The sequence below is a fragment of the Pseudomonas sp. IPO3747 genome (genome assembly GCF_013385245.1).
GTDB classification, from domain to species: domain Bacteria; phylum Pseudomonadota; class Gammaproteobacteria; order Pseudomonadales; family Pseudomonadaceae; genus Aquipseudomonas; species Aquipseudomonas edaphica.
The window spans coordinates 57672-110037 of sequence record NZ_JACAQL010000024.1; the positions used below are offsets into that span (position 1 = coordinate 57672).

Genomic DNA, 52366 nt, shown 5'->3' on the forward strand with positions numbered 1-52366 from the left:
TTTCGCGGCAATTTCTTTCGCAGATCCTATCGAGTCTGAACGCGTAGCAGCGATGCCCGAGTCGGGTGTGCAGGAGTTTTTTGGACAATGCATGTGGTTTTTTCGGACGGCCGGCCCCGAGCATGCGATCAGAAAATTGTTGGAATGTAACGCGTTGGACACGAAGGGGAAAAGGCAAGAAACGCGCCCGGGTGGCGTGGCGCAGAGAGAGCTGCTCCCAGGGAAAAAAGTAAGGCTGACGTTGAGCGTTACAGACGAGGAGGCCCCCGCTTTTCAGGACACCTGGCTAGCTGTACCGGGGGGGTGGAGACGGTGCCGGGGTAAAAGCTTTGAAGATCTGTCCGGATACTGTGGCAGTAACACCACGGACTTTAAACCTATAACGATGCCGGATGGCCGTGTTTGCGATGTTTACCCAACGTGCAATTAACAAGGAGATGATTCATGAACCAGGCAGCATGGAAGCAACCTTTTTTCAGCAGCAAGATGCCCGCTTGCCCGTTGAAAGGGCATTGGGCAAGCGTTTCTCTGGTTGATGAAACAGGCAGCGGGAAGGCTTATGGCGGGCTGGTCTACACAATCCAGGACACTACAGGGCGCCGGTACAACGGAAGGTTGAATGGAGAGGGATACGCCAAGGTGGAAGGGTTTTATTGCGGCCCTGTCATTCTTTCTTTGGACACGCAGTATTCAGGCGACGAAGAGCCATATTCCAAATTGATAAAGCGCAAGACTTACCCGTTACCTATCACCGAACTTCAAGCCCGCGCCGAACACACCCGATTTTCAGCGGCTGATGGCCAACGTATCGAGGGTAACCCTGCACAACGCCAGGCAGACCGGTTTTATCAGGTTGAGGTGCGCGACCTGGTTCGACATATTGCCCACCTGCCGCCGTTTGCCTCCGGAACCTATCACCCTCCAAGGCATGCATTGAAAATGATGGCTGAGCTGGGGTTTGGTCCGCCGCAGCCCGCATTGTCAGGCGTCGTGCTGTTCCCCAACCTGCACACGGTGTTGGAGGTACGGCCTTTGCGGGCCCTGCGCCCGATGTTGTCGACCGATGATCAGTTTTGTGCGTTGAACCTGTATCAATTGGCGTTGATGTCCACATTGAGTTACTGCGATTTTGGCCAGCAACCTCCAAAAACTCCGGTGGAACACGTCAGTTTTCCCCTGGATCCCAGCGCAGGCAATCTGTTCGCGGAAAAACTCTCGGGGTTTCAAGAAGCCTGGAAGGTCGATCGTGATCAGGCTCAGCGCTTCTACCCGCTGTATGAAGAGGTTCCATACTCCCAGCGGTTTGAGATTTTGCCCTTCGATCCTGAGTTGTATCCACAGAATCGTCCGCAGCTTGGTGAGAAACAGGAGCATCCCGCCAGCCTGCACTTTTTTGATGATGAAGCGTTCGGTACGGATACCCAGGCCTTTATCAGTCATCACAACGAAGTAATTCTGATCGCTGTTCGAGGCACCGCCAGTGGTGCCGACGCACTACGCGACGCGAATGCCCACCAAGTGCCATTTACCGAAGGTGTTGGCAAAGCCCATGAGGGCTTTTATCAGGCATATCGAGCGATGCGCGATTTTGTTCTGTACTACCTTGATCAATTCCACAGCGGCCAGCGCATTGTGATTTGTGGCCACAGCCTTGGCGGCGCCATCGCGTTGCTCCTGGCAGAGGGGTTACGCCGAGTTACACGCGTGAAGTACAACATCCTCCTCTACACCTACGGCGCTCCCCGCGCCGCAGACTCCGAGTTTACCGACGGCGCCTCAGCCCTTATCCATCACCGCATCGTCAACCACAACGACCCGGTTCCCAGTGTCCCTGCCACGTGGATGAACACCACCGCCAAACTCTGGGTGCCGGGCGCCGTCACGCTTTTTGCCGCGCCCGGTGCGGGTGGCCTGCTGTTCGCCGCTGGCCTTGTGCGCGTCGGCGGCAATCCTTACCAGCATCACGGCGAACAACAGCACTTCATGCCCATCAAGCTGCCGGACGGCACGCACTCCTCAGTGTTATGGACGCCCGGTTGTGAGTCCATCCTTGAGGCGGGATGCAACCGTATACTGCAACTGCATGGCGATATGCCCGAGCGTGCCAACCTGTTGAAACAACTGTTCCAGGCCAGCCAGCATTTCATGACCGCCAGTTACATTCCAGCCGCGTGGGCCACTCTGCGCCGCTGGCAGCAAACCGTGGAGTGCCAGGGGCCTTTGATCACCGCCAGAGAGTTCGAGTTGATAGACCTGGCGCTCGACACCATGACCCAACAACTGCGCGACAAGAACCGCGAGCTCGAACGTCGTCGCCCACCGAACCAACGCGATTATGGGCATGCGCATAACCAGGCACTGAACGCTGAAGTCGACCGCTTGCGCAGCAGTCGGCGCCGATTGGAGTCGTTACGCTGGCGCCGTCTGGACGTGCGTGACGTGTATGGCAGCCACGCCGATTCCACCGGCTTGCAGCCCAGCGTGAAACGCTGGTTGCGCCACCGTGAAAACCGCAAGTTGGCGCAAATCGCCAGTATTCCTGCGCCACTTCAGGACGGCGCCGGCCGGGTGCAGCCACTGGATATTGATTCAATCGTCTGACCCCGGGGCTTACAAAAACTCCACCTGTGCCGGTCTGCGTTGCATCAGCACCTTGCCATTGCGGATCGAATATAACGGCAGGCCTTGGCTGCGGATCACCTCGTAGTCACTGTCTGCCGAAAGCACCAGCAGGTTGGCCGGGCGACCGGCTTCCAGGCCGTAACGGTCACCCAGGGCCATGGCCTTGGCGCTGTTGTCGGTGACCAGGTCCAGGGCGCTTTGCAGGTTGCGGTAGCCCAGCATATGGCAGATGTGCAGACCGGCTTCCAGCACGCGCAGGATGTTGCCGTTGCCCAGCGGGTACCATGGGTCGACGATGGAGTCCTGGCCGAAGCAGACGTTCATGCCGGCCTCGAGCAGTTCATTGACGCGGGTGACGCCTCGGCGTTTCGGGAAACTGTCGAAGCGGCCCTGCAGGTGAATGCTTTCGGTAGGGCATGAAACGAAGCTGATGCCCGAGTGGCCCAGCAGGCGAAACAGTTTGGCGCAGTAGGCGTTGTCGTAGGAACCCATCGCCGTGGTGTGGCTGGCGGTGACGCGCTCGCCCATGCCGCGGCTGCGGGCTTCTTCGGCGAGTACTTCGAGAAAGCGCGAGTGTGGGTCATCGGTTTCGTCGCAGTGCACGTCCACCAGGCAGCCGGTGCGTTCGGCCAGGTCCATCAGGAACTTCACCGAGCTAACCCCTTGGTCGCGGGTGTATTCAAAGTGCGGGATGCCTCCGACCACATCAGCGCCCAGCCGAATGGCTTCCTGCATCAGTTCGCGGCCGTTGCGGTAAGACTCGATGCCTTCCTGCGGGAAAGCGACGATTTGCAGGTCGATCAGGTGCGTGCTTTCTTCACGCACCTCCAACATGGCTTTGAGCGCGGTGAGGTCAGGGTCGGTGACATCAACGTGGGTGCGCACATGCTGGATGCCATGGGCGGCCAGGGCCTGGATGGTTTTCTTGGCGCGGGCCTTGGTGTCTTCCTGGGTGATGGTGGCTTTGCGTTCGCCCCAGCACTCAATGCCCTCGAACAGGGTACCGCTCATGTTCCAGCGTGGCTCGCCAGCGGTCAGCGTCGCATCCAGGTGGATATGGGGTTCCACGAACGGAGGTATGACCAGGTTGCCAGCGGCGTCAAGATCGTCAGCTGTTAATGTCGGCGCCACGGTTTGTGCAGTAATGCGGGCGATCCGGCCGTGTTCCAGGTGCAGATCATGCAGGCCTTCACGGTTGCGCAGGCGGGCATTGATGATATGCATGGGCAAGTTCCTCTTGGCTTTGGATAATCAGGCAGTCAGCCGCCAGGTCATCAGGGTTATCAGCCACAAGGTTACCATCCTCATGGCAACAGTCGGGTTCATGCCTGTACGTCAGCCAAAGGTGCGCGCACGCGCAGGGCCGCGGTGAGTGCGATGTAGGCCAGGGACGCGGCCACAATCCCCACCAACGGCGCCACCCACGGTGAGTGAAACGCCAGCACGGTGCCCACTGCATACGCCGCCAGCCCTGGCCAATTGAACGCCGGTAGGCGTACATCGGCCAGACGCGGGTACTGGCCGCGATAGCGGTAGAAGAAGTCCGCCATGATGACCCCGCCAATCGGCGGGATCACGGTGCCCAACAGAATCAGATAAGGCACCAGCAAGTCGTACATGCCAAGCAGTGCCAGCAGGGTGCCGATCACCGCGCCGGCCAGGGTTACGGTTTTGCGCCGCCGGGTACGCAGCAGATTGCATCCGGCCACGGCGAAATTGTAGATGGTGTTGTCCTGCGTGCTCCAGATGTTGAGCAGCAACATGACCATCGCCGCCATGGCGAAACCTTGCAGCAACAGTACTTCGACCACATCGGGTTGCTGATAGACGATGGCGCCATAGGCACCGATCAACACCATCAAGCCATTGCCGATAAAAAAGCCGATCAGGCTGGCCAGCACCGCGACCTTGGCCGAACGAGAAAAACGCGTCCAGTTGGTCGCCTGGGTGGCGCCGCTGACAAAAGTGCCGAATACCAGCGTGATGGCGGTGGACAAGTCCAGCTCCGCCGTCGGCACCACTGCCAGCAAGCCCTTCAGGCCGCCGACTTTGACGGTGGCGACCCACATCGACAGCAACAGCAGGATGCCCATGGCCGGCACCGCGATATAGGACAGAATCTCCAGCCCGCGATAGCCGATATACGCGGTGGCGCAGAACAGCAGGCCAAACAGCACCATCAGTGCCAGCACCGTGCCTTGGTTCAATTCGAAATATTTGCCCAGCACCACGGCCGCGGTGGCGGTGCCCCAGGCGTACCAGCCGATCTGGGTGAAGCCGAGGATCAAGTCGCTGAGTTTGCTGCCCACCTCGCCAAAGCAGAAGCGCCCCATCAGGACCGAATTCAAGCCGCTCTTGAAGGCGATGTAGCCCAGGCCTGCGGCGTAAATACCCAGCAACAGGTTACCCAGGGCCACGACGCCGAGCATGTCGGTAAAACTGAACGCCACGCCCAGCTTGCCGCCGGCGAACATGGTCGCGGTGAAGAAGGTGAAGCCCAGCAACACCATGGCGGTGGACGCAAGGCCCTTGCGCGCATGCATCGGCACTTCGCTGAGGGGGTAATCGTTACCCGGTTCTTGCTGCGTCATGGCCTTGCTCCCTGGATGACTGACGCAGCGCTGTTGCACTGCGCGTGCCAAACCGGCAGCGCGGCGTATTTGTCGCCAGGCAGCTGTGTCGAGCGCGCCCAAGCAGGCACGAAAGCAGTGCAGCGGTGAGACAAAATGGATCAGTCGAACAGCGTCTGGGTGGTCTCGCCACGATGAAACGCAAACGCCGCTTCAAGGTCGCTTTCGATGGTGCGCCCACGGGACAGGGGCGGCAGGTCGTCGAGGGTAAAAAAGCCCACTTCAGTGGTTTCAAAGCCCGCCATCGGCGCCCGTTGGTCGACCCGCTCGCACAGGAAATACAGCTTGTAGAAGTCCCGCACATCCGGGCGATACAAGCCCTTGGCCTTGTGCGTGACGCTGTACAGCGCGCGTGCCGTGACGCTCAGCCCGGCTTCCTCACGGATCTCCTTGACGATGTTTTCCGCCGCCGACAGGCCGATATCGGCGTACCCACCGGGCAGGGCCCAGCAGCCGTCGGTCAATTCGCGCACCAGCAGTATCCGGTCGCCCTCGATCACCGCGCCGCGTACGTCAATCATCGGGGTTGAATAACGCTTGGCAAAATCCGGCACCAGCCCGGTGATGCGCGCAAGCGGCACATCCGCCAGTTGCGCGAGCATGCTGTGGGCAATCTCGGCAATTTCCTCAAGGCGCTCACGCTCAAAGTCGTCAGTGCAAAAATGCAGCCCCGTGGACGCCAGTGCCTGCAAGCGTTTGGCCTGGGCCAGCCAGAGGTTTTCCATGGGGTGCTCCTATAGATGTTTGATCATAAATACGCGGCGCAGGCCGTGTTCCTCGGCGCGATGGGTTTGCACATAGCCACGGCGACTGTACAGCGCGAGGTTCTCGGTCATCACCTCATTGGTGTACAGGCGGATGGCACTGTAGCCGGCATCAAGTGCCTGCTGTTCGGCAAAATCCATCAGTTGTCGGCCGAAACCAAGGCCCTGGGCTTGTGGGGTGACGGCGAGGTTATCCAACAGCAACGCCGTGTCGGTGTGCCTCAGGATAACAACGCCTTGAACCTGCCCGGCGTGGTCCAGCACATGCACGCCCCCGTCTTCGACCAACTGCGGGTAGTCCTCCAGCATTGGCCCGGGCTTGCGGCCGATGCGCTCAATGTAGGGCGCATAGGCAGCCTGGACGATGGCCTCGATAGCGGCACTATCGTCGGCAGTGGCGGGGCGTATCAATTCAGCGTGCTCCTGTCATAACGGCTCAGTCCACTGGCGCTTCGAAGATCGCTTCGATGGGCCGTTCGAACACCTTGGCGATATTGAACGCCAGCGGCAAGCTCGGGTCGTAGCGGCCGGTCTAGATGGCGTTGATGGTCTGGCGCGACACGCCCAGGCGCTGCGCCAGATCGGCCTGGGACCAACCCAGTTCTGCGCGTAACTGGCGCAACTGATTATTCATTGATAGCGCCTTGTGCCAATGATTGTGGCCACACACCAGACGCCGCCCATGATCGGCCAGACCATGAAGGCCGACAGGCGCGGCAGGCCCGCGGTTTCCAGGAAACCGTCGCTGAAGTTTAAGCAAAGGATGCTTTACGTTGGGTGTGCAGGTTTTTCATGTCAAGCACGCTTTACAACTGCAGTGGCCAGGCATAAAAAAACCACCCGCAGGTGGTTTTAAACACTCAAGCGCTTACTCGCCGCGATAGATGCAACCGCTGGTGCAGGTCTCGTGGATGCGAATCGCGCTGAGTTCCGGCAACAGGGGCTTGAGTTCGGTCCAGATCCACTTGGCCAGCACTTCGCTGGTCGGATTCTCCAGGCCAGGGATGTCATTGAGGTAGTTATGGTCGAGGCGCTCGTAGAGCGGCTTGAAAATCGCCTTGATTTCCGAGAAATCGCGGATCCAGCCGGTATGGGGATCCAGGTCGCCGCTCAGGTGGATAGCCACCTTGAACGAATGCCCGTGCAGGCGTCCGCATTTGTGGCCTTCCGGTACATGGGGCAGGCGGTGGGCGGACTCGAAGGTAAACTCTTTGAAGATTTCCACGGTGTGACCTGTAGGGCTTGTGTTGCGTGGCTTGTGGAATATTGCCAGTAACTGGTGTACTGATCAATGTACTGATTGGTCGTTGCTGGGCGTTGTTGATGTCATCCACTCAGCAATTGCCGACTGGCGCCAAGCGACCGAATTGGGGCCTATTCTAACCTGTTTTGGGAATGTGCCTTCCCTGATCCGCCGATAAACTGTATTGCGGCCCAGGCCGGTGGTGTAAAGCACCTCGTCGAGGCGCAGGAAACGATCAATTTTCTCTGCTGCTGCCATGTTGATTCTCCGTGCCGCGGGCGGCGTGAGTCAATGAGCCGCGCTGGGCGGCAGAAGTTGGGTTAGGGCTTGGCTGAATGCTTCGTGAGCATTGCCTTCTTCTTGACGATGGCGTCTGCTCGCTTCTGAAGCGCACTCCACTGCTCATCCAGCCGGCGCCAACCGGCCTCAATGGCTTTCTCCTTGGAGGTGAACAGATCTGCCTGGTGGTAGATCTTCCGGCTTTGCGCTCGCATCCAGCCGTCCGAGCTGTAGATGCCAACGATCTCGACTTTCTTTGGCGCGAAGCCTGCGGTCAGCACCCACGCCTCATAGGGAAATTGGTTTTCAGTCATGCAGGAATACCTCGCCCGCCGCTCACCGACAGGCATGTAGTGGGGGTTACATTTCGATAACAGTTCAGCAAGTGACAGCGCTGAAGTGTTTCGCCGAAAATTTGATATTCGGTCGCGCTGAGGCAGCCTAAGCATCTGAGCGGGCAGTTATTTATTGCTCGGCTATCTGGTCAGGCTACTCAATGAGGAGGTGTTTGCAGTGTTCAGGGGATACATCGTTGCAATGTTGGCCGTCGCCATATCAACGTTGGTGGCAGCTGAGGAACTACCGCAAGGGCCGTTGCTTCAGCGCTTTGGTGATGCCATTAATGAGTTGCCCAAACCAGCATCGCCCCCAGAGGCAAAAGCTACTCCACGCGAATTGCACATCGAAGGCCAAGAGGCGCTCAATAACCCTGGCAGACCCGCCATGCGCGATATGGAAAAAACTGGCAATCCAAGCATCGACAACATGCATGCGCGGGATAGAGATGTCTGTAGAAGAGTTCAAGCGGCAGCATTAGGGCAGGGAAGAGGTTTGAGTTTGGTTTGTGAGTAAGAGGGGGCTACTAAGATAATAGTGTTACCCGCTTGAACTCGACCACCCAGACCCACGGGTTGGCTTCCCACGACTCGGTGCCGTTGATCGAAGTCCAGAGATCCCGGAAAGCGAAACCGGCGGGTCGATCCACGCCGGTGACTTGGAACGCCTCAACTGCGCTGGTGCATGCGCCCTCGGCCTTGGCCTGGTCCTCGGTGATGTCCTGCAGCCGCTCGACGCGCACGGCGGTGATCTCCAGCAGGATGCGGCACGCAACCCGAGGCATGTGGATGCTGGGTTTGTACTTCAGGCCGAAGTCCTTCCTCGCCTCGTCGCTGTGTGACCCAGGTCGGCAGTCGGCAGCGTAGGCGTAGCGCTGGAGCGGGCCGTCCGTGTCTGGGCGATGCTCAACGCCAGTGCCGCGCAGATCGATGAAAGTCTCGCGCACCCACAGCCGGTCTCCGGGCTTTCCGAACCGGCAAAAGTCGTTGTAGTAATCAACGCTGTTCGGGTGCAACGGGCCTTCAGTAGGCAGTTCGTGGCACTCGCCGAGCCGAACGCCGTAGCCGATGTTCTTCAGCGCATGAGCATTCAAGGCCCTGCGTGTGACCGTCTTCCGGCCTTCCATGATGGCGCGCACCATCGGCGCCGAGAATAGGATGGGCCGTTCCTTTACTTGAGACATAGCTTCGCCTTGGCCACATATCGTGGCAGTGAATAGAGGGAGGGTTACAGCTGAGGGTGGTGGCTTTACGGCATCGCCGATATTGCGTAGAGTGCGCGAACCCTGAGTCTCCTCAGTCAAGTCGAAAGATCAAGCTTTACGGGGCATATCCGTAATTTCATCTGCCGAATAGGCAGTTGCATGAATTACACAGCGGGTACCCGTTGCGTCGTTCTATTTTGACTTAACCCAGGAGGTTCTTATGCAAATTGAGATTACTATCAGGCTAGATCTGAAGTTCTTGATCGTGCTGCTGAAATGCGCATTATCTTGATCTGATGGTTGCCCCGGGTTGCAGAGCCGCACCCGGGTTTCCCTCCCCTCTCCAAAAAGTTTTGGAGAGCATCATGCAGCGACAGCCTGCCGCTCAGTAATAGTCCACGGATCGTTGGCCCGCGCTAGCGCTGCCATCGGCGGCGGACTTACGCTGTTGCCGCACATGTGCACCTGCTGAGTCTTGGTGAACGGCTTGCCGTCGGCGCCGTGGCTGATGATGTAGTCGGCGGGGAATCCCTGGGCCTTGTACAGCTCGGCCGGCTTCAGCATCCGCAGGCAGATGTCGACGATCACATAGGGCGTGCCTTTGACCATCACGGTGACCATGGCGAGACGGTCCTTGGTGGTTATCGTCGGCGCCGGCGAGTCGCATGCGCTGATGTTCTCGGTGCCGTAGTAGCTGATCAGGAAAGCCGCGACCCGCAGTGCGCCGGCTTCGTGTTCAGGCGACAGCGTGAGCGACACAAGCGAGCTCTTGCCACCGCCGCCGGCAGTGATGGTCGGCGCCGGTTCTTCCAGGCCCTGACCAATGCTGCCGCCGAATGCCCGCTCCATGAATGCACTGACCAAGCCGTGGTGCTGGCCGCCGGCGCTGACGGTGTGCAACGGGTCGTTAACGTCCCGTGCATCGCAGTTGCCACGTAGGTGCACCAGGTTCGCGACTGCCAGTTGCTGCTGGCTGCCGGTGTTGGTCACCGTGGTCATGGGTTCGTGCATGCCCTTGGCGTGCGTGGTGTTGAATCCGCCATTGGCCTGGATCATCACGGCGGCGCTGACGGACTGGCCGCCGCCGCTGGCAGTGACGGTGCCCACCGGGCCGCAGATGTCGTTCACTCCATGGGATCGGCGTTTGTTTGCGCCAGAACCTTCCCCATGTTCGGCCTGGACTATGCAGGCCGAAGCCAGCGCTCGATGGTTCTGTGTCATAAGCGTGCCCACCGGCTGGTCCATGCCCACCGGCTTGCCTGAGTACGCCGGACCACCGGCCCCAACCATCAACGGGCTGATCAGCGTCAGCTCGCCGCGGTTTGCGCAGGTCACTGTCGGCAGCGGTTCGAGTGGGTCGTTGATTCGGTCGCTGCCCTGGTGCGTTGCCGGTGCGATGATAGGGCTGACCACCGAGAAGGCGCCGCCCTTTGGGTAGGAGGTGATTGTGCGCAGCGGCTCGCCGGCCGATTGCACGGTCTCTCCCGACCAGTTGGCGATTGGCACAATAAACGGCGTCGCGCTATCGATGACAAACTTCTTCATGCCCTTGGCAACGCGGCGCAGGGTGGCCGGGGCCAGGTCCTTCTTGCGGCCGAAGATGCTTTTGCCCAGGTCAGTAAAGTCGATGCAGTCAGCGGCGGTCTTCCACTTTTGCTGTCCCTTGGTGGGGTGCTTGGCGTGGGTTGGCTCCGGCCACACGATTGGCTGACCGTCGCACCGGGCGATCATGAACAGGCGCTCCCTGCTGGTCGGCGCGCCGAAGTCGCAGGCCTTGATGACTTTCCACTCAACGACATAGCCCATGCCTTCCAGCAAGGCCACGAAGCGGCGCCATGTGCGTCCCCGCTGCTTTGGGTCGGGAATCAGGAACTGCTGGCCCACCGGCACGACCTCACCAGGTGCCGCAACGTCGCCGCCGAGTTTCACCACGCGGCCGGTGGACTTGTCGCGCTTGGCGATCAATCGGCCCCATTGCAGGATCTGTTTCACGTTCTCCAGGCTGATTACCCGTGGCCGCTTCATGCCCGCCCACTTGAGGCCGATCCACGAAAGGTTGCGGATGTCGCGCTTGCGCGGTTGCCCGCCGGCCGCCTGGCTGTGGTGCGTGCAGTCCGGTGACATGTGGAACCAGCCGACGGCCTTGCCGCCACACTCGGTGTCCGGATCACCCTCGAACACGTCGGTGGTGAAGTGCCGGGCGCCTGGGTGGTTCACTGTGTGCATGCTGATCGCTTGCGGGCTGTGGTTCTTCGCCACGTTCACCGTGCGGCCCAGGCCCATTTCCAGCCCGGTACCGGCGCCGCCGCCGCCACAAAAGAAGTCGACAACGATCTCATCGTCCTGAGGGTTGAAGCCGAGTCCGTATTGGGTTTTGAAATCGAAGGGGTGTTTCTTTTGTTGTGCGGACATAGGGTATCCTCAGCGAGACTGTGACTTAAAAAGGAGATGTAGATGGAGTTTCTATACAGAGGCGTCAGCACTGAATTCGATTCCAATGCAGGAGCGCGAATCAAGGCGAAAGGAGAAGATGAAGAACTGGAATTTATGGCTGGTGATGATCAAGTAATGGTGGGAAACTCTTTGAATACCATTAGCGCATCACAGCGCAACGCTATGCACGGCCACAACATATGCAGTGATATATACAAAACTTCATTTGTGTCCTTTACGACGGATATTAAAGTTGCAGAAAAATTCGCTACTGATCTTGGCTATGCAAATGGCTACGTCTACGTCGTCAAAACGTCAGTTCTCGACAAGCTCGGTATTCCCTACAAAACTCAACGGGCTCAAGTTAATGATGAAGAGCAGGAGGTGCTCGTCAATCTAACTGGATTCGAATGCCTGCCAGAGTCCGCTATTGTCGAAAAGAAAGAGGTTCAAGGGCGTTTTCTTTGACGCCTCTTAAACTATGGTGATGGCGGATCAGGCTGTCTGACGCTGCCCAAGCACCTGCTGGCGTGCGGCTTCAAACTCGCTGCCGAGGATCTCGGCGGCGCCCTCGATACTCTCGTTTCCATCCTCAAGCCGTAGGCCGAGGTTCAGGTACACGACCTCGTCCAACTCGAAGAACACGCCGCCGCACATCCACAGCGCGCCGGGGTTCAGGCCGATCGCCTCCCATGCCTCATCCATGTCGATGCTGGCCGGACAATGCTCCTTCCACAGTGCCGACAGGCGCTCATGTTCGACGACCTGGGCGGCGCGCGCTTCCTTTGGTGTTCCTTTCGCCGGCTTGGCGCTTGAACGCAGGGCGCGGTAGTCGTACTGGTCGGGGCGGCACCAGTGCACGTCTAGTTCGCGGCTATCACTGATCTTCACGCCGCCGACGTAGCTTCGATTACCTGACCGCATCGGCGAGGCCGCACCCCCGAACACCTGGCCAAGTTTGGCGCGCTGGGCGTCCCACTCTTTGCGCTTGGTTTCCCAGGCGATGACCGCCGCAACCACGGCAGGGTCGGTGGTCTTGTACATGTAGTTGCTCATGGACTATCTCCAGTCAGGCGCCGCCCTCCGGTGGCCGGTGGTGGCAATTTGGTTTGGGTTGGGGTATTACGGGTGACCGGCATGGAGCCGGATCAAGGAGCGACATGAAACTCTTCTTAAGCCACAATTCAAAAGATAAGCCTACAGTTAGGCACGTAGCCTCCTACTTAGAGCAGAAAGGATATGAGGTGTGGCTGGATGAGTGGGAGATGACGCCGGGCGATTCACTCATCTCTAAAATTTCAGAGGGTGTTGAGGGCGCTGATAAACTTTTAGTGTTCCTATCGCCAACTTCAGTTGAATCTGAATGGGTTAAAAAAGAAGTTAATGGCGGTCTGATAATGGAGGTGGCCGAGGAGAAGGGTCTCGGTAATAAGTTTGTGATACCTGTTTTGATTGAGGCTTGTAAGGTTCCATTCATATTGCGCGAAAAACTCTACTCTAACTTTACGGATAAATCTTTCGAAGACGCTTGCGAGGAATTGGTCTCAGGTATCGAAGACAAAGCTAGGAGAAATAAGCTTGAGCCTTATTCAAATGCAGTAATTAAACCTTATGATTTGGGGCGGCGTAAAGATGGAAAGTTTGTGTTGATTGTTGAAGTGACCAGCAACCTTTCACCTATAAATGGATTGACGGTTGAGATTCACACGAACGGGTTCTTGCATACTTCAGAGCGTATAGGCGCGTCTGGCGATATAAACCCTACTGGTGTCATAATGACAAGCTTTTCGAACACTACCACTAATTCTGATAATGTTTGTTTCTTCAGGAGATTTACAGGGCCTGAGATTAAAAAAGGAGTTAGTTATTTTGTTGAGTTTATATCCGAACAACCTGTAGTAATAAACTCCCTTGGGTATGCTGATGGATACGGCAAGAAAGTTTGATATTTAGAGTTTTTACCTGATGCGCACGTTACTGCCTAGTGTTGGGCAGTAACGCAAACTGTTGCTGGGCGCAGCAATTAGGGTGGGTTATTCGTCGCCGTCGTCTTCGGCGTTCATTAGGAGCGATTCGGCGAAGCCTGCTTGCCGTAATTTGCGCGCCACGTTTTCAGATACGCTCATATCGTGGCGCGGAATTGCGAGCAGGTAAGCGGACTTCTCGGCGCCCAACGAGTGGGCGTGTGCGATCAACCGCCAGATGGTCACCCGGTCTTTCGTCTCGCCAAGTTCTGTGGTGAGTGCCGCCAGCCGGTCACGCATTCCCTGACGAAAATAGTGGCGGATAATGTCGGACGGACCTTTGACCTTCGGCGGCGCTGGAGGAATATCCTCGGCCCGGCTATTCAGTACCAGCAGTTGCACCGCCTCGCTAACTTCCTCGATCTCATGCCAGAGCATCAGCTCGTCGAGCATCTGCCGGGTTCCGTACGGGACTGTGTGCCGCAATTCCTGCTCGCCCAGTTCCTGCCGCTTCTCGGCAAGCTTGGCCGTGCGTTCCTTCTGTTCGGCAGCCATGGCCTACCTCTTCTAATCCGCTGGCCGGCAGTGCGAGCCAGGTTTGACGTTTGCGTTGCTGGACTCGTTTCTTCATCTGAATGCAGGCTTCAGCTTTGGATAGTCGATTCCGTAGTCTTCGATCAGCCTGTAAAGCAGGTTGTAGCTGATCTTCAGCGTGTTACAGCACTGCTGCCGACTGATCCCCTCCGCAATGCATTCTTTGATGCGAACGACCAGGAAGGCATCCCTTATTGAGTCGATCCGGTTTGGTGGGCTGGGCTGCTTGGGCCGGATGGGAAACTTGATTCCGTACCGGCCAGCTATTCCCTTGAGGACGCCGAGGGTTATTCCTTCCTTCGCGCAGATATCACGACGGCTCATCGTTGCCGCCATTTCCTTGATTCTCGATACCTGCAATTCGGTTTCGGTCTTGACTGCCGGCCGGTGAAAAGTGGGTGGTTGCTTCGGGCCTGGAGTTCGAGGAGCGGGCTGACACTGAGTATCGATCTTGCCGCCGACCGCCAGGTACTGGTCAACCTGGGCGGCCAGTTCGTCCGATGCTGGGCGTAGCGCCTCGACCAGGCTTAGGTGGTTGCTGATCATGCTGCCGCCTTGGCCAGCGTCACCCCGGCCATGCTGAAGTTTGCACCCTGCGCCGCGACCATTGCGTCGAGCGCTTCCCAGTTGACCAAAAGGACAGTGGTCGGCGCCTGACCGTATGCCACTGCTTTGATCAGTGCCTCGAAGTCCGTCACGTTCGCCTGCAGCGCTACCTGCTCGACCGCGTGGCTCGTTACTGGCTTTGTAGCCTGGGCGACGGGTGCCGCTGTCTGGACTGGCGTGGCGCGGACTGGCTCGGGCGCCGCCACCTTCTCCACGACTGGCTCTGGCTTGATGGCTGCCAGTCGCTGGGCTTCCTGCTCTTCGGCGATGCGCTTCGCGTCGGCCTTTGCCTGCTCCGCCTTCTGGTGTTCGGAGATGCGAAATTTGATCAGCGTTACCAGGTCATCGTTGGCCTTGGTCACCAACTGCTGCACGTCGCTGAACAGGAAGGCATGATCAACGGCGAGCTCTGCCAGACTGGTCAGGTTCAAGCGGATGCCGTCAGCAGCCTGACTTGCATCGATCTTCGCCCGGGCCAGTTCGGTATCAACTGCGTCCTGGAGGCTGGCGATGGTGCGCTTGTTCTTCATGGCGCCGGCGAAGTCCGAAACAACATGAGGCAGCGTGACTTTGCCCAGCGTCTTGTTGATTGCGGCGATGTGATCCGCCAATGCCAGTTCGGCTTTTTGCTTGATGTTGGTCTTCACCAGCAGCTCTTGAGCCTTCACCAGCTTGTCGACTTTTAGGCGAGTCTCGCGAGCATGGGCACTGATGCGATCCAGCGACGAAAACAGCTCATCGATGCTTTGGGTCTGCGACAGAGCCTGTTTCTTGGCGGCAGCGACAGCCTCTTCGACGTCACCACACCACTTGACGGCCTTCTTGGCGTCGGCGAAGTCCTGGTCGGTTGAGAGCGTAGTTTTGACAGAGTCGATGACAGCCAGCGCCGAGTCTTCAAACACTCTCAAGTTACTGGCGGTTACCATGCCGGTCAGTTCGATGCGCAGGGCTGGCAGCTCGTCAGGTGCCTTGCCGACGACGATTGAAGGAGCCTCGGCCATCTCGAAGTTGTCCAGGTCTGCCTCGAACTGTTTCCAGCCTTCGATCAACTGGGCCGCGCGCCCGGCGACGGGCCGGTACTCCATGTGCACTAAGTTCTCCGGCGTGCCGTCCGAGCAAACAAAGATGACCCGCTCAGCGCCGCTCACCAGCAGTTGCTGCTCAAGCTGCCAGTAGTAGTGCGGAGCCAGGTCGCCGGCCTTCACCTGGGCCACGACCGACTCATTCCAGAGTTTGTGCTCAAACAGTGTCTCGCCGAGCATCGTAGCGCCGTCCATGGAGGCGAGCAGGTTGCCCTCGGTAGCAACGATCGGATAAAGCTCTTCGCCGATAAGTGCTTCGGCCAGCGGGCGAGCCATGGCTTCGGTTGCGTGGCCTTTGTCGAAGATGAACTGCTGAGACGGCGTGACGTCCGGCGTGATGCCGGTCTTTTTGGCCGCCAGCAGATCCGTGCGGGTCTGGTACTTCGAAGCGCCCATCATCGCAGGGGCTTCAGAGGCAGTGCGGAACTTGGCGCGAAGGGCAAGCCACTCGGCGGAGCCTTGAGCTACGTTGTGAATTTTCATGCTGAATCTCCATCGAGGGCTTTGAGGTTGGTGATTTTTTCAATCTGCGCCGGGCTCAGCGTGTACTTGCTGCTGATGGTCGCAATGAGGTGTTCAGGGCTGGTTCGGTTCGAGTCGATAAGTGGCTGCCACTTCACGATGTTCTCGGTAAGCAGTTCGTCGGAGTAGGCGGGCAGCACTTCCGGTTCAGGCTGGGCTTGCTGTCGTGGGCTGACATCGCGTGCCGGCTCCTCGAACGCTTTGCCTTCCATCTCGTCGGCCGTTGGCGCAGACCCAACCTCAGGGAATGCTTTGCGCAGGGCCTGGGCCTCGGCGCATTTGGCGAGCTGGGCAAATGCTCGACGCTTCCACATTGCGTTGGGCGCCGCGGTGTCCTTGCTCGATGTCGCATAGTTTTCAAGCCAGCGCTCATTGGCCGTGTACTCGGCGACCAGGCCGTTGCTCATCTGCCGCTTGACGGTCACGCGGCACCATTCGGGATACGTGACTTCGACGCCGCTCAGCTTCGTGGTTACTGGAGGGCCATATTCAGGCTCGCTGATTCCAGCGTACTGGCCGGTGCGCGCCGCCTGGATGCGGTACAGCCCGATACCTGGCATCACTGTGTCCTGCATCTTTTTCGTCTTCGAGTTCCAGATCGGGACGATGTGCACCGGCTTCAACATTGGGTCCAAGTGCGCGGCTTGGCAGTAAGCCAGCACCATCACTACAGAGTTCTTTTCGGCGCCGGGGTAGAGGCTGCTGCTCAGCACTTCAACGAGCGCGGCCTCCGACATCGCAGGCGTGTTGTCGTCCTGCTTCATTACTGCGGACATGGAGATTCCTTGCCGCGATGCTCGCAGCGATGTGAGGTGTGGGGAAATAAGAGTTGATAAACGTTCTTATTCGTATTTAAGATACGTAATAACATATCAACTCAACGCAAGGAGCCTCACCTATGAAAGTGCTGTCCTCACTCAAAGAAGCGAAAAACCGTCACCGCGACTGCCAGATCGTTATGCGCCGTGGCCGGATCTACGTGATCTGTAAATCCAATCCGAAATTCAAAGCTCGGCAGGGCAGTGCGAAAAACAAGAACAAGGGCAAAGGCTGATCAGCGCTGTTGTTGATCTTGCTGCTGAACCCGGTATCGCAGGACCTGGAGCACTCGACCGCCGTAGCCAGGTTCTGCGTATTGCTCAACCGGTGCCCCGAAGAAGCCGCGCCGTTCGGCAAGGCTGTAGGCCTCGCGCAGGTTATGAGCGCTAATATCTTCGAGCTGCTCGTCGATCAGTGATTTAACCGGTGCGGTAGTCATGCCTTCTCCTTGCGCCGCCGGCTGACATCCAGGAGGCGTGCGCTATACCAATGAAATTCTTCTGCGTTGATGGCACCCAAGGTGAAGTGGCGCACGATCAAACCCTCAGCCAAGATCTCGTCGAGGGCGGGCTTATCTGGATCCTCAAGCGCAAACAACGCTTTATCGATCTCAACGTAGGGGCTCACAGTTCGTTATCCTCGGCCTGGGCGATAAGAGCGTCATCAGCCAAAGGTTGAAGGAGGCGTTCGGCAATCTCGCCTAGTTTTCCCAGTGGATGGTCGCTCCGGCCGAGTAGCTCCAGTGCTTCCGATTTCACCCTCGAACCCGCCATCCCTGCGATCAGTAAGTAGCCCAGGGCTGGAGTGTCGACGCCGCAGTCAGCAAGTAGGTTGTTGGCGTACTCATCGACAGCCAGTGCGAACTGGTAGGCCGTGACGCCTTGCTGGGGGTGCATGTGGCGCTTGAACACCACGCTGCCACCTCTGGCCAGCTCTTCGGCTGCGTTGTACAGCCATTCGCTGCGAGCCAATTGCAGAGAGGTTTCGCTCACCGGAGGCGGCAGTTGTTCGTCGTGCTCAAACCGAGCCTTGCGTAGTGCTGACATGGTCGCCTCCAAAGTGGCGGGTTGTTCACCTGTATTCGTCAACACTCATGCCTCCCGCTGGTTGCCGATGGGCGCGGGGGAGGAGTGCTGACGTAATAGAGGTAGTGGGGGGGAAGGGTGAAGGCTTATCGCACTGCTATATTTGAACCAGTTGTTCGAGGCCGAGGAGAGCGAAATGAGCAGGGATGAAAGCAGGTACAAAGCAACTTGCAGCGCTTGTGGTCATGCGGGTGTTCAGGTCAGGAGCTCAGATGACTGGGGGCGTACCGAAGAGTGGTGGGAGGGCTTTGATACCACTCCCGCAAATGACTACGAGTACTATCGGAAAAGATCTGATGCACTCGTGCCTGTCTGTAAGTGCGGAAGCAAAAACATCGATGTTGGAGAAGTCATACCCAGCTGAAGAGGCTCATCGATATTGGTGTTCACACAGCCAGTTCTGCGCACTCAGCCCGGCGCACCATCCGCACCTGGGCCATTCGCCTTTCCGGCGCCCGGCGATCACGACGCAGGGAGTCGTCACTGATCATCGAGTGCATGGTGATCAGCGTCGCCAGCACAATGCACACCGGCGTGATGATCTGGCGCTTCATCGCCTCAGCCACCAAAGCAGTGCGCTTCGTCACGCCCAGCTTGAACATCGCATTGGTCAGCCGCTTCTTGACGGTGCCTGCCTCAATGCCTGCCTCCCGGGCGATCTCCTTCGAGGTGAAGCCCTGGGCAATCCAAAGCAGGAACTGAAGCTCTCGCGGCGCCAGGCCTCGTCCGAGGTGGCCTTTCCATGAACCGTTGATGATTGTTGCTTCCATCGTGGTGACCCTCGGCTGGTTTCCCGTTAGGCCCTGTTGCCAAGGACTATCGGTGAAACCCCCGACCTCGCTACTGGCGTCAGGCCGGAGTTGAATCGAACTACCGAGAAATCCTCGGTAGTTCCAAATTTTTCTTCCAGCCGCGGGCCTTTCGGCTTGTTCTCCCGCTGGATAACTCGTCTTGGCGCTTTACGCTGCACGCCCGGGTCAGTTGCCAACCCTCTGAACCGTTGAGGCCGGTTCATCGCTGCCTTTGAATCTGGGCCGGTGGTGATCCGGCAAGTGGTGTCGCTAAAGAGCGGCGCAGGTTTCTCTGCTGGCGATTCGCTGTGGCGTCTCGATGGGTGTAAATATAGGTAATCCCATATTTATCGTCAATGGGTATTCCCATATATTTTATGGGAGGCGATAAAAAACCCGCTCAACGGCGGGCTCATTTAGTAATCGCAGTACTCGCGCCAGCCGATCCTGACGGCGCCGTCATCCAAGTGCTCGATCCTGATGCCGACGGTGTCGCCGATGTCCTGGATGACCTGGCGCCAGGCTTCAGGGCTTTCATCGTCGCGCCTGGAAACCTCGACCAACTGAATCCTTTGGACCCGTGGAGAGGCGATCAAGCCTTGCAGGCGGCGGCCAACAAGCTCGTAGGAGTTTCGTGGTTTTGATGCGGAGTAGGGTGCCTGGTTCATGCGTCGCTCCTTGCGAATGCTGTATGCATACACAGTATTTGTACTGACATATCTTGGCAATAGGGTGGCAGGAGGTTTCATGCATAAATGCATATTTTGTTTTCTGCCTGCCGTCTGTGCAGATTCTGCGAATGAGGAGCAGCGAGGAGGCAAGCGAAGCAAATTCTGCAGTGAGCCAACAAAAGATTTGATTGATAGCCCATCAGTGTTGATCATCAGTCGCTTAATGAGGATGGAGCAGTTATGACTCACGCACGGAAGATCTCAGTATTCGTCTTATTGTGGCTCCTCAGCTCCTGCACGATGACAGGACCAAAATTCACGCCACTTGAAAACGTTGATTCTCAAAAAGGTGTTCTCTATGTCTACCGGCCCAGTAATTACGATATGGGCCTAATGACCGCCTTGATTTCTTTGGACGGAAAGCAGATAGCGTCTCTAGAGAACGGCGGTTACGTAGCTTTGCCTGTTACGCCAGGTGAGCACACGATCACCCAGAAATGGAAGGCTGGAATTTTGGGCAATTCCGATCTTGAGGGGGGCACCACGACCACTGTAGTCGGTGTTAAACGATCAGATGCCTCCTACGTTAGCCTCACATCCAACAGCACGAGAGTGCAGGCAAAACAATTCAATGCTGTCGCTGTTGACCTGCAGTGGCAACTCAATAAAGTGCCCCCGGATCAGGCATTGCCCGAGATTTCTCAATGTAGAAAGGTTGTGGCGATCTAGGTGATCGGTGGGCGATATCTAGATCTAAATCGCAGACAAAGAAAAGCCCGCGATGGGGAGTAGCGGGCTTAAAGGGATGTTCACTAGGAGCTGAGGTAACCATAGGTCCTCTACTGTGAAAAGGTTGTGAAAGGTGGCGCTCAGTAGGACGTAGCGATTGCATGAGCCAGTTGCATGTCAGACATCAGTGGCGCGCTGTAGGTCGAGCGATAGTACCTAGATGCTTGCTCAAACTGAGCGCCGCGAATCTCGCCGTCCGATCCGATGAACGCAAGGGCGTCAGCCTTTGCAGGCTTGAAGTTATTCGATGCGAGCATGGTGAACCCGGTAGTGCCTGCAACGGTGTAGGTTGGAGCCATCAGTACAGACAGCATCGAGTTGTTATAGGAGTCATCGGACCCCTCAGAGGCATGAGCGTTGATCGATACCAGTAGGGCTACCGTCATAATCTTCCATGAATCCATTCTTCGTTACTTCCATTGCGTTTAAAGTAGAGCGCGATCGGGCTCCAGCGGGGGGGAGCCAGAAGGCCGTCACTGCGGGCATCTTTAGGTCGACATCAGAGCGAGGTCGCTATCGCCTGCGCCAGCTGCATGTCGGACATATGAGGCGATGTGTAGGCCGAACGATAATACCGGGACGCCTGCTCAAACTCCGCAGCGCGAATCTCGCCGCCTGAACCGATGAATGCTAAAGCGTCGGTCTTGGCCGACTTGAAAACCTTTGGCGGCTCGGTCGTGAGGGATGTGGTCGCCCCAATTAAAATGGTTGGCGCGGAGATTGTGAGAAATATTGCTGCAGCGATAGGGTTAGCGCCATCACCTGATACGGCCTGCGTGCTGACCGATGCCAGTAAGGCGATCGCCAGGGTCTTCCATGAGTCCATGCTTCGTTGCGTCCACTGCGATCAGAGGGGCCACCATAGCAGAGGAGGGCGCTTGGCAGAAACAAGAAGCCCGGCGCTGAGTCGGGCTCGATGATGGCTGCTTATGCTGCTACCGCCAGGGTAACAGCTCTCACAAGCACCAGGATCTTCACAAGGCGGCCTTCAGAAGGACTTTGCATTCGGCGTCGTATTTTTCACGCAGCTTGGCAGTGCTAGCTGGCGTCATCCGCCCTGGTGTCTCTTTGTGCAATTCCACCATTTTTTGCGCAACTTCTTCCTGAGCCTCCGGGGTATAGCCAGCATGCACCAATAGTACATAGGAGGCTCTTGAGGACTGACTGCGGCTTATGTCTGGCTGGTCACCAGCTACTGAAAGCACTTCGTAGTAGGCCGCGCAGTGGATGTCTCTTTCTTTTTTGGTGTCGGCTTGGGCGGTTAAGGAGATGCAGGTGAAGATGGCGCATAAGGCCAGCGGCATCGAGGATAGGCGCATGAAAACGAGTCCATTCGAGAGGGAGGGCTCAGATTTTATCATCTCAAGTTGGAGATACAAGAAGCCCGGCGCTGGGCCGGGCTTATTAGTGGCAGTCACGCCATACCTTCGCGAGATGTGAAAGGTATCTCATGACCGCTGGGTTTCGGGCGGAACCGTGCGCATCGGGGCAAAAGAAAGCGAGTATTTGATACGAGTCCTCCTCTAGCTCTCCCTGTACGTAGACCAGCGCTGCATCTTCGTTTGGTCTGTTTCTGTCACATGTTCTGTAGTATTGGGCTACGTTCTGCCTGAAAGACCCAGGCGGAAGCTTGATATGGATGTGGGAAAGGTGAGCGTCAAGGGCGGCTTGGGGTTGGGTATATGGTGCATCCCTACCGAAATACAGGGGCACATTCAGACGATCCGAATCAATATACGACTTGAAATCGCGAGCAATGTTCGAAGAAAGCCCCGGATACTTTAGATCGATAGGCTTGAAAAATTCATCGAATGTTGCCGGGTTGAAGTCTACTGAGCAGGACATCCATTCCCTTATGCGATTATCGCCATGCGGGCACTGGTATGATCCGCCAGAGCCTTCAATCCTTCGAAATTAATCCCTGTGTCTACATAAGCATGAACTGCTACTGCCTGCTTGTGCAGATTTTCAAGCTGTACCAGACGCCCTCTGACACCGGCCACTACACGCCTAAAGGCTGTGTGTGCTGAAACAACGTCTGATGGGGGAGTGCTTGTGGCGAGCGCTGACTCGAGACCCCTGACGGCATGGACGAGTTCAGATATGCGCGCGAAGTCCTGGCGCGAAGCATCACCTCTTTTCAGGGTGGTGCGCACAGCTTCAGAAAAAATCACATCTAGCTCCTTCCATCCGATGGTCAGCTGGATGAGCGTCTCTTGAATTTTGACAAGCGAAGCGTAGTTGCAGGCAGTCTCAAATTGAGAGACGGGCTTAACGTGATTTGCAGCTTCCGCATAATTCCCGACTAACGCCATAGCGGAAAAAAGCATCTGCATAGAAATGTTGCGGTAATCCACGATAGGCCTCCTTACGCTCACTATCCCTAATCGGCAAAAGTAGCCATTTCTTTAGGGTGACGGTTAGACGGCAGCGTCTGCCGAAAAAGTCACAACACGATGATACGTCAATCGAAAACAATTTCCGACTGGTAAAGAGGGGGGAATAGACGACTGGCAGCGTAAGAGAATGCTTACACGAAAAATCAGAGAAATAGGGTTTCTCGAACCGCCGCCAAGCCTTGGAACTGCTCGAGCAATGATGCCCTGCGTGCTTTGATGTCAGCCGCTCGCACTATAGAAGTGGTTCAGCGCTATCAGCTCAAACACAGCCACGAAGGCGCAGAGCACAACGAAGCCCGGGCTGAACACCCGCTTGCGATTAGATGAACTGTCGTCCGGCCAAATGCCAGCTTCGGTTGTGAAAACCACCATGAGCGCCAGCAGAGTATAGGTCCACACCTTGCTCCAAAAGCTCTGCTCTCGCCATGCACTCACTGGTCTTGCCATCCACGGTAAGGGCAATTCATCGCTTTGAGGCGGCGTCTAAGCGCTGGAGATTCAGAGGAGTCGTAAACCCATAGACCAGAGTAGGCCTGTGGGGAGAACTGAAGGGCGTCTCTAACAAACGCCTCACTCGCGAGTCCCTGGAACTCCCGACATTGCTCAACTCGCTCGGCTTCCGTAGCTGGCATTGGCATGGCTTCGATTTTCTTTTCGTACTCGGTTTTTTCAAATAGCTTGCTGTAGCAGCCTGTGACAAATAGTGGCGCGACTATCAGTGCCGCGACCCGTAAGGCATTCATCCCACATTCCCTTGTGTATACGAGCGCTAATCAGCTCGCGATATTTCGATTTAGCTTGCCGCTCGGGCATATCCGCCCCGGCACACTTGCGGATCAGTAAAACTTCTGCAGCGCCTGCACAACCACGCCCACGATCCGGCAGTTCTCGTCGACTGCTTCGATGGGGTAGCTGGGGTTCAGTGGTTTCAGGAACAGCCGGCCGCCATCGCTGACCAGCTTCTTGAATGTGGCTTCGTTGCTGTCCGGCAGCTTGGCCACGACCAGCTTACCTGGTGCGACCTCAGCCTCAGTGTCCACAAGGATCAGCGTGCCCTCGGTGATGCTCTGGCCGGCGGGCGCCGTCATCGAGTCTCCTTTAACGGTTAGCCAGAATGCTGGGCCTTTGGCGTCGTACTCCGAAAACTCGTAAGTGTCCGAAATTCCAGTCGGGTAGGGCTCCACGGCTTCCGCCCAGGCGCCGGCGGCAACCCAGCTCACTACCGGGTAGCGAAATGATTTGGTGGGCTGAGCGGCGGGGGAAATGTTCGATTCACTAGGGCCGGAGGTCGACCCAGGGGCCAGCATTGGCCCGATCTCGTCAGAGAGCCATTTGGCGCTCACCCCGCATGCATCGGCAATCTTCACGACGTGCGCGGTGGCTTTCGATTTTCCACGCTCAAGGTCAGAAATCGACGTCTGCGTGATACCAGCTTTAGCGGCCAATTCGCCCTGGTTGAGCTTGGCGTGCCGGCGCGCTGCCTTTAAACGATCTTTGAATTCCATCCGGCGAGTATTACGGGTGCTCCCATATCCTTGCAAATCGGTATTCCCATAACCTACTATATGGGTATTCCCGTATGGAGGGGCGATATGAACAGTATTTACAAAGACCTCGTTGCCTTCATTGGCACTCAGGAGGTCACTGCTGAAAAGCTCAAGGTTGATCAAAGCACCGTTTCCGGTTGGGTTCGCGGGAAGCACGGCATGTCTCCAGTGGTTGCCAAGCGAGCGGAGGCGGTGACCGGAGGTGCGTTCAAAAAAGAGTCCCTTTGTCCGTCGTTTCCTTGGGCCGAGATGGCCGCCTAAGCGAGGTCTCTATCCGCAAATCCGTGTACCCAGTATCGGCTCAGACGGTCTGCAAAGTAAGAAACCTGAAGTCGCTGGAGTTTTATCCAGTGGGTTTTGAAAGAGGGAAACGGGGAGTAGGGCGGGGACGTTGGCGCTTCAGTGCCGAATTCCAGGCAATAAAAAAGCCGACGTACGAGGTCGGCTTCTTCAACAGCTTTATGCGAGAGAAATCATGCCAAACATTGTTGCGTTACACAACCCTCGGGGATTCACCCGTATGGACAATAGCCTTATGGAGGCTTTGGCTACGGTTGATCTGCCAGCGCGTGAACTGCGCGTTCTCATGGCCATTGCACGCCAGACCATCGGCTATCAACTGGAAACCAAACGCCTGACTGCCGACGACATCGGCAAACAGACCAACTTGCGCCGCGACGTTACGTCGAAGGCGATAAGCCACCTTCTTGAGCGCCGAATAATTTTCCGCGTTGGCGGGAGCCGTGGGGATATCGGCATCGCGCCAGTCCGTGAGTGGTCTTTCTTCGAAGAAAAACAACAACGTCTCACTGAGACCAAAACGTCTCACTCAGCCAATATCGTCTCACTGAGACCATCTGCGAGTGAGACCAAAACTGCTCACTCCCTTCTTTATACAAAGAAAGAACCCCTATTAACTCTTTCTTCGAAAGAGATTAATCCGCCCCAGGAGCCAGTCGAACCTCCGAAGCCTGATCGTAAGACTCTGTTCGGCATGGCGCAGTTGCTGGGCGACAACCCGCACAACGTCCCTGAGCAACTGCTGGCCGACTGGCTGACACAGCGCAAGGCCAAACGCGCTGCCGTGACAGCCACCGTCTGGTCGACCGTGAACACCGAGTTGGCCAAGTGCGCCGAGGCCGGGATCACCGCAGACGATGCAATCACCGAAGCGCTGAATTCTGGCTGGCAGGGTTTCAAGGCTTCCTGGGTGATCAAGCGCCTGGCGGAATCCGCACCGGTGTCGGCCCCCCAGTCTCGCCACACCGGTTTTGCTGACCGCAACTACACCGATGGCCTGATTCAGCGTGAGGACGGTTCCTATGCGATCTGAGCCCGCCCAGCAAACCCCAGAACTCCCGCCGGGGACACGCATCCAGCCCGCTGAATGCGAAACCCACGGCCACTACGACCAGAAGATTTTTCCGGTGCTGGGCAAGGAGCTGAAGAGCGGTTGCCCTGAGTGCGGCCGGATCATTCGCGAGAAGGCTGAAGCTGCGGAGTTGGCCAACGAGGCGATGGAGCTGCGCATGGCTATGGAGCGCAAGCTCGGCGCCGCACTGATCCCCAAGCGCTTTGCGAGCAAGACGCTGGACGGCTACGTCGCCACCACCGCCGGGCAACGCAAGGCCTTGGCTACCTGCCGTCGGTACGCCGCCGAATTCGCGCAAATTGCCGAGACCGGCCGCTGTCTGTTGCTTCTGGGAAAACCAGGTACCGGCAAGACGCACCTGTCCGTGGCGATCGCCAACGAGATCATGGCCAAGTCGAGCGCAACCGCTGTGTACCGCACCATCGGTTCCGTACTGCAGGCGATCCGGGCCACCTACGACCGCACCAGCGACCAGAGTGAAAGCCAAATCCTTTCGAGCCTGATCAGCCCCTCGCTGCTCATCCTGGATGAGATCGGCGTCAGCAAGGAGAAGCCCAGCGACTTCGAGTTGACCACGCTGTTCGCGATCATCAACGGACGCTACGAACAACTGCGCCCGACGGTCATCGTTTCAAACCTGGACGGCCAGTCGCTGCCGGCCGCCATCGGCGAGCGCTGCATTGATCGCCTTCGAGAGGGCGGGGTGATCGTCATTCCGTTTGAGTGGGAATCGCAGCGCGGAAAGGAGGGTTTCTGATGTCCGACAAAATTAGCGTCAACTGCCAGGCCAAACTCTCCGAAGTCATCACCAAAATCAGCGCCATGTACAAAGACAAGAAGTATGTCGTCGTGACCCTGCGCGCGGGCAAGGACCGAACGCTTGACCAAAACCGGCTGTGGTTCGGAATGTACAAGCGCATCGCCGAGATGACCCAGATCGGCGACCCGGCCGACGCCCGCCGGTACTGCAAGCTGCACTTTGGCGTTCAGATCTTGCTGAATGAAGATGCTGGCTTTCAGGCCGAGTGGTACAGGGTCATGCGTCATCTGCCATACGAAACGAAGCTGGCCATGATGGGGGAATGCCACCTGTTCGGGCCGGACGGTTTCCCGGTTACCAGCCTGTTCAATCGCGCTCAAGGCATCAATTACACCGACCGCATCGCCGCCTATTTCACGGGTCATGGTGTGGTTTTTACTGATCTACTCAGCAAGGAGGCTGCATGATCGCCAAGCAACCCAAACCGAAGAAGTGCAAGAACCCAGCATGCGGTATCAGTTTCCCGCCGCAGCGACTGGGGCAGGCCGTATGCAGCCCGAAGTGCGGCCTGGCCATCAAGGACGTTAACCAGGCGAAGGCGCGCAAGTCGCTGGCTCAGGTCGAGAGCCGCGAGATCAAGGTCCGCAAGGAGAAGCTGAAGAGCCGCGGCGAACACATGCGAGAGGCTCAGCAGGCGTTCAACGAATACATCCGCATCCGGGACCAGTCCGCCGGACACCTCTGCATCTCCAGCGGCAAGCCGTTGGACTGGAGCGGCAACGCAGTCGATGCCGGCCACTATCGCAGCGTTGGCTCCGCGCCGCACCTGCGCTTCGATGAACGTAACTGTCACGCCCAGAGCAAGCAGGACAATCGCTTCCTTTCGGGCAATGCCGTGGATTACCGGATCGGCCTGATCGCGCGCATCGGCCAGCAGGCCGTCGACGCTCTGGAAGCTGACCAGAGCGTGCGCAAGTACACCGTCGAGCAGATCAAGGGCATCAAGGCCTACTACCGGGCGAAGACAAGAGAACTGAAGAGGGCTGCAGCATGAAGATCAATTCAGCGCGCCAGGCGTGGCATGACTGCAACTACAACCCCGCGCCGGGTCAGTCCTCAGATGCCGCAGAGCTTGGAGTGGTGGTGCAGAGCAGCGAACGGGGGCCTACGGCAAATCATGCGGTGCACGGTGCTTTGGCCGGCCATATACAGTCGGCGATAGCGCGTCTCCACTACCAGTTGCGGGCCTTCGGAAACGCCATGTATGCGGCAGAGCCGACCGATGATGATCGAGATGAGGCGGAAGAAGCGGTTTTCAACCTGGCATGTTCTCGGGTAGAGCGCATGACTGCCAGCAAGCGTGAACGTGCCGCGTACGTCGCAAAGGGCGTGTTTCGCCGTTATCGATACATGCACCAGGGGGGGCAGTCTTCCAACCCTGATCCGCTCATCAAGCCAGAGATCTTTCGTGCATGGGTGGAAGGGGAGTACGGCATCAAGCTCCCCTCAGCAGCTTGGGGGAGGGATTGGGAGCCCTTCGTGCAACTTTGCTTCGACGCCTGCTATGACATCGACGCCAAGGCGCTGAGCCCAATTGGCGGGATAATTTACAAGATGAAAGAGGCCGCTTGACTTACCGCACGGCTGGGGGCATTATTTCCCCACAGTTAGTATTTTGCCTTCGGCAACTTGCACTGGAAATTCAAGAAACCCGGCCATCGCGTCGGGTTTTTTATTGCCCACGGAAAGGGCGATTCAGCAAAAGGAATTTGCAGATGTTGAAAGAATTCAGATGCGGTAACTGCAAAAGACTTCTCGCCCGTACGGGTGGGTTTACAGAGCTCCAGATCAAATGTTCCCGATGTGGGACGCTGAATCATGTGAAGGCCGCGAGCCTCGAGCAATCGCCTTTGAGCGACATGAATGCGGAATCCTCCGCTATCAATCATTCGATTCAATAGGTGAAAAAATGTCCCATAGTGGCTTTCGTATTATCCTTTTTAACAGTGCCAATAATGGCAGCGCTATCCTGCCTCCGCGTAACTGTCTGGTGGCAGGGCAGTATCTCGAGTCTCCAAGCAAGCAATACAAGCTGATCCTAGAGGCGGATGGAAATCTACGTCTTTACGATAACGGCGCCCCAATCTGGGTGGCTGATAGCAGTGTTCCTTACACGTATGTAGACAACCGTCCAAATACAGATTTGGTCACTTGTTTCTACATGCAAGGCTCTGCCTTTTTGGTCGACCGTGTAGGTAGTCGTACCTGGGCAACCCAGGGTGATTGGATTAACGGGGCTGCGGATCGCGCTTACCTGCAGGTGCAAGATGACGGCAACGTTGTCGTTGTAGATGGGGTTCCTCGGTGGGCTCGATTTGGCTTCACCCCGACCGCTGTTCCGACACGTGGTGTGTTCTATCCAGATCACAGTACGGGTGATCTCCCGACTTTCTACACTTATCACTGGAACAACGCTTTTTAACTCGACCAAGAGCCTCGGCATTCGCCGGGGCTTTTTCGTTTTCGGCCCCGCCACACCCATTGCTCCGAGCTGGGAGTGCTGCTGGGGCTGATTCAATTTGCAGGCCATGACCTGCCATATTCCTAACTCCCTGACGGGGAGGAACCGAGATGTCCAATATGCCAGACAAACCAGACACCTGGGCGATAGCGCTTGCGTGGTTGAGCCAGCATTCGCCAATCCTCTATGCGGCTGCGTTGTCCTGCGCCATGGCCGTCCTACGAATCACCTACGGCGGTGGTACACGTCGCCAGATGCTGGTGGAAGGCGCCATCTGCGGAGGCCTGACACTGACCATTATCAGCGGGCTGGATTTCTTCGGACTGCCCCAGAGCATGGCGACTTTTGCCGGTGGCTGGGTTGGCTTCCTGGGCGTGGAGAAGATCCGAGCCATTGCCGACCGTGTGACGGACTTTAAGCTGCCAAGCCGCAAGGTTGATTAATCCGCGCCACGTTTTCGGATGCGCCAAATCGTGGCGCGAGGTTATGCAGATGAGCAAAGTCACCCGCCTTCGACACGCGCTCCCGATGAGCCCGGATATCAACACTGCGGTAAGCGCTCTCGACAAGGCCATTGCCAATGCCGTGGACGCTGCGAAGTCTTCCGGACTTCCTCAGGGCCTGATCGTCGGATTGCTCCATGGACACGCCCATGCACAAACACATCAGATGGTGACCGGATGACTGTTGAGGTTCTTGAGTTCAAGCGGGAAGACTGGCGCGACGCCGCCAAGACCCTGCGCAAGATCGCCGATGAGCTCGACGCCAGCGAGCATCCCGAATGCACCGTGGGCGCCTTGACGCTGATCGGCGCAAAGGGAGAGGTCACCGTGTTCGGTCTCGGCCCCAAGTGTGACCACCTGCAATGCCTTGGTGCCATGCGCCTGAGTTAGCGGAAACTGATCGATATGCTGATGGGGGCGAATGAGTGTTGGTGTAACTCCGACAGATACATATCTTTGCTGGCAGGTGCAGAAATCTATCCGTGATCTAACCTCAAAACTGCCTATTTTGGGCAGTATGGGGAGACAGATATGAAAAAAGTAATCTGCATAATCGCCACTCTAGCTATCTTCACTTGTACGGGTGTTAGAGCTGCTTTGGAGTGTACTGATTCAAGCGTTGAGTCATATCCTGATATGAGCGCGTATCCAACAGCGGTGATAGGCGGGCAATCGGAAGATGTGAGGAAGGGGCACGCGGACGCTAGCTTTTGGAAGGTGAACAAATTTTGTCGTAGCGTTTATAACTGGTATGAAAACCGGGCAAAGTGCTCCGAAGGGTACAAGCTAGGGATTGGCCTTACTGGTGGTGTGTTTGGTATAGCGGGCGCGGTCATGGCTGCTGCTGGAACGGGTGGTGTGGCTCCCGGGATAGCAGCCGGAGTGGCAGGTCTTGTTAGCACAACACTGGGGTCAAGCGAAAAGGGGCCTTTGGGTACAGCGGCGTACGAGGCGAGAAGAGCGGCAGTTGGGCAGGCGATAGAGAATGGAGTGAAGTCATTCTCTGCTGCGAAGACAGCCAGTGAATCAAACATCGCCGCGGTTGGATTGCTTGCTCAATGCCCAACACCATAAAACATCACTTCTCAAATGTGCGCTACAGACCCAGCCAAAGTGCTGGGTTTTTATTTGTGTCAGTAGTAGAAAGAAGGAGGCATTGGTGGACAGGCCATACCCTCCATCGTCACTGCTTGAGCTGTCGGACCTATCCGACTTCGGCATCCGACTAACCCCAGCTCCCGAAGTATGGGACTGGCTCCAAGCCGAGATCCTCGCCGACACCGGCAGCATTCACAACGAAGACCATGCCCACCTACTGGATGCAGACATCCGGATCATGTGGGCTTCGTCGAGCTTTGAGAAGCAGGGTAGGACAATCCTGGGCCAAGCCGAACAAGTAGCGTTCCGCGCCGGAGGTTGGCAGAAAGCCCGGATGGAGCAACAGATGCGTGATTGGTTCGGCGACGTGCCGGCTTTCATCATCACCCTGGCCGCTGATTACTGCGCTCAGTGCAGTGACCTTGAGTTCTGCTCCCTGATCGAGCACGAGCTGTATCACCTGGCTCACGCGACCGACAAGTACGGTCAACCAACATTCACCCAAGATGGCGCACCGAAGATCAAGCTGCAGGGCCATGACGTCGAAGAGTTCGTCGGTGTTGTCCGCCGCTACGGTGCAAGCCCTGACGTTCAAGCGTTGGTGGATGCTGCAAACAGTCCTGCTGAGGTGGGGAAATTGAACATTGCGAGGGCCTGCGGAACCTGTCTGCTGAGATCGGCCTGATTCTTGACAGGCTCTAGACGGATGAGAATTTATGGCAGCCCTGAAAAATGAGGTGAAGAGCTTCATCGTTCAGGCGCTGGCGTGCTTTGACACCCCATCCCAGGTGGTGGAAGCCGTCAAGAACGAATACGGGGTTGTGGTGAGCCGCCAGCAGGTGGAGACGCACGACCCAACCAAGTCCGCGGGTAAGGGGCTGGCGGTGAAGTGGGTGACCCTTTTCCACGACACCAGGAGGCGGTTCCGAGAAGAGACCGCAGAGATCCCGATTGCCAACCGCGCCTTCCGGCTTCGTGGCCTGGGGCGAATGGCTGAGAAGGCCGAGAACATGCGCAACCTGGCGCTGACCGCTCAGTTGTACGAGCAGGCCGCCAAAGAGGTGGGCGATGTTTACGTGAATCGTCGCCTCGAACCTGAAAAACCACTTGGCTCCCACGCTGACCAGCAGCACGCCGTTGCTGAGTACACCCTGGAGCCTGATGAGAATGTCCCCGCTACCCCGTACCTTTGACCCGCCGGTGAAGCTGACGCCCAAGCAGGCGAACATTTACTGCTGGGGGTTCCAGCCAGAGGCCCGCTTCCGTGATGCGGTGTGTGGGCGGCGGTTCGGCAAGACGTTTCTGGGCAAGGCCGAGATGCGCCGCGCGGCTCGACTAGCGGCTGAGTGGGGTGTGAGTGTTGAAGACGAGATCTGGTACGGCGCACCGACCTTCAAGCAGGCCAAGCGCGTGTTTTGGAGGCGCCTTAAGCAAGCCATTCCCGAGGCGTGGCGTGCACACCGCCCGAACGAGACTGAATGCTCGATCACGCTCAAGTCCGGCCACGTAATGCGCGTGGTCGGGCTCGACAACTACGACAACCTCCGGGGCTCCGGCCTGTTCTTCGTCCTGGTGGATGAATGGGCAGACTGCACGTGGGCGGCTTGGGAAGAAGTGCTGCGGCCGATGCTATCGACTTGTCAGTACCAGATTCCAGGCGTTGGTATGCGGAAGGGCGGGCATGCACTGCGCATTGGCACTCCGAAGGGCTTCAACCACTGCTACGACACCTATCTGGACGGCAAGCCAGGCGGCGAGCCTGATCACAAGAGCTGGCAGTACACGTCATTGCAGGGTGGCAACGTTCCTCCTGAAGAGCTTGAAGCGGCTCGCCGGAAAATGGACCCGCGCACCTTCCGGCAAGAGTACGAAGCAGGCTTCGAGAACTACGCGGGCGTCGTCTACTACACGTTCAATCGCGACGAATGCCGAACCAGCGAGCGAATCAAACCGGGCGAGGCGTTGCACATCGGTATGGACTTCAACGTCATGAAAATGGCCGCCGTCGTCTATGTCGTGCGTAACGATCTGCCAATGGCCTTGGATGAGTTTCACGGTGTTCGGGACACGCCGGAGATGATCGAGAAAATCCAGGCCCGGTTCCCTGGGCACTCGGTGGCGGTCTATCCCGACGCCAGCGGGCAGAACACCAGCAGCAAAAACGCGAGCGAGTCCGACTTGTCGCTGCTGAAGAAAGCAAAATTCACGGTGATCGTCGACTCCACAAACCCAGGCGTGAAAGATCGCGTGAACTCGGTAAACGCCATGTTCCTAAACGCCTACGGCGAGCGACGACTGAAGGTCAACATCGATCAGTGCCCTCAGCTCACCCTGTGTCTTGAGCGACAGACCTACACCGACAAGGGTGAGCCGGACAAAGATCCGAAAAAGGGTCATGACCATATGAACGATGCCGCCGGCTACTTCATCGCCAAGCGCTATCCGATCAAAGCGATCGTCACTTCTATCAAAATGGGATACGCCCGATGAGCAACGACGTCTCCTTCAAGCGGGCGGAATACACGGCAGTGTTGGACCGCTGGGCGACCGTTCGCGACGTCTGCGCGGGCCAGCACCGGGTTGTGGATCGGCTGCCGTACATCAACGCGCACGACAAGTCGCCGGAGAACGAAGACCGCAACCGGGCATACCGCGAGCGCGCGGTGTTCAAGAACGCCACTGGGCACACCCGAAACGGTTTGCTTGGCCTGGCCTTTCACAAAGACCCGACGCTGACGGTGCCGAAGAAGCTGGAATACCTACAGGACAACGCCAACGGCTCCGGCGTGAGCATTTACCAGCACTCCCAAGGAACGCTGGAGAAGGTTCTGGAGGCAGGTCGCCACGGTCTTTACGTCGACTATCACCAAGACGATGGTATCGGTGGGCATTCGGTGATCCTGTCCTATTGCGCAGAAGACATCATCAACTGGCGCACCGGCATGGTGAACGGTCACAGCGTGCTTACCCTGGTGGTGCTGCGCGAGTCGCCGGAGATTCCTGATGGCTTCGGCTACAAGACGGCTGAGCAGTACCGGGAGCTGGCGCTGGAGGACGACGGTTTTGTTTGCCGCGTCTGGCGCCGGTCCGGGCCGAAAGGTGGTGGGCCGCTGACTGTCATCGAAGAATTCAAGCCGGAAGGCGTTACGGGGCGCCTCAAAGATATTCCGTTCACCTTCGTCGGTGCACAGAACAATGACCCGAGCATTGATGAGTCACCGCTCTACGACATTGCCATGATCAACCTGGGCCATTACCGGAACAGCGCCGACTACGAAGACAGCGTCTTCTGGTGCGGTCAGGCCCAGCCGTGGATCAGCGGGCTGGATGAGTCCTGGCGCGACTGGATGGAGAAAAACGGCATCTATGTCGGTTCCAGAGCCCCGATGATGTTGCCGGTCGGAGGCGCTTTCGGCTACGCCCAACCTGCACCGAATACGCTGGTCAAGGAGGCCATGGCTGACAAGAACCAGATGATGATCGAACTGGGTGCGCGGATGGTGGTGGCGTCACTTGCCACCAAGACCGCTACCGAGTCACGCGGTGATCAGTCGGCCTCCACATCAGTCCTGGCTGGCTGTGTTGCCAACGTCAGCGAGGCCTACACGCGAGCCATTATGTGGTGCTGCATGTACATGGGTATTGCCGACAAGAAGGTCGCCTATCAGGTCAACCAAGAGTTCGTCGAACTGACGGCTGATCCGCAGATGATCACCGCACTGGTTGGCTTGTGGCAGCAAGGCGGTTTCGCCAAGGCAGACCTTCGGGCCTACCTGCGCAAGCTGGGCCTGATCGCACCAGAGCGCACTGACCTGCAGATTGACGGCGAGCTGGAAGAGCAGGGCGACGGCCTGGACCTGGACGACGAGGACAAACCAAATGGCGGCAAACCAAGCAATCCTTGATGCCAGCATCCGGCACGCGGTCTTCCTCGAAAAACTCAAGGCGGGGGAGGTGGGCAAGTTCGCCCCCTTCCTCAAGGAGATCGATCGCTCGATCCGCGACCGGCTGACCCAGTCGGACCTGACCGAGTACAACGTCAAGCGCCTGGAAGCGCTGCTGAAGGAGGTCGACAGCCTGTTGCTGGGCATCTTCGACCGTTACAGCGCGCAACTGAACCTTGATCTGGTGGATATCGCTAACTACGAGGCGCAGTTCGAAGCGACCAGCCTTGCCCGTTCCGCGCCTGTAGGTGTCTCGCTGGATGTGGTCGCGCCGACGGCCGCTGCAATTCGCACCGCAGTGCTGACGAATCCGCTCAGTGTGCGCGGCACCGGCGGCGGGAAGCTGCTGAAGGCCTTCATCAAGGGGTGGACCGGTGCGGAGCGTGAGCGCGTCACCGGCACCATCCGGCAGGGCTTCTTCGAAGGTCAGACGAACTTCCAGATCATCCGCAACATTCGCGGCACCAAGGCGGCAGGGTACAAAGACGGCATCTTGGCCACCACCAATCGCAATGCCAGCACGGTCGTGCACACCGCGATTCAGCATGTGTCGTCCCAGGCGCGCATGGAGGTGGCCAAGGCCAACACGGATATCGTCGAAGAGATCCAGATCGTGGCGACGCTGGACAGCAAGACCAGCCAGCAATGCCGGTCACTGGATGGTCGAAGGTTTCCGGTCGAGTCTGGCCCCAGACCACCGTTTCACCCGAATTGTCGAACCACCTTCATCATGCTGACTAGGCTCAGCGAGCTTTTCGCCAAGGATGCCACGCGAGCTTCAGTAGGTGCTGACGGCGGTAGGCAGGTGAATGCCAGCCTTGACTACTACCACTGGTTACAGCAGCAGCCAGCAGCGTTCCAGGATGCTGCAATTGGTCCTGTTCGAGCAAAGCTGTTTCGTGAGGGTGGTTTAACCGTCGAGCGATTCACCGAACTGCAGCTTGATCGCAACTTTGCGCCGCTAACACTCGCCCAGATGAAGGTTTTGGAGCCTCTGGCATTCGAGCAAGCGGGCATTTGAGATGTGTGCAAACCACCTAATTTTGCCCCTTGAAACGAGCTTTATCATGTCGCTTCAATCAACAATTAGGGGTTACATGGGCATGGATTTTGAGCAGGGTGTAAGGGTAACGGGCGATATGATTGAGTCCTTTTTCAACATTATGATGGCGCGTTATCCAAGCGGTACAGGCGGCTTTGATGATTTCCCAATCGAAGGGCCAGTTGGTCGTGAGGAGGAGATTTATCAACTGGTGAGTCAGCGACTACAAGAAAGCTACCCCTGGGTGGAACTAACACTCACGGCGGAAAGAAAGATTCGTTGCTCCGGCATGACTCCATAGTTTTTCCTTAGACACACTAGCCCTGGCATTAGCCGGGGCTTTTTTATGCCTGCAAAGCGGGCTTACCGAACCCTAGGGGTGTATCAACGTGGCAGAAGAAAACGAAATCGACCTGGACAATCCGGCAATCAAGGCCGCTATCGCGACTGCCGTTGAAGCATCTGTTTCTGGCCTCAAAACCAAAAACACGGAGTTGCTGGGCAAGCTTAAAGACACCACCGGCAAGCTGACGCAGTTCGAGACCCAGTTTGAGGGCATCGATATCGACGCCGTCAAGGGCCTGCTCAGCCGTGCGGGTCAGGACGAAGAAACCAAGCTTCTGACCGAGGGCAAGGTGGACGAGGTCTTTAACCGCCGCACCGAGCGCTTGCGTGGCGACTACGACAAGCAGTTGAAGACCATCAGTGAGCGAGCCGAGAAGGCTGAGTCCTTCGCTGCCAAGTTCCAGGGCAAAGTCCTGAGCGACTCGGTACGCGGCGCAGCGCTGAAAGCCGGCGCTCTACCCGAAGCAACCGACGACATCATCTTGCGCGCCAAAGGCGTGTTCACCCTTAACGAAGATGGAGAGGCGGTCGCCGTTGATGAATCCGGCCAGGTCATCCTCGGTAAAGACGGCAAGACCCCTCTGACTCCGCTCGAATGGGCCGAGTCTCTGCGCGAAAGCGCACCTCATCTGTGGCCAAGGGCTTCAGGGACATTTGCCCCGGGCGGGGGTGGCGGCAAGGCTGCATTCAAGCGCTCCGAAATGACCTCCGAGCAGAAGCGCGACTTTCAGCGCAAGCACGGCCAAACCGCATATCTCGCATTGCCCAAGTAAGGGGATTGACCCATGGCTACAACCGTTAACAGCGACCTGATCATCTACAACGATGAGGCGCAAACCGCATACCTCGAGCGTGTCCAGGACAACCTGGATGTGTTCAACGCATCGTCCAACGGCGCGATGGTGCTGGACAATGAACTGATCGAAGGCGACTTCCGCAAGCGCGCTCTCTACAAGCTGAACGGCTCTCTGGAGCACCGCGACGTCAACTCTGACGGCAAGGTAACTGCCAAGAAGATCTCCGCCGGCGAAGCTGTTGGCGTCAAAGCTCCATGGAAGTACGGTCCATACCAGACCACCGAAGAGGCGTTCAAGCGCCGCGGTCGTCCGGTCGAGGAGTTCTCCCAGATCGTCGGTGCCGACGTCGCTGATGCGACTTTGGAAGGCTTCATCCAGTACGCAACCGCTGGTCTGCGCGCTGCCATCGGTTCCAACGCTGACATGGTGGTTTCGGCCAACATCGAAACCGACGGCAAGAAGACGCTGACCCGCGGCATGCGCAAGTTCGGCGACAAGTTCGGCCGTATTGCTCTGTGGGTCATGCACTCCAGCGCCTACTTCGACATCGTCGACGAAGCCATCACCAACAAGATCTATGAAGAAGCCGGCGTCGTGATCTACGGCGGTCTGCCGGGCACCCTGGGCAAGCCGGTACTGGTGACCGATACCGCGCCAGCGGACGTGATCTTCGGCCTGCTGCCAAACGCGGTAACCATCACCGAGTCGCAAGCCCCGGGTTTCCGTTCCTACGAAGTGAACGACGAAGAGAACTTGAGCATCGGCTACCGCGCGGAAGGCACCGTGAATATCGATGTGCTGGGTTACAGCTGGAAAGCCACCACTGGCGGTTCCAACCCAACCCTGGCCGCCGTCGGCTCCGCTGCCAACTGGATCAAGCACGCAGGCAGCAACAAAGTCACCGCCGGCGTGATGATCACGCTCACTGCAACGCCTCCTGTCACTGGCGGCTAAGTCTCAAACTCAACGCGCGGTCAGCAATGGCCGCCTTGGAGAAACACATGGAACTGACTTACAGCAACCAGCTGAACGGCTTCGACCCGGAGAAGCGATACCGCAATCCGGAACACTTCGATAAGCCCGAAGCCGGCGTGACCAGCGTGCTGGTGATTGGCGATTGGCCGAGCGTGGTCAATGCGTACGAAGCAGCCGGCATCGACGTGTCGGTGAAGGAAGCCAAGCGGGCGCAGATTGTTGGTGCGGGCAATCAAGCCGAACTGGAAAAGGTGATCGCGGCTTTGCGTGCTGAGCATGGATCGATCCAGATCCTTGTTGACGGCCTGGAAGCTGGCGAAATCCATCGTCCAGAGTCCGGCGACCTGGCGTTGCGCTTGTTTGACGTGCTGGGCACCATCCATGCTTCGGTTGATGAGTTGACCACTGAACGTGATGACCTGGCCTTGACTGTCGACGCACTGCGTGGCGAGGTTGAAGCAATGAAGAAGTCTGTTATCACGCCCCCGGCTGATGAGGCCGGTGAAATCGCAGCGCTTAAAGCAAAGCTCGATGAAGCTAATGTTCAGTACCGGGCCAACGCCTCCAAAGAATCCCTGGAAAAGCTCGTCGCTGAGCTGCCCAAGGCGTAATACTGCTGGCTGCCGGCGACCCGGTGGCCAATTTTCAAACCATTCCAGCGAGTTGACGCATGACACTCATCATCGAGGACGGCACCGGCAAGCCTGACGCCGAAAGCTACGCGAGCGCCGAGGACCTGGCCATGTATGCCGTGAAATTCGGCACGGTCATCCCCGTAGGCGTCCTGGAGCAGGAAGCGTTGCTACGCCGGGCCGCCTTGGCAATGGATGGCATGGTCTGGAAGGGGCGTAAGACCAACAGCGAGCAGGCCTTGTCCTGGCCGCGCCGGGAAGTTCTGTTGGATCATGAGATCAAGCCGAACAACTACTTGCCGGCGCGCATCCAGTACGGCCAGATGGCCCTGGCCGCCGAAATCCATCAGGACGATATTGACCCGGTGGAGAAGCGAAAAGGCGCTGTGACGCTGGAGCGTGTCGAAGGTGCGGTAACCCGCGAGTACGCCACGATTTCCAACACCAGCGGTCGACTGTTGCCGGCGGCGCCGGATCGACCGAGCGCTACCCAGTTTGCCGACTACCTACAAAAGCGCGGGCTGTTCGCAATCCGCGCATAGCCGCAACGGAGAACACCATGGCCACCTTCTACGACGAAATGGCCGTGATGGCTCTGGAGATGATCACAGAGTTCGGCCAGCCCGTGACCATCAGCAAGACGGAGCCGGGCGAGTACGATCCGGAGACGGGCGGGGAGGCGCCAGGCGCCACTGTCGAGCAAATCACCCATGGCATCCTGCTCGACTTCACGGGCCAAGAATTTCAAACCAACAGCCTCATCAAGCAGGGCGACAAGAAGCTCAAGATCGCTGCGCAGGGCATGGCCTGGGTTCCGGGCTTGCTAGACAAGGTTGTCGCTCAGGGCCGCACCTGGTCAATCGTCCCGCCACTGAAAGAGGTAAATCCCGCCGGTACACCGATCCTGTATGAGCTGCAGGTGCGGTCGTGACGAACAAGTACTCGGGTATGAACGGCAGCTTCGCCGAGAATATTCGTGACTTCGCCGAGCGCGCCCAGGCTGGTATCGACGCAACGATTCGCGAGATCGTCATCGAGATCGGCAGTAGCGTTATCCTCAAGTCGCCAGTGGGCAACCCTGAAATTTGGGCTGCGAACGTCGTTCACCGACAGGCGAACAAGCGAGCCGCCGATGACTACGACTTCAAGGTGGCGGTCCGCAACACGATCATCAACCTCAACGAATCGAACTTCACCAAAGCCGGCAAGCTGCGAAAGGGCGTGAAGTACGCCAAGCCCCTGACCAAGACCGAGCGCGACCAGAACTTCAACGTGAACGGTTTGGTTGCAGGCAAGGGCTACGTCGGCGGGCGGTTTCGCGGGAACTGGCAGTTTTCGATTGATACGCCGGCCGAGGGAGTGCTTGATCAGATTGATGTCAGCGGTAACGTCAGCATCGCTGTGCTTAAGGCGCAGGTTCAAACCCTGACCGCAGGGCAAACGGCCTACATCGTGAATAACCTGCCCTACGGCATTGCACTAGAATATGGACACAGCACACAGGCGCCATCCGGGATGATTCGGGTCACGTTGTCTCAGTTCCAGAAAACTGTCGATGACGCCATCAGGAATAACCAAGTATGAGCCACGCCATCATCGCATCGATCTATGAGGCAAAGCTGCTCGCCTGGAGCAAGGCGCGGGCAGAGCCCATCAAGGTCGTGTTTGAGAATATCCAGTATGACCCTGCAGACGGCGAGACCTACCTTCGTGCATTCGCGCTACCAGGCGATACTGCCAGTAGCACGCTTGCTGGCGACCATCGGGCGTTCATCGGCGTCTATCAGGTCAGCATTGTGGCTCCGGCGAACACTGGGAAGACAAAGACGAACCCGCTTCTGGTCGAATTGACTGGTCTGTTCCGGCTGTATGCCCGAGACACGAAGAGCGGCGTCACAGTGGTCACAATGTCGCCGGTAGAACAGGGGCCGGGGATCACAGACGCAGCGACATACATGGTTCCAGTCTCTTTCGAGTATCGATCAGATACCGGCTCATAGCTGATTTGTTAGTACCCACCGAGCCTCAAACCGCGACATTGCCTATGCGGCTATAATCGGTTCCTTTTTTCCAAGGACCGGCAGATGACAAGTTTGGAAGACCTGATAGACAGCCGAGACCCCGCGCTACCCCTCATTGAAAAAATGTTGGGAGAAGCCACGTTGAGTTATCAGTTGCTCCCTCCGTCCACTGATAGAGCTCGTGTTCTTTCCGACCTGCAGATTACAACTAGATCTCCGCTAGGGGCGATAGCCTACGAGACTGGTGGTCTACTCATTGATCATGGCTGGTTACGCTTGATCGGCTCCGGACATCCGCAATTGCCCCGAAATCTTGTTGATTGGAACAAGGGCCGTGCCGATGGTTATTTACTAGTCGCCGACGATGCTGCTGGAGGGTTCTTTTCCATTAACGGCGGCGGTCTGGGCGATGATGTAGGAGCGATGTATTACTGGGCACCCGATACACTGCGGTGGGAGCATTTGGACATTGGTTATACCGACTTTTTTGGGTGGGCCTTAAGTGATCGGCTCGCTACTTTTTACGACGGCCTGCGCTGGGATGGCTGGCGTCATGACCTGCGGGGACTGAGAGCAGATCAGTGCTTTTCATTCTTTCCGTTTCTCTGGACTAGGGAAGGCTCAATCGACGAAAGCAGCCGCACGCTGATCGATGTCGGTGAGCAGTTTGAGATAAACGTCGAGTTAGCTTCCAAACTCGACAAACCAGGTTGATGGACAAACTGATACACCTGCGTCCTTCACTCAACGAGTGCTATTCCTACATGGAATATTCAGCTTCCGGGATGTTGCCTTACGAAGAATAGCTAGTCAGCTGTATCGGCATCCACCGCTCCTACGGTTTACCAATGAACCCGCCTCTGTGCGGGTTTTGTCATTTCTGAAAAGAGGAAACACCCATGGCCGGCATCCAAATGCCCAACGGCGCAACCTTCGAGATTGCAGCCACCTACGGCCCCGCGATCCCATTCACTGCATTGACCAACGCCAATCCAGCCGTCGCTACCGCGGCAGCGCATGGCCTGGCCGAAGGCGACGTCATCGCCGTCAACTCTGGCTGGACTCGCCTTGAAGGGCGAGGCGTTCGTGTCGGCGAGATCGCCAGCGGCACTTTCGCGCTGGAAAACGTAAATACCGTCAACGTCCAGCAGTATCCGGCCGGCTCGGGCATTGGCTCGGTGCGGGAGGTGACGGGTTTCACTGAGATTTCGCAAATCACCGAGCTGAACTCCAGCGGCGGCGATCAGCAGTTTCTGACCTTTGGTTTCCTGGCCGACGACGATGATCGCCAGATGCCAACTACCAAAAATCCGATCACGCTGACCATCACCGTCGCCGATGATCCTTCCAAGCCCTATGTGGAGGCCTGTGAGACTGCCGACGACGACAAGCAGCCGCGACTGCTCCGACTCAACCTTCCTGGCGGCAGCAGCATCATCTACAACGGCTACGTGTCGATCACCTCGACGCCGACCATGTCCCGTAACAACCTGATGACCCGTGTTATCAGCATCGCCCTGACCGGTCGCCCAACCCGCTACGCGGCCACGGTGTAATCCATGGCCAAGTTCAGATTGATCCAGAAGCCGACCTTCAAAGCGCCCGTGATGATCCAGCGGGCCGGATACAACGCCGAAAAGGTGGAGTTCGAGTTTAAGTACTTGGACCGTACTGCGCTTGCCGAGCTGTACACCGGCTGGAACGAACGGCACGACGAACTGGGCATGCAGGTCGGCGACATGGACCTCAAAGCTTTCACCGCCGCCCAGATTGCCCTGCAAGCTGACCAACTGCTGGATGTGGTGGTGGGCTGGGATATCGAAGAGGAATTCACGCCTGAAAACGTGCGCATCCTCGTGAATTCGATCAACTCGGCGCCGAAGGCGGTGCTGAACGCGTACGCCGAAGCCTTTAGCGAGGCCCGCCTGGGAAACTCGTAAGCGCCGCGCGCGCGCTGTATGAGCCAGGGCCATCAGACGCTGATCTGATGGCCTTTGGCTTATCGCGTCAGGACATACTCGAAAAGGAAGTCGGAATCTGGCCCGAAAACTGGGACGCGTTCAAAGTCTTCGAGGCCATGAGCACCCAATGGCGCACAGGTGCGTGCGGCGCAACAGGTATGGACTACAGCGTTCTCTCCGGGGTGATTCGGATGTGTGGCGTGCCGATCAACCGGCGACAAACCATTTTCAGCGACTTCCGGCGGATGGAGGCTGAAGCCCTGCAGGTGATGGCGGAACAGCGGGAGAGCGCGAGGGGCGCCTGATCCTCAGGCACAAAGATGCGAAACAACCAACATGACGCGGCGGAGCCGCAAGGGTGAGCTATGCAAGCCAGCCAGCGCTACACACTGAATATTCGAGATCTATTTATCAGCTCAAGCGAGGGCCTTTGCGGCGCCGAGGTGATTGTCGCCATTCTAGACGGCGATACCGAAATCGACCGATTGAGCTTCAAGGGCAAAGTTGGACCGGGTGGTGATGGTTACGACAGAAGCTATACCGCGAAGCCGGGGCTGAAGGCGAAAAAAATCTCTGGCCCCGGGTCAATCACGATGAAATCAGCGAGCTAGATCGGAGAAGATGAAATCATCCGTTCCGAGCCGGTGAGATCCGTACCCCGCGACGTAACCATCACCCGCGGTCGTCGCTTGGGATTGAGCCTCCTCTTTGCTCGAGAAAACGCCGTGAAGACTCCATGGCGAATTTCGGACAACACCCCAGCCGAGTACGGATCCTGCGTTATCTGGATCCTTTGGTAGTTGATTACTCACATTGACCTCCAGGTCATAAACGCGCCGATATTGGCGCAACCCCAGTCCTTGGGCTTGCAGGCGAAGGACTGGGGAAATCCGTGATTGGCTTAATATGCTTACTTTTCAGATGATCGATCTGCATTAGAATTAAAATATCGATTATTTAAAACTCAGCGCTCTTTTATAAATTTTACTGGTCACTCTGTCGTCGCACTTATTGATTTGACACTCCTTCATAAGCTCTATCGCTTTTTCTCGGTCGTTCATTGTGTCAAGTTGATACGCTGCTTCATCATTATAAATAAATGCGTTTCTAATTCCTGTGCTTATTAGTTGTGTGCGCAAGATGGAAGCTTCTGGCCCACGGCCGAATTTTTGTAAAGCTTTACACCGGATAATAGCTGAGTGTGTATTTGAGATGCCTGCCGTGACGGCTAAATCAAGTATTTTTAACGCGCTTTCAGGGTCTTCATGATTGAGGAGTGTATGGTTGGCTTCTTCATTATAGTAGGCAGGATTAGTGCTTCCAGACCTTATGGCTTCTAAGCGCTGCATTGATGCAGTATCCTCATCAATAACTAGCTGGATACAACTGTTTTGAATGGATTGTACATAGTTATCTATCGCTCTTGGATAATTGTGTTTGTAGGTTTCGAGAATAGCTAGGAAGTCGTTCGCGCTTTTCTTTCCGCGCGAAAGCATCGCTTTTCCTAAGTTTGCCAAATAGGGAGCATAACTCGGGCTTAGTGATAATGACCGTTCGAAAGATTTCAAAGTATCATCACTTTCGAGCCCTTCCGTTTTTTGCTGGCATTCACCTAAAAAGCGCCAAGCTTTGTGGTCCAGAGGCCAAACATTGACTAGTAGCTGTAATACTTCCTGTTGCCGTTGTACCGATTCATTTGTTTCTCTACGTGAATTGTATACGCTCCATAGTCCCTTTTTCGTCCAACCAATATCCTGCCCGGTTAAGTGTTCGATCCAGCTATCAATTTCTCCCAGTTCCCCCGAGCACAATAAGTGGTAGAAGGCTTCGTTGGCTCTTTGGAAGTTCAGAAGTTCTTTTTGTCTACCTATCTGTTTCTGCCAGCATTTTGCTATAAGGGAGTGCGACGAAGAAACTTCTGCTGGTATGGTTTTTTCATAGTCGTCCTGTATGTCGACGTCGGTCAAGCCTAGTTGCTTTTGTCGAACCCAACTAGAAACAAATCCGTGTAGAAAATGGTCTTTATTGCTATCAATTGGCAGTAAGCCAAGCTTTCGTAATTTCTGCCAGCCGTTAGTTGAGCCCACGCCATCTTCAAGGTCGTCGGCATGATCTTGAGGGATCGCGTACCTGTATAGAGCCAAGATTTTTATAAGTTTTTTGCTGGCATCGTTAAGAACTTCATCGTAAATAACTGAGAGCAATCTTTCGTCTAATCGATCAACAACCTTGTGGCGCTGAATTAAATAAACTTCTAAGGGGGAGACGTTTTGTTCTTTTGCAATGATAGAAAGTAGCTCAGCTGCCAGAGTGTGTGCCGTACCGCCATGACCACCTCCAAGCCATTGGTAGATAGCGTTGAGGTCACTGCTTTTGTACTTCCACTTTTCTTCCATGCCCTTAGGTGTTGTAGCGTTGAAAAACTCAGCTAATGCTTGTTTGGTTAACCCAGGAACCTCTACTAATGGACAGCTGCGACCAAAGTAGTCCAGCTGAGGCTTCTCGTTCAACTCGAATACAAAAATCCAATTAGGAAAGGCTTCGATTAAAGCATCTAGCAGTACTTCTAAATCAGCGTTTCGCCAATTACCCTCATCCGTAAGTAGGTGCGCGTTATTGAGCCAAATAAAAGATTTTTCAGCGCTTGGATATAGCGATTTGAGTTCTTCGATCTGTTGGTTTAACGTTCCTGTTGGAGGCTGAAGTTCCTCGCTACGGTTCTGTAAAACGTCAACGAGACGACGGAATAGCTCGTTTGTCGTCATTTGGCGTCCACAATGGATATCAACAAAACGCATATCTTTGAAAGCCGGTTGTTTATGTAGCTCTTTTATAAGTGTTGTTTTGCCGTTTCCACTTATTCCGTAAAGAGCAAGATTGTTTCTATGGGTCAGCTTTTCGCATATAGCTGTTAATAAATCGGCTCTACCAAATAATCTTTGGTTTGAAATATTGGTTCGTGTCGGTTGTTTTTGAGCGCTTTTATTGACTTGAGTTTCGACCGTTTTGCGCTGGTCATCATTAGTATCTGGCGGTCTCGCGCTAGTCGTAAAATGCCATTTCGCATCGGGTGCTAGTTGAGGGACCGGACGGATAACCCAGCCTTCCCGGTACCCAAAGAGATGTACGCAGCAATCGCCATTATTTTTGTTAAACGTTACCAAGTTAACACCAAACTCTTCTGGTGAGCCTGCACCTACCGCTCCTGCAGCCAAGACAGTACAATTCATAGATGGCTTGACCCAAGCCGAGTGCGTATGTCCGTGCAAAAGAAAATCTAAGCTCTTACTTGATTGTTCTTCAGCATATTGGCGCTCGCCCTCGTTTAGCCAGTCGAAGGGGTGATGGATGAGTCCTATCTTTATGTTCGATTCGTGGAGCTCTTTCTCCATGTGTTTGAATTGCCATTTAGCGGCCAGCCAGATGTGTCGATCATCTTCAGGGCCTGCACAACTCCAGGCAGAGTTAAACCCCGCAACGCCTACTCTATATCCATTTATATCTACGGTCTTTGCATAGATGTGGTTCTTTTGGTTGTGTAGCTCAGGTCGATATTTTTTTATAAACTCTCCGTAATTTTGTAGGCGTTCCATAGCTGATCTATGGTCGCGGCTATTGTCGGCAAACCGTTGGTTGATTGCGCTCACATGCTCGCGAGAGCTTCCCGCCATTTCTACTAACCTAGCCTGTTGATCGTCGGATATCTCTCGGCGGTTGACGTCGTGATTGCCTGGAACCAAAAATAGTCTATCCGCGCTAAGTTCACAGCAGGCAAGTAGTTCGTTGAAGAAGGTTATAGCTGTGTCATATTGCTGACTCATAGGTGCGTCCTTTGACTCACCAAATGCTATATCGCCTGTGCAGAAAACTAAGTCAGGCTTAGGAAGGTCTTTGGAGAATCGCGAACGTAAATAAGATATAAGTTCATTCTGAATGCCCTCGTCGCGCCACCCCGTTTTGGGATGGAAGTGAATGTCTGAAAGGTGAAGCCAAGTTAACTTATTGTCTGTGATCATATTGGTCTGTCGCGAATTGAGTTTTTAGGTCGGAAGCTAAGAGATATGCGATATTCCTAGCGCCAGAATAGATGGGGTTTTTATTCTCTATAGCGTCAGAGATATTCACCCCGATGTGCTGTTTCAAGTAGCCCCAGCGGGCTGACAAATTGAGGGGAGTTTCCACCACGACATTCAACGCTCCTTGTTTAGGCGGTCTGGACTAGGGTCGAGAAAGCCCAGCGGGCCGATAGTTGTGAGTTAGGCTCAGCTTTGCATTGTCTCGCGAAGTTCAGCCAAGTCTTTTGAAGGTATGACATAGGTTCTCGACAGCATATCGCCGACTCGCTGGCATCGTACGGACTGGGCGTAGATGAATATCGTGATGATCCCCAAGGGCGCTTCTAGATGCCTGGTAAGGCCTCGAATTAAGGCCTGAACAAAATTGGGAGGTCCACCAGCGCCGTTGATGACGACTAAGCCAAATACGTACTTGCCTGAAGTCCGCCCTTTGAAAAGCCATTCGCACAGGGGGTAGAGAAACAGGTACACAAAGATCAGCTCAAAGCCTGCAAACGGAAGGCCCTCTTGGCGGTATAGCCAGAGACCAATCAGGATAATCGCGCAGTAATCGATGACGTAGGCGCCTATGCGCCGGATCAGTAAAGACGTCCTGGATACTTCCATTGGTTGCTCCCTGCGTGGATTCAGCGGCTTATCTGTTGCGAGTAAAAGCTCGGCGGACCGAGCTTGGGGTCAGTCGAGCACTGGTCTCAAGAAGGTTCTCTCGGAGCTGACGATGAATCGCTTCTCCGCTGCCAGCGCGAAAGTACTAACGCATTCGGGGTCAGTTTTGGACTCTTCGCGGTAACGCTCGTACTCCGCAAGGCTCGAAAAGCTGAAAAGGCAGTAAGCGACGTTGTTTGCGCCTTCAGCAGGGAGGAAATAACCATGATGCGTGCCTCCCATTCGGTTGACTATGCCAATCCAAAGTCTCGAGTAGTTTTCAAAGGCGTCGATTTGGTAAGGGTCAATCTGATACTTCAGATGGCAGGTGATCACGCTGGCTTTCCTTGCTTGCTGGGAGGAAGGGTAGGCCCGGCGGGCCGGGCTTGGATTATTCGGCGGCCTCTTCAGGATAAAAGGTAATGTCGATCTCGTAGAAGCTGAAGCGGTCAGCACCGTAACCGGCCTCGCGGAGCTCGCGGACGACATCACTCATGATCGCTTCATGTGCCTCGACATCAGGGTCCAGCCCGAGGTATTGGCCTGAGACAACAACGCCGCCAGCTCCACCTTGCGCGGCAGAGTAGATTTCAGCTTGGAAAGCATCCCTCAGCTTCTTTGGGAGGTTTCTTTCGACAATATCCGAAAGCTCTCGGGCGCGTTCGGCGCTTATGAACTCAGTCAGCCGCTGCTCTGCAGCCAGGCTCAGCTCAAGGCGACTAATGATTTCCGCATTGACGGAGCGCTTTGACTCATGAGCGGCTTGCTCTACGGCCTCCCGGAGCGATGGCGGCATCCTGAGTGGGTACGCTGCCTGCTGCTTTTTGTCGCTCATCTATTTGGTGTCCAATTTCGTATTGAAGGCAGTATGCGAAAAGATTCTGTTTGAGATCAAAGAATCTATTTGACATCTATTTATCCTGTGACATCTAATAGATTCATTCTAGGGGGGAAGACATGCAGAAATCAAAGCAGAGGCCGTCATACCCGCTTCGGCTGCCTATTGATGTACGAGGGAAGGCGGAAGGAGAGGCTCAGGAGAACCATCGTAGCCTAAACGTGGAACTGGGTTTGCTGATTGAGGATGGACTGAAATGGCGAAATATGAAGAAAGGCCAGTCGGAAGCATGAAAACGAAGAAGCCCCAGTGCTGGAACACTGAGGCTTCGGGAAACGAGATCAACTTCGGAGAAGAAATCGTCATGAGCGATATTAGCACAGCTACATCCAATGTCATCCCCTTCAAGTTCGGCAAGCAACAGGTGCGTACGCTGCTGATTGATGATCAGCCGTGGTTCGTGGCTAACGATGTTTCTGCTGCGCTTCAGTACAGCGAAGCGTCGGCGATGACTCGCCACCTGGATGATGATGAAAAGGGTCTGTCGATTGTGCAGACCCTAGGCGGTGATCAGGAAATGCTGGTCATTAACGAGTCAGGCCTTTACTCGGCAATCCTGCGCAGCCGTAAGGCTGAAGCAAAACGCTTCAAGAAGTGGGTGACCGCCGAGGTTCTCCCAGCGATCCGTAAGCACGGTCGTTACGAAGATACTCAAGGCGTGATGGCACCGATGGTTGACGAGCTTTTGGGTAAGGTCGGCGCCATGCGACTCAGCAATGTCATGCGCTGCCGAGTCGCCAAGCTGGATGCCGAGCATCAGCGCAGCGCCACTGCCAAACTGGCATCTGCCGTACATGCTTGCTTCGGCGTTCCTCGCGTTGAGCTGATTCCTAGCAGTCAGTTTGAAGCCGCTGCCAACTTCGTGGCGAGCTATGCGATTGAGGGCGAGTACCTGCCGAAGAGTGGCAACCAATCTGTCGACATCCCGACCGACCTTTCGGAAACCCAGCGCTACCTGGTGTTCACTGACGGTACCGGCAAGCGTCAGGCTCAGCCTGTCCCGTTAGACGCGTGCGTGATGTCGCCTACTCAGTTCTTGGCGGCCGTCACTGGATCTAACGGTCTTCATGTTCCGCCTGCTGCGCTGTTCGACTTCGCCTTGGCGGCGATGGAGAAGATGAGGTGGAGGGTAGCTGCATGAACTTCATCCTTAAAGTAGGTGGCCGTGCCCTGATCCTGATGCCGGAGCGGCCAAATCTGGTCGGCCGCTCCGGTCAGCTGATTCGCAAGATCGAAGAAAATTGGCTGATGCTGGTCGAGTGCAAGCGCTACTCGGTCAGCGAGAAGAGCCTGATGCCGCTGGACGGATTCAATCCTGGCGCGCCGAGCGCAATGTGTGCGGAGGTGGCGGCATGAATACAGGAATTATTCCGTTCCACTACGAGGGGCAGGCCGTCAGCTTTAATAGTGACGGCTGGATCAATGCCACCGAGGTTGCGGCGCGTTACGGGAAGAAGCCAATCAAGTGGCTAGAACTGGCCAGCACGAAAAACTACATGGCTGCGCTTTCTCGACACCTCGGATTTGATGTCCGCAATTCGGACTTCAAAATGGTCGAGGCGTCACGGGTTCGTGGGCGCGCCGGCACCTGGCTTCATCCAAAGCTTGCGGTTGCATTTGCCCGATGGCTGGATGATGACTTCGCTGTCTGGGCAGACCTGCATATCGATGCGCTTCTTCGTGGCGAGCTCAACGAGAAGCAACAATTTGACCGGGCATGCAAGGTCCTGAACGATGCTCAGAGCATTGCCAGCCTCAGCGGAAAAGAGCTTTCAAAGTTTCGGTGGAAAAAACCGAAGCTTGTGCATGACGTTGATTACTGGCGAGACCAATTGCAGCTCACGCTCGGCCTCGACGCAGCCTAGCCTTCCACGAACCCGAAGAACCCCGCCCATGCGGGGCTTTGGCGCTTCCTGCTGAAAATGGTAGATTGCTTTTCTTGATCAGGGAGAAGGGTCTATGTCTAGTGAATCGGGAGTGATTGGCTCTCTAATGCTGTTTTTTATTGGTGCGGTGATTTATTTCTTGCCAACTATTAATGGCAAAAGCAGAAAGCATCCAAATACGGACTCCATATTTCTTCTTAACTTATTTTTGGGATGGACTCTCATAGGGTGGGTGGTGGCGCTGGTCTGGTCAGCATCCGCCATAAGCAAGCCTGTGGAAGCGAAGAACAGCGCCGCCGCTCCAGAAATCGGCAGATACGAAGCCCTTGAAAAGCTTGTGTCCATGAAGGAGCGCGGATTTATTTCGGAAGATGAGTTCCAAGCCGAAAAAGCAAGACTGCTTCGAAGCTGAACATCAATACAACCACTACCCGCTACGGCGGGTTTTTTTATGCCCGGAGAAAATAATGAGCACCAACTTCGCCTCCCTGGGCATTGCCGTTGAGTCATCGCAAGCAGCAAAGGCCGCTGACGACCTGGATAAATTGGTCGACTCGGCAGAAGGTGCACAGAAGGCCATCGACGACCTAGGCAAGACTGGGGAAGGCTTGGCCAGCACAAGCAAGAAGATCACTCAGGCAGAAAATGAGGTAGCCCAGGGTGTCGAGAAGTCCACTGCCGCGATAGATCGCAGGTCCGGTGCAAGCCGCAAAGCGACTGAAAGCGCCGCCGCAGAGATCACCGTTATCAGCCAACTCGACAAGGCGATGACGGGCAATATCGACAGCATTGAATCCTTAGTGCGGGCAGAGGGTTTGTTGGAGCGCGCTCGCAAAAGCGGCTTGGTTACTATCGAAGATCAGGCAAAGTATCAAGATCAGCTGGGCAAGGCCTACGACAAAATCGAGAAGGCCGAAGCCAAGGAGTTGGCGCAGAAACAGAAGCTGATTGATGCCGAAAACCGCCAGATTGAGGCGCTGAAACGCACGGTTAACGGAATCGACCCGGTGACCGCCAAGTTGGCGAAGTTGGAGGCCCAAGAGAAAGCGCTAAACGACCTGCACAAAACAGGTCAGATAGATGCTGAACGATACCAGGATGCCCTGGCCAAGATCGGTAAAGACCGTGCCGGGCTGACTGCGACGGAGACTGCGTTCGACAAATTGAAGCTCGGCACTCGCCAGGCCCAAGAGAACGTAATGCAGCTTGCCAACGCCCTGCAGTCGGGCGATCTGGGGAGCGGTGCGCGAGCCATTGCACAATTGGGTGCTGGTGCCGGCGAATCAGCGCGAAGTCTGGCGGGGATGATAATTCCAGCCGGCCTGCTGGTGGCCGTTCTTGGGTCGCTTGGCTACGCCTATTTTGATGCAATGAAGCAGGCGCGCGAGTTCAATGCCGCAATTAATGGCGGAACCAACGGCGCCGGCCAGACAATTGCCAGCTTGAAGGATATGGCCGACGGCGCCGGGCGAATCACTGGAAATCTATCCGGCGCGCGTGAAGCGGTTGTGTCGCTTGCGTCGGGGGCCGCAACAAGCGGCACGCAGATGCGCAACCTAGCTGAGGCTGCGGCAGCGATCAGCGAAATCACGGGGCAGGGCGCTGGCGAACTCGCGAAGTCTTTCGCCACTGCCGGTGATACAGCGACAGAGGCTGCAGGAAAAATCAGCAGCCAGTATGGGTTGCTAACCCTAGATCAGTACCAAGTGATCAAGGGGATTGATGACCAAGGCGATCATCAGCGCGCACTTGATGTCCTGAGCGGAAACTTGAATGAGGCGGCTCTAGAGCGCCTCAAGGCTTATCGAGGCACTCTCTCCGATATTGAGCGAGATTGGGATGACATCGGAAACGCGACAAAACGCGCATATTCCTACATTCGGTCGGAAGCGTTTCCAGACCTCGCGAAGCAGATAGAGCTGACCCAGCGCGTGCTTGATACACGCAAGGCGGGCGGAGTATCGGGGGCTATATCTGCGGGGCTGGGCAAGGCAAGCACAGCATTTGACTCGATGCTAGGACTGGAGGACACCGACTCAACCGAAGCGCTGGAGAGGAAACTCGCAAGCCTCAAAGCCACGCAAGCAGCCAGTGCCAATCTGGCAATCATCACTGGTGAGAACACCGACGCAAACCAGAAAGCTATCAAGGTCCAAAAAGAACTGGATGCGCAGCTCGATGAGATTAACCCTCTAAACAAGCGCACAGCGGGGCTGGACAAGCTCAACGATAAATTCAGAACGCTTTACGAGAACGCTGAGAGGACGGGCCAAAAGTCCAAGCTTCTGGATGGCGTCGATTTTGACGGTAAAAAGTTCTCAGGGGGTGCTTACGACACCTTGCTGAAAGGGCTCAACGACAAAAACAAAGACCCCAAGGCCGCCAGCTCTCAAGTCGACCTAACCAGCTTCAATAACGCAAAAAACAACCTGTCCGACATCGTCAATGAATACCGGAATGCCCAGAAGGAGCTGGAGGCCGAGCAGAAGGCTGGTGTGGTATCGCTGTCG

General features: G+C 56.3%; 73 protein-coding genes and 1 pseudogene (2 of these 74 only partly in view). 43 read left to right on the forward strand and 31 right to left on the reverse strand.

Going from position 1 to position 52366, the window contains the following annotated elements; genetic code table 11:
* Positions 1-430, forward strand: partial view of a hypothetical protein gene (locus HX790_RS25040; protein ID WP_170040680.1) — the 3' portion only. 356 nt of this gene lie to the left of the window's left edge; only the last 430 of its 786 coding nucleotides appear in the window; its start codon lies off the left edge, out of view; it ends in the stop codon at positions 428-430.
* Positions 431-444: 14 nt separating this feature from the next.
* On the forward strand, positions 445-2601 hold the full coding sequence (locus HX790_RS25045) for a lipase family protein (protein WP_176992344.1): 2157 nt from the start codon (positions 445-447) through the stop codon (positions 2599-2601).
* A gap of 9 nt (positions 2602-2610) precedes the next feature.
* Here HX790_RS25045 and codA read toward each other — a convergent pair whose 3' ends face one another.
* The 8 genes and pseudogenes from codA to HX790_RS25085 form a co-directional block, all read right to left on the reverse strand.
* Positions 2611-3846, reverse strand: coding sequence for a cytosine deaminase (gene codA / locus HX790_RS25050; RefSeq protein ID WP_017135300.1), 1236 nt, complete (start codon positions 3844-3846; stop codon positions 2611-2613).
* A gap of 98 nt (positions 3847-3944) precedes the next feature.
* Complete coding sequence (gene codB, locus HX790_RS25055; protein WP_017135299.1) at positions 3945-5213, reverse strand: cytosine permease; 1269 nt, start codon at positions 5211-5213, stop codon at positions 3945-3947.
* A 140-nt stretch (positions 5214-5353) separates the two neighbouring features.
* The gene (locus HX790_RS25060; protein ID WP_017135298.1) at positions 5354-5977 is read right to left on the reverse strand and encodes an NUDIX hydrolase; all 624 of its coding nucleotides are present in this window, start codon (positions 5975-5977) and stop codon (positions 5354-5356) included.
* Positions 5978-5986: 9 nt separating this feature from the next.
* Complete coding sequence (locus HX790_RS25065) at positions 5987-6427, reverse strand: GNAT family N-acetyltransferase (protein ID WP_170040682.1); 441 nt, start codon at positions 6425-6427, stop codon at positions 5987-5989.
* Positions 6428-6452: 25 nt separating this feature from the next.
* Positions 6453-6650, reverse strand: a pseudogene (locus HX790_RS25070) (helix-turn-helix transcriptional regulator).
* Between the two features lie 234 nt (positions 6651-6884).
* Positions 6885-7241, reverse strand: coding sequence for a 6-carboxytetrahydropterin synthase QueD (gene queD / locus HX790_RS25075; protein WP_003237990.1), 357 nt, complete (start codon positions 7239-7241; stop codon positions 6885-6887).
* A 63-nt stretch (positions 7242-7304) separates the two neighbouring features.
* Entirely contained in the window at positions 7305-7517 is a 213-nt protein-coding gene (locus HX790_RS25080; protein WP_081609232.1) for an AlpA family transcriptional regulator, read from the reverse strand.
* Between the two features lie 62 nt (positions 7518-7579).
* On the reverse strand, positions 7580-7852 hold the full coding sequence (locus HX790_RS25085; RefSeq protein ID WP_176992345.1) for a hypothetical protein: 273 nt from the start codon (positions 7850-7852) through the stop codon (positions 7580-7582).
* A gap of 154 nt (positions 7853-8006) precedes the next feature.
* On the opposite strand from HX790_RS25085, the gene HX790_RS25090 reads away from it, so the two are divergent.
* Entirely contained in the window at positions 8007-8390 is a 384-nt protein-coding gene (locus HX790_RS25090; RefSeq protein WP_176992346.1) for a hypothetical protein, read from the forward strand.
* A gap of 10 nt (positions 8391-8400) precedes the next feature.
* On the opposite strand, the gene HX790_RS25095 is transcribed toward HX790_RS25090, so the two are convergent.
* Both HX790_RS25095 and HX790_RS25100 read right to left on the reverse strand, forming a co-directional pair.
* Positions 8401-9057 carry a hypothetical protein gene (locus HX790_RS25095; protein ID WP_176992347.1) on the reverse strand — a complete coding sequence of 219 codons (657 nt, stop codon included), beginning with the start codon at positions 9055-9057 and terminating at the stop codon, positions 8401-8403.
* Between the two features lie 384 nt (positions 9058-9441).
* Positions 9442-11490, reverse strand: a complete 2049-nt coding sequence (locus HX790_RS25100; protein WP_176992348.1) for a DNA cytosine methyltransferase — start codon at positions 11488-11490, stop codon at positions 9442-9444.
* Between the two features lie 42 nt (positions 11491-11532).
* On the opposite strand from HX790_RS25100, the gene HX790_RS25105 reads away from it, so the two are divergent.
* Positions 11533-11979, forward strand: coding sequence for a hypothetical protein (locus HX790_RS25105; protein WP_176992349.1), 447 nt, complete (start codon positions 11533-11535; stop codon positions 11977-11979).
* A 27-nt stretch (positions 11980-12006) separates the two neighbouring features.
* Here HX790_RS25105 and HX790_RS25110 read toward each other — a convergent pair whose 3' ends face one another.
* Entirely contained in the window at positions 12007-12567 is a 561-nt protein-coding gene (locus HX790_RS25110) for a hypothetical protein (protein WP_176992350.1), read from the reverse strand.
* Positions 12568-12671: 104 nt separating this feature from the next.
* Here HX790_RS25110 and HX790_RS25115 point away from each other — a divergent pair, with 104 nt between their 5' ends.
* Positions 12672-13457: a toll/interleukin-1 receptor domain-containing protein gene (locus HX790_RS25115; RefSeq protein ID WP_176992351.1), complete on the forward strand. Its 786-nt coding sequence runs from the start codon at positions 12672-12674 to the stop codon at positions 13455-13457.
* An 87-nt stretch (positions 13458-13544) separates the two neighbouring features.
* Here HX790_RS25115 and HX790_RS25120 read toward each other — a convergent pair whose 3' ends face one another.
* The 4 genes from HX790_RS25120 to bet form a co-directional block, all read right to left on the reverse strand.
* Positions 13545-14030 carry a hypothetical protein gene (locus HX790_RS25120; RefSeq protein ID WP_176992352.1) on the reverse strand — a complete coding sequence of 162 codons (486 nt, stop codon included), beginning with the start codon at positions 14028-14030 and terminating at the stop codon, positions 13545-13547.
* 72 nt (positions 14031-14102) lie between these two features.
* Complete coding sequence (locus HX790_RS25125) at positions 14103-14615, reverse strand: hypothetical protein (protein ID WP_176992353.1); 513 nt, start codon at positions 14613-14615, stop codon at positions 14103-14105.
* Positions 14612-16240: a YqaJ viral recombinase family protein gene (locus HX790_RS25130; protein WP_176992354.1), complete on the reverse strand. Its 1629-nt coding sequence runs from the start codon at positions 16238-16240 to the stop codon at positions 14612-14614. Before HX790_RS25130 ends, HX790_RS25125 begins: the two co-directional genes overlap by 4 nt.
* Positions 16237-17043, reverse strand: coding sequence for a phage recombination protein Bet (gene bet, locus HX790_RS25135; protein WP_176992428.1), 807 nt, complete (start codon positions 17041-17043; stop codon positions 16237-16239). The genes HX790_RS25130 and bet overlap by 4 nt, the downstream gene beginning before the upstream one ends.
* Before the next feature lie 134 nt (positions 17044-17177).
* Between bet and ykgO the strand changes: the two genes are divergently transcribed.
* Positions 17178-17333 (forward strand): type B 50S ribosomal protein L36, encoded by a 156-nt coding sequence (gene ykgO / locus HX790_RS25140; RefSeq protein WP_019816741.1) that lies wholly within the window; start codon positions 17178-17180, stop codon positions 17331-17333.
* Here ykgO and HX790_RS25145 read toward each other — a convergent pair whose 3' ends face one another.
* The 5 genes from HX790_RS25145 to HX790_RS25165 form a co-directional block, all read right to left on the reverse strand.
* Positions 17334-17537 carry a hypothetical protein gene (locus HX790_RS25145; RefSeq protein WP_176992355.1) on the reverse strand — a complete coding sequence of 68 codons (204 nt, stop codon included), beginning with the start codon at positions 17535-17537 and terminating at the stop codon, positions 17334-17336. It abuts the gene before it with no gap.
* Positions 17534-17725 (reverse strand): hypothetical protein, encoded by a 192-nt coding sequence (locus tag HX790_RS25150; protein WP_176992356.1) that lies wholly within the window; start codon positions 17723-17725, stop codon positions 17534-17536. The genes HX790_RS25145 and HX790_RS25150 overlap by 4 nt, the downstream gene beginning before the upstream one ends.
* Positions 17722-18144 carry a hypothetical protein gene (locus HX790_RS25155; RefSeq protein WP_176992357.1) on the reverse strand — a complete coding sequence of 141 codons (423 nt, stop codon included), beginning with the start codon at positions 18142-18144 and terminating at the stop codon, positions 17722-17724. The genes HX790_RS25150 and HX790_RS25155 overlap by 4 nt, the downstream gene beginning before the upstream one ends.
* A 425-nt stretch (positions 18145-18569) precedes the next feature.
* The gene (locus tag HX790_RS25160) at positions 18570-18953 is read right to left on the reverse strand and encodes a response regulator transcription factor (RefSeq protein WP_176992358.1); all 384 of its coding nucleotides are present in this window, start codon (positions 18951-18953) and stop codon (positions 18570-18572) included.
* Between the two features lie 437 nt (positions 18954-19390).
* Positions 19391-19642, reverse strand: coding sequence for a DUF1654 domain-containing protein (locus HX790_RS25165; RefSeq protein WP_176992359.1), 252 nt, complete (start codon positions 19640-19642; stop codon positions 19391-19393).
* 243 nt (positions 19643-19885) lie between these two features.
* Here HX790_RS25165 and HX790_RS25170 point away from each other — a divergent pair, with 243 nt between their 5' ends.
* Complete coding sequence (locus tag HX790_RS25170; protein WP_176992360.1) at positions 19886-20374, forward strand: DUF2846 domain-containing protein; 489 nt, start codon at positions 19886-19888, stop codon at positions 20372-20374.
* Positions 20375-20514: 140 nt separating this feature from the next.
* Here HX790_RS25170 and HX790_RS25175 read toward each other — a convergent pair whose 3' ends face one another.
* From HX790_RS25175 to HX790_RS25200, 7 genes are all read right to left on the reverse strand, one after another.
* Positions 20515-20838, reverse strand: a complete 324-nt coding sequence (locus HX790_RS25175; RefSeq protein WP_176992361.1) for a DUF2388 domain-containing protein — start codon at positions 20836-20838, stop codon at positions 20515-20517.
* Between the two features lie 95 nt (positions 20839-20933).
* A complete protein-coding gene (locus HX790_RS25180) occupies positions 20934-21260 on the reverse strand; it encodes a DUF2388 domain-containing protein (RefSeq protein WP_176992362.1) in 327 nt (108 codons plus the stop codon).
* Between the two features lie 148 nt (positions 21261-21408).
* Positions 21409-21753, reverse strand: a complete 345-nt coding sequence (locus HX790_RS25185) for a hypothetical protein (RefSeq protein WP_176992363.1) — start codon at positions 21751-21753, stop codon at positions 21409-21411.
* Positions 21754-21838: 85 nt separating this feature from the next.
* Complete coding sequence (locus HX790_RS25190; RefSeq protein WP_176992364.1) at positions 21839-22279, reverse strand: type II toxin-antitoxin system YafO family toxin; 441 nt, start codon at positions 22277-22279, stop codon at positions 21839-21841.
* A gap of 8 nt (positions 22280-22287) precedes the next feature.
* Complete coding sequence (locus HX790_RS25195) at positions 22288-22791, reverse strand: hypothetical protein (RefSeq protein WP_176992365.1); 504 nt, start codon at positions 22789-22791, stop codon at positions 22288-22290.
* A gap of 261 nt (positions 22792-23052) precedes the next feature.
* The gene (locus HX790_RS29665) at positions 23053-23280 is read right to left on the reverse strand and encodes a hypothetical protein (protein WP_256349282.1); all 228 of its coding nucleotides are present in this window, start codon (positions 23278-23280) and stop codon (positions 23053-23055) included.
* A gap of 389 nt (positions 23281-23669) precedes the next feature.
* Positions 23670-24338: a LexA family transcriptional regulator gene (locus HX790_RS25200; protein WP_176992366.1), complete on the reverse strand. Its 669-nt coding sequence runs from the start codon at positions 24336-24338 to the stop codon at positions 23670-23672.
* A gap of 87 nt (positions 24339-24425) precedes the next feature.
* On the opposite strand from HX790_RS25200, the gene HX790_RS25205 reads away from it, so the two are divergent.
* The 30 genes from HX790_RS25205 (at position 24426) to HX790_RS25350 (ending at position 42962) form a co-directional block, all read left to right on the forward strand.
* Positions 24426-24641 (forward strand): YdaS family helix-turn-helix protein, encoded by a 216-nt coding sequence (locus HX790_RS25205; protein WP_176992367.1) that lies wholly within the window; start codon positions 24426-24428, stop codon positions 24639-24641.
* Positions 24642-24855: 214 nt separating this feature from the next.
* On the forward strand, positions 24856-25713 hold the full coding sequence (locus tag HX790_RS25210) for a replication protein (protein WP_176992368.1): 858 nt from the start codon (positions 24856-24858) through the stop codon (positions 25711-25713).
* On the forward strand, positions 25703-26509 hold the full coding sequence (locus HX790_RS25215) for an ATP-binding protein (protein ID WP_176992369.1): 807 nt from the start codon (positions 25703-25705) through the stop codon (positions 26507-26509). The genes HX790_RS25210 and HX790_RS25215 overlap by 11 nt, the downstream gene beginning before the upstream one ends.
* Complete coding sequence (locus tag HX790_RS25220) at positions 26509-26979, forward strand: hypothetical protein (protein ID WP_176992370.1); 471 nt, start codon at positions 26509-26511, stop codon at positions 26977-26979. The genes HX790_RS25215 and HX790_RS25220 overlap by 1 nt, the downstream gene beginning before the upstream one ends.
* Complete coding sequence (locus tag HX790_RS25225) at positions 26976-27566, forward strand: recombination protein NinG (protein ID WP_176992371.1); 591 nt, start codon at positions 26976-26978, stop codon at positions 27564-27566. Before HX790_RS25220 ends, HX790_RS25225 begins: the two co-directional genes overlap by 4 nt.
* Entirely contained in the window at positions 27563-28144 is a 582-nt protein-coding gene (locus HX790_RS25230; RefSeq protein ID WP_176992372.1) for a hypothetical protein, read from the forward strand. The genes HX790_RS25225 and HX790_RS25230 overlap by 4 nt, the downstream gene beginning before the upstream one ends.
* Positions 28145-28287: 143 nt before the next feature.
* Positions 28288-28473 carry a Com family DNA-binding transcriptional regulator gene (locus HX790_RS25235; protein WP_370589388.1) on the forward strand — a complete coding sequence of 62 codons (186 nt, stop codon included), beginning with the start codon at positions 28288-28290 and terminating at the stop codon, positions 28471-28473.
* An 8-nt stretch (positions 28474-28481) separates the two neighbouring features.
* The gene (locus tag HX790_RS25240; RefSeq protein ID WP_176992373.1) at positions 28482-28994 is read left to right on the forward strand and encodes a hypothetical protein; all 513 of its coding nucleotides are present in this window, start codon (positions 28482-28484) and stop codon (positions 28992-28994) included.
* Between the two features lie 149 nt (positions 28995-29143).
* The gene (locus tag HX790_RS25245) at positions 29144-29476 is read left to right on the forward strand and encodes a phage holin, lambda family (protein WP_053256748.1); all 333 of its coding nucleotides are present in this window, start codon (positions 29144-29146) and stop codon (positions 29474-29476) included.
* 49 nt (positions 29477-29525) lie between these two features.
* Positions 29526-29717: a hypothetical protein gene (locus HX790_RS25250; protein ID WP_176992374.1), complete on the forward strand. Its 192-nt coding sequence runs from the start codon at positions 29526-29528 to the stop codon at positions 29715-29717.
* On the forward strand, positions 29714-29926 hold the full coding sequence (locus HX790_RS25255; RefSeq protein ID WP_176992375.1) for a hypothetical protein: 213 nt from the start codon (positions 29714-29716) through the stop codon (positions 29924-29926). Before HX790_RS25250 ends, HX790_RS25255 begins: the two co-directional genes overlap by 4 nt.
* 141 nt (positions 29927-30067) lie before the next feature.
* The gene (locus HX790_RS25260) at positions 30068-30610 is read left to right on the forward strand and encodes a hypothetical protein (protein WP_176992376.1); all 543 of its coding nucleotides are present in this window, start codon (positions 30068-30070) and stop codon (positions 30608-30610) included.
* 85 nt (positions 30611-30695) lie between these two features.
* Positions 30696-31319: a putative metallopeptidase gene (locus HX790_RS25265; RefSeq protein ID WP_176992377.1), complete on the forward strand. Its 624-nt coding sequence runs from the start codon at positions 30696-30698 to the stop codon at positions 31317-31319.
* 31 nt (positions 31320-31350) lie between these two features.
* On the forward strand, positions 31351-31827 hold the full coding sequence (locus HX790_RS25270; RefSeq protein WP_176992378.1) for a DUF2280 domain-containing protein: 477 nt from the start codon (positions 31351-31353) through the stop codon (positions 31825-31827).
* Complete coding sequence (locus HX790_RS25275) at positions 31802-33124, forward strand: terminase (RefSeq protein WP_176992379.1); 1323 nt, start codon at positions 31802-31804, stop codon at positions 33122-33124. The genes HX790_RS25270 and HX790_RS25275 overlap by 26 nt, the downstream gene beginning before the upstream one ends.
* Positions 33121-34539, forward strand: coding sequence for a DUF4055 domain-containing protein (locus tag HX790_RS25280; RefSeq protein ID WP_176992380.1), 1419 nt, complete (start codon positions 33121-33123; stop codon positions 34537-34539). Before HX790_RS25275 ends, HX790_RS25280 begins: the two co-directional genes overlap by 4 nt.
* On the forward strand, positions 34514-35599 hold the full coding sequence (locus tag HX790_RS25285) for a minor capsid protein (RefSeq protein ID WP_176992381.1): 1086 nt from the start codon (positions 34514-34516) through the stop codon (positions 35597-35599). The genes HX790_RS25280 and HX790_RS25285 overlap by 26 nt, the downstream gene beginning before the upstream one ends.
* A gap of 46 nt (positions 35600-35645) precedes the next feature.
* On the forward strand, positions 35646-35921 hold the full coding sequence (locus HX790_RS25290) for a hypothetical protein (protein ID WP_176992382.1): 276 nt from the start codon (positions 35646-35648) through the stop codon (positions 35919-35921).
* A gap of 88 nt (positions 35922-36009) precedes the next feature.
* A complete protein-coding gene (locus HX790_RS25295) occupies positions 36010-36738 on the forward strand; it encodes a hypothetical protein (RefSeq protein ID WP_176992383.1) in 729 nt (242 codons plus the stop codon).
* 12 nt (positions 36739-36750) lie between these two features.
* The gene (locus tag HX790_RS25300) at positions 36751-37716 is read left to right on the forward strand and encodes a major capsid protein (protein WP_122822492.1); all 966 of its coding nucleotides are present in this window, start codon (positions 36751-36753) and stop codon (positions 37714-37716) included.
* Positions 37717-37763: 47 nt separating this feature from the next.
* Positions 37764-38348 (forward strand): hypothetical protein, encoded by a 585-nt coding sequence (locus HX790_RS25305; RefSeq protein WP_176992384.1) that lies wholly within the window; start codon positions 37764-37766, stop codon positions 38346-38348.
* Between the two features lie 59 nt (positions 38349-38407).
* The gene (locus HX790_RS25310; RefSeq protein WP_176992385.1) at positions 38408-38911 is read left to right on the forward strand and encodes a DnaT-like ssDNA-binding protein; all 504 of its coding nucleotides are present in this window, start codon (positions 38408-38410) and stop codon (positions 38909-38911) included.
* Between the two features lie 17 nt (positions 38912-38928).
* The gene (locus HX790_RS25315) at positions 38929-39300 is read left to right on the forward strand and encodes a hypothetical protein (protein WP_176992386.1); all 372 of its coding nucleotides are present in this window, start codon (positions 38929-38931) and stop codon (positions 39298-39300) included.
* Positions 39301-39317: 17 nt separating this feature from the next.
* Positions 39318-39953: a hypothetical protein gene (locus tag HX790_RS25320; protein WP_176992429.1), complete on the forward strand. Its 636-nt coding sequence runs from the start codon at positions 39318-39320 to the stop codon at positions 39951-39953.
* Positions 39950-40369 carry a phage tail terminator-like protein gene (locus HX790_RS25325; RefSeq protein ID WP_176992387.1) on the forward strand — a complete coding sequence of 140 codons (420 nt, stop codon included), beginning with the start codon at positions 39950-39952 and terminating at the stop codon, positions 40367-40369. The genes HX790_RS25320 and HX790_RS25325 overlap by 4 nt, the downstream gene beginning before the upstream one ends.
* Before the next feature lie 84 nt (positions 40370-40453).
* Positions 40454-41104 (forward strand): DUF2625 domain-containing protein, encoded by a 651-nt coding sequence (locus HX790_RS25330; RefSeq protein ID WP_176992388.1) that lies wholly within the window; start codon positions 40454-40456, stop codon positions 41102-41104.
* A gap of 185 nt (positions 41105-41289) precedes the next feature.
* Positions 41290-41946: a phage tail protein gene (locus tag HX790_RS25335; protein WP_176992389.1), complete on the forward strand. Its 657-nt coding sequence runs from the start codon at positions 41290-41292 to the stop codon at positions 41944-41946.
* A gap of 3 nt (positions 41947-41949) precedes the next feature.
* Positions 41950-42330: a phage tail assembly chaperone gene (locus tag HX790_RS25340; RefSeq protein WP_176992390.1), complete on the forward strand. Its 381-nt coding sequence runs from the start codon at positions 41950-41952 to the stop codon at positions 42328-42330.
* 47 nt (positions 42331-42377) lie between these two features.
* Complete coding sequence (locus HX790_RS25345) at positions 42378-42656, forward strand: DUF1799 domain-containing protein (protein ID WP_176992391.1); 279 nt, start codon at positions 42378-42380, stop codon at positions 42654-42656.
* Positions 42657-42716: 60 nt separating this feature from the next.
* Positions 42717-42962, forward strand: coding sequence for a hypothetical protein (locus HX790_RS25350; protein WP_176992392.1), 246 nt, complete (start codon positions 42717-42719; stop codon positions 42960-42962).
* Between the two features lie 342 nt (positions 42963-43304).
* Here the strand turns inward: HX790_RS25350 and HX790_RS25355 are convergent, their stop codons facing one another.
* The 4 genes from HX790_RS25355 to HX790_RS25370 all read right to left on the reverse strand — a co-directional run bounded on the left by HX790_RS25355 (position 43305) and on the right by HX790_RS25370 (position 47907).
* Positions 43305-46367, reverse strand: coding sequence for a metallophosphoesterase (locus HX790_RS25355; RefSeq protein ID WP_176992393.1), 3063 nt, complete (start codon positions 46365-46367; stop codon positions 43305-43307).
* Positions 46368-46613: 246 nt separating this feature from the next.
* Complete coding sequence (locus HX790_RS25360; RefSeq protein ID WP_176992394.1) at positions 46614-47033, reverse strand: RDD family protein; 420 nt, start codon at positions 47031-47033, stop codon at positions 46614-46616.
* A gap of 69 nt (positions 47034-47102) precedes the next feature.
* Entirely contained in the window at positions 47103-47408 is a 306-nt protein-coding gene (locus HX790_RS29670; protein WP_176992395.1) for an NIPSNAP family protein, read from the reverse strand.
* A gap of 55 nt (positions 47409-47463) precedes the next feature.
* Positions 47464-47907 (reverse strand): Arc family DNA-binding protein, encoded by a 444-nt coding sequence (locus tag HX790_RS25370; RefSeq protein WP_099547953.1) that lies wholly within the window; start codon positions 47905-47907, stop codon positions 47464-47466.
* A gap of 122 nt (positions 47908-48029) precedes the next feature.
* On the opposite strand from HX790_RS25370, the gene HX790_RS29930 reads away from it, so the two are divergent.
* The 6 genes from HX790_RS29930 to HX790_RS25400 all read left to right on the forward strand — a co-directional run.
* Positions 48030-48203 (forward strand): Arc family DNA-binding protein, encoded by a 174-nt coding sequence (locus HX790_RS29930; protein ID WP_176992396.1) that lies wholly within the window; start codon positions 48030-48032, stop codon positions 48201-48203.
* Positions 48167-49111 (forward strand): Bro-N domain-containing protein, encoded by a 945-nt coding sequence (locus tag HX790_RS25380; protein WP_256349276.1) that lies wholly within the window; start codon positions 48167-48169, stop codon positions 49109-49111. Before HX790_RS29930 ends, HX790_RS25380 begins: the two co-directional genes overlap by 37 nt.
* The gene (locus HX790_RS25385; RefSeq protein ID WP_176992397.1) at positions 49108-49326 is read left to right on the forward strand and encodes a hypothetical protein; all 219 of its coding nucleotides are present in this window, start codon (positions 49108-49110) and stop codon (positions 49324-49326) included. The genes HX790_RS25380 and HX790_RS25385 overlap by 4 nt, the downstream gene beginning before the upstream one ends.
* On the forward strand, positions 49323-49835 hold the full coding sequence (locus HX790_RS25390; protein WP_176992398.1) for a KilA-N domain-containing protein: 513 nt from the start codon (positions 49323-49325) through the stop codon (positions 49833-49835). Before HX790_RS25385 ends, HX790_RS25390 begins: the two co-directional genes overlap by 4 nt.
* Positions 49836-49929: 94 nt before the next feature.
* The gene (locus HX790_RS25395) at positions 49930-50268 is read left to right on the forward strand and encodes a superinfection immunity protein (protein WP_176992399.1); all 339 of its coding nucleotides are present in this window, start codon (positions 49930-49932) and stop codon (positions 50266-50268) included.
* Between the two features lie 55 nt (positions 50269-50323).
* A protein-coding gene (locus HX790_RS25400; RefSeq protein ID WP_176992400.1) for a phage tail tape measure protein crosses the window boundary here: on the forward strand, positions 50324-52366 show its 5' portion. Its footprint extends 1266 nt past the window's final position; the window shows 2043 of its 3309 coding nt (coding positions 1-2043); its start codon is at positions 50324-50326; its stop codon lies beyond the right edge, outside the window.

What these genes read in the sequence shown, in the direction of transcription:
- HX790_RS25360 (WP_176992394.1), bottom strand. Translation starts at nt 47,033, where the DNA reads ATGGAAGTATCCAGGACGTCTTTACTGATCCGGCGCATAGGCGCCTAC.
- HX790_RS25240 (WP_176992373.1), top strand. Translation starts at nt 28,482, where the DNA reads ATGTCCCATAGTGGCTTTCGTATTATCCTTTTTAACAGTGCCAATAAT.
- HX790_RS25270 (WP_176992378.1), top strand. Translation starts at nt 31,351, where the DNA reads ATGGCAGCCCTGAAAAATGAGGTGAAGAGCTTCATCGTTCAGGCGCTG.
- HX790_RS25205 (WP_176992367.1), top strand. Translation starts at nt 24,426, where the DNA reads ATGAACAGTATTTACAAAGACCTCGTTGCCTTCATTGGCACTCAGGAG.
- HX790_RS25335 (WP_176992389.1), top strand. Translation starts at nt 41,290, where the DNA reads ATGGCCGGCATCCAAATGCCCAACGGCGCAACCTTCGAGATTGCAGCC.
- bet (WP_176992428.1), bottom strand. Translation starts at nt 17,043, where the DNA reads ATGAAGCAGGACGACAACACGCCTGCGATGTCGGAGGCCGCGCTCGTT.
- HX790_RS25350 (WP_176992392.1), top strand. Translation starts at nt 42,717, where the DNA reads ATGCAAGCCAGCCAGCGCTACACACTGAATATTCGAGATCTATTTATC.
- HX790_RS25085 (WP_176992345.1), bottom strand. Translation starts at nt 7,852, where the DNA reads ATGACTGAAAACCAATTTCCCTATGAGGCGTGGGTGCTGACCGCAGGC.
- ykgO (WP_019816741.1), top strand. Translation starts at nt 17,178, where the DNA reads ATGAAAGTGCTGTCCTCACTCAAAGAAGCGAAAAACCGTCACCGCGAC.
- HX790_RS25340 (WP_176992390.1), top strand. Translation starts at nt 41,950, where the DNA reads ATGGCCAAGTTCAGATTGATCCAGAAGCCGACCTTCAAAGCGCCCGTG.
- HX790_RS29665 (WP_256349282.1), bottom strand. Translation starts at nt 23,280, where the DNA reads ATGGCAAGACCAGTGAGTGCATGGCGAGAGCAGAGCTTTTGGAGCAAG.
- HX790_RS25100 (WP_176992348.1), bottom strand. Translation starts at nt 11,490, where the DNA reads ATGTCCGCACAACAAAAGAAACACCCCTTCGATTTCAAAACCCAATAC.
- HX790_RS25110 (WP_176992350.1), bottom strand. Translation starts at nt 12,567, where the DNA reads ATGAGCAACTACATGTACAAGACCACCGACCCTGCCGTGGTTGCGGCG.
- HX790_RS25275 (WP_176992379.1), top strand. Translation starts at nt 31,802, where the DNA reads ATGTCCCCGCTACCCCGTACCTTTGACCCGCCGGTGAAGCTGACGCCC.
- HX790_RS25250 (WP_176992374.1), top strand. Translation starts at nt 29,526, where the DNA reads ATGAGCAAAGTCACCCGCCTTCGACACGCGCTCCCGATGAGCCCGGAT.
- HX790_RS25395 (WP_176992399.1), top strand. Translation starts at nt 49,930, where the DNA reads ATGTCTAGTGAATCGGGAGTGATTGGCTCTCTAATGCTGTTTTTTATT.
- HX790_RS25160 (WP_176992358.1), bottom strand. Translation starts at nt 18,953, where the DNA reads ATGGAAGCAACAATCATCAACGGTTCATGGAAAGGCCACCTCGGACGA.
- HX790_RS25115 (WP_176992351.1), top strand. Translation starts at nt 12,672, where the DNA reads ATGAAACTCTTCTTAAGCCACAATTCAAAAGATAAGCCTACAGTTAGG.
- HX790_RS25370 (WP_099547953.1), bottom strand. Translation starts at nt 47,907, where the DNA reads ATGAGCGACAAAAAGCAGCAGGCAGCGTACCCACTCAGGATGCCGCCA.
- HX790_RS25190 (WP_176992364.1), bottom strand. Translation starts at nt 22,279, where the DNA reads ATGTCCTGCTCAGTAGACTTCAACCCGGCAACATTCGATGAATTTTTC.
- HX790_RS25165 (WP_176992359.1), bottom strand. Translation starts at nt 19,642, where the DNA reads ATGAACCAGGCACCCTACTCCGCATCAAAACCACGAAACTCCTACGAG.
- HX790_RS25210 (WP_176992368.1), top strand. Translation starts at nt 24,856, where the DNA reads ATGCCAAACATTGTTGCGTTACACAACCCTCGGGGATTCACCCGTATG.
- HX790_RS25125 (WP_176992353.1), bottom strand. Translation starts at nt 14,615, where the DNA reads ATGATCAGCAACCACCTAAGCCTGGTCGAGGCGCTACGCCCAGCATCG.
- HX790_RS25175 (WP_176992361.1), bottom strand. Translation starts at nt 20,838, where the DNA reads ATGGATTCATGGAAGATTATGACGGTAGCCCTACTGGTATCGATCAAC.
- HX790_RS25045 (WP_176992344.1), top strand. Translation starts at nt 445, where the DNA reads ATGAACCAGGCAGCATGGAAGCAACCTTTTTTCAGCAGCAAGATGCCC.
- HX790_RS25200 (WP_176992366.1), bottom strand. Translation starts at nt 24,338, where the DNA reads ATGGAATTCAAAGATCGTTTAAAGGCAGCGCGCCGGCACGCCAAGCTC.
- HX790_RS25345 (WP_176992391.1), top strand. Translation starts at nt 42,378, where the DNA reads ATGGCCTTTGGCTTATCGCGTCAGGACATACTCGAAAAGGAAGTCGGA.
- HX790_RS25355 (WP_176992393.1), bottom strand. Translation starts at nt 46,367, where the DNA reads ATGATCACAGACAATAAGTTAACTTGGCTTCACCTTTCAGACATTCAC.
- HX790_RS25260 (WP_176992376.1), top strand. Translation starts at nt 30,068, where the DNA reads ATGAAAAAAGTAATCTGCATAATCGCCACTCTAGCTATCTTCACTTGT.
- HX790_RS25325 (WP_176992387.1), top strand. Translation starts at nt 39,950, where the DNA reads ATGAGCCACGCCATCATCGCATCGATCTATGAGGCAAAGCTGCTCGCC.
- HX790_RS25285 (WP_176992381.1), top strand. Translation starts at nt 34,514, where the DNA reads ATGGCGGCAAACCAAGCAATCCTTGATGCCAGCATCCGGCACGCGGTC.
- HX790_RS25245 (WP_053256748.1), top strand. Translation starts at nt 29,144, where the DNA reads ATGTCCAATATGCCAGACAAACCAGACACCTGGGCGATAGCGCTTGCG.
- HX790_RS25145 (WP_176992355.1), bottom strand. Translation starts at nt 17,537, where the DNA reads ATGACTACCGCACCGGTTAAATCACTGATCGACGAGCAGCTCGAAGAT.
- HX790_RS25330 (WP_176992388.1), top strand. Translation starts at nt 40,454, where the DNA reads ATGACAAGTTTGGAAGACCTGATAGACAGCCGAGACCCCGCGCTACCC.
- HX790_RS25315 (WP_176992386.1), top strand. Translation starts at nt 38,929, where the DNA reads ATGGCCACCTTCTACGACGAAATGGCCGTGATGGCTCTGGAGATGATC.
- HX790_RS25185 (WP_176992363.1), bottom strand. Translation starts at nt 21,753, where the DNA reads ATGCGCCTATCCTCGATGCCGCTGGCCTTATGCGCCATCTTCACCTGC.
- HX790_RS25180 (WP_176992362.1), bottom strand. Translation starts at nt 21,260, where the DNA reads ATGGACTCATGGAAGACCCTGGCGATCGCCTTACTGGCATCGGTCAGC.
- HX790_RS25095 (WP_176992347.1), bottom strand. Translation starts at nt 9,057, where the DNA reads ATGTCTCAAGTAAAGGAACGGCCCATCCTATTCTCGGCGCCGATGGTG.
- HX790_RS25290 (WP_176992382.1), top strand. Translation starts at nt 35,646, where the DNA reads ATGTCGCTTCAATCAACAATTAGGGGTTACATGGGCATGGATTTTGAG.
- HX790_RS29930 (WP_176992396.1), top strand. Translation starts at nt 48,030, where the DNA reads ATGCAGAAATCAAAGCAGAGGCCGTCATACCCGCTTCGGCTGCCTATT.
- HX790_RS25320 (WP_176992429.1), top strand. Translation starts at nt 39,318, where the DNA reads ATGAACGGCAGCTTCGCCGAGAATATTCGTGACTTCGCCGAGCGCGCC.
- HX790_RS25300 (WP_122822492.1), top strand. Translation starts at nt 36,751, where the DNA reads ATGGCTACAACCGTTAACAGCGACCTGATCATCTACAACGATGAGGCG.
- HX790_RS25280 (WP_176992380.1), top strand. Translation starts at nt 33,121, where the DNA reads ATGAGCAACGACGTCTCCTTCAAGCGGGCGGAATACACGGCAGTGTTG.
- HX790_RS25390 (WP_176992398.1), top strand. Translation starts at nt 49,323, where the DNA reads ATGAATACAGGAATTATTCCGTTCCACTACGAGGGGCAGGCCGTCAGC.
- HX790_RS25385 (WP_176992397.1), top strand. Translation starts at nt 49,108, where the DNA reads ATGAACTTCATCCTTAAAGTAGGTGGCCGTGCCCTGATCCTGATGCCG.
- codB (WP_017135299.1), bottom strand. Translation starts at nt 5,213, where the DNA reads ATGACGCAGCAAGAACCGGGTAACGATTACCCCCTCAGCGAAGTGCCG.
- HX790_RS25220 (WP_176992370.1), top strand. Translation starts at nt 26,509, where the DNA reads ATGTCCGACAAAATTAGCGTCAACTGCCAGGCCAAACTCTCCGAAGTC.
- HX790_RS25230 (WP_176992372.1), top strand. Translation starts at nt 27,563, where the DNA reads ATGAAGATCAATTCAGCGCGCCAGGCGTGGCATGACTGCAACTACAAC.
- HX790_RS25155 (WP_176992357.1), bottom strand. Translation starts at nt 18,144, where the DNA reads ATGTCAGCACTACGCAAGGCTCGGTTTGAGCACGACGAACAACTGCCG.
- HX790_RS25255 (WP_176992375.1), top strand. Translation starts at nt 29,714, where the DNA reads ATGACTGTTGAGGTTCTTGAGTTCAAGCGGGAAGACTGGCGCGACGCC.
- HX790_RS25080 (WP_081609232.1), bottom strand. Translation starts at nt 7,517, where the DNA reads ATGGCAGCAGCAGAGAAAATTGATCGTTTCCTGCGCCTCGACGAGGTG.
- HX790_RS25310 (WP_176992385.1), top strand. Translation starts at nt 38,408, where the DNA reads ATGACACTCATCATCGAGGACGGCACCGGCAAGCCTGACGCCGAAAGC.
- HX790_RS25215 (WP_176992369.1), top strand. Translation starts at nt 25,703, where the DNA reads ATGCGATCTGAGCCCGCCCAGCAAACCCCAGAACTCCCGCCGGGGACA.
- codA (WP_017135300.1), bottom strand. Translation starts at nt 3,846, where the DNA reads ATGCATATCATCAATGCCCGCCTGCGCAACCGTGAAGGCCTGCATGAT.
- HX790_RS25225 (WP_176992371.1), top strand. Translation starts at nt 26,976, where the DNA reads ATGATCGCCAAGCAACCCAAACCGAAGAAGTGCAAGAACCCAGCATGC.
- HX790_RS25105 (WP_176992349.1), top strand. Translation starts at nt 11,533, where the DNA reads ATGGAGTTTCTATACAGAGGCGTCAGCACTGAATTCGATTCCAATGCA.
- HX790_RS25380 (WP_256349276.1), top strand. Translation starts at nt 48,167, where the DNA reads ATGGCGAAATATGAAGAAAGGCCAGTCGGAAGCATGAAAACGAAGAAG.
- HX790_RS25170 (WP_176992360.1), top strand. Translation starts at nt 19,886, where the DNA reads ATGACTCACGCACGGAAGATCTCAGTATTCGTCTTATTGTGGCTCCTC.
- HX790_RS25130 (WP_176992354.1), bottom strand. Translation starts at nt 16,240, where the DNA reads ATGAAAATTCACAACGTAGCTCAAGGCTCCGCCGAGTGGCTTGCCCTT.
- HX790_RS25060 (WP_017135298.1), bottom strand. Translation starts at nt 5,977, where the DNA reads ATGGAAAACCTCTGGCTGGCCCAGGCCAAACGCTTGCAGGCACTGGCG.
- HX790_RS25305 (WP_176992384.1), top strand. Translation starts at nt 37,764, where the DNA reads ATGGAACTGACTTACAGCAACCAGCTGAACGGCTTCGACCCGGAGAAG.
- HX790_RS25235 (WP_370589388.1), top strand. Translation starts at nt 28,288, where the DNA reads ATGTTGAAAGAATTCAGATGCGGTAACTGCAAAAGACTTCTCGCCCGT.
- HX790_RS25120 (WP_176992352.1), bottom strand. Translation starts at nt 14,030, where the DNA reads ATGGCTGCCGAACAGAAGGAACGCACGGCCAAGCTTGCCGAGAAGCGG.